At 57.1% G+C, this 57,671-nt stretch carries 54 protein-coding genes (1 of these 54 running past the window's edge); 24 read left to right on the forward strand and 30 right to left on the reverse strand.

Annotation, left to right across the window (positions count from 1 at the left end; translation table 11 throughout):
- Positions 1-180: 180 nt before the first annotated feature.
- The 6 genes from AC2FIM_RS11395 to AC2FIM_RS11420 all read right to left on the reverse strand — a co-directional run bounded on the left by AC2FIM_RS11395 (position 181) and on the right by AC2FIM_RS11420 (position 3,692).
- Positions 181-843: a DUF2461 domain-containing protein gene (locus AC2FIM_RS11395; protein WP_496732016.1), complete on the reverse strand. Its 663-nt coding sequence runs from the start codon at positions 841-843 to the stop codon at positions 181-183.
- Positions 844-859: 16 nt separating this feature from the next.
- The gene (locus AC2FIM_RS11400) at positions 860-1,204 is read right to left on the reverse strand and encodes a TfoX/Sxy family protein (RefSeq protein WP_496679459.1); all 345 of its coding nucleotides are present in this window, start codon (positions 1,202-1,204) and stop codon (positions 860-862) included.
- Positions 1,204-1,602: an MAPEG family protein gene (locus tag AC2FIM_RS11405; RefSeq protein WP_496679462.1), complete on the reverse strand. Its 399-nt coding sequence runs from the start codon at positions 1,600-1,602 to the stop codon at positions 1,204-1,206. Before AC2FIM_RS11405 ends, AC2FIM_RS11400 begins: the two co-directional genes overlap by 1 nt.
- 24 nt (positions 1,603-1,626) lie before the next feature.
- The gene (locus tag AC2FIM_RS11410) at positions 1,627-2,013 is read right to left on the reverse strand and encodes a VOC family protein (protein ID WP_496679467.1); all 387 of its coding nucleotides are present in this window, start codon (positions 2,011-2,013) and stop codon (positions 1,627-1,629) included.
- A 67-nt stretch (positions 2,014-2,080) separates the two neighbouring features.
- The gene (locus AC2FIM_RS11415) at positions 2,081-3,316 is read right to left on the reverse strand and encodes an RNA polymerase sigma factor (RefSeq protein WP_496708215.1); all 1,236 of its coding nucleotides are present in this window, start codon (positions 3,314-3,316) and stop codon (positions 2,081-2,083) included.
- 4 nt (positions 3,317-3,320) lie between these two features.
- Positions 3,321-3,692, reverse strand: a complete 372-nt coding sequence (locus AC2FIM_RS11420) for a YciI family protein (RefSeq protein WP_142638441.1) — start codon at positions 3,690-3,692, stop codon at positions 3,321-3,323.
- 158 nt (positions 3,693-3,850) lie between these two features.
- On the opposite strand from AC2FIM_RS11420, the gene AC2FIM_RS11425 reads away from it, so the two are divergent.
- From AC2FIM_RS11425 to AC2FIM_RS11435, 3 genes are read left to right on the forward strand one after another with little or no spacing between them, the layout of a single operon-like run.
- Positions 3,851-5,332: a DUF4153 domain-containing protein gene (locus AC2FIM_RS11425; RefSeq protein WP_496732018.1), complete on the forward strand. Its 1,482-nt coding sequence runs from the start codon at positions 3,851-3,853 to the stop codon at positions 5,330-5,332.
- Entirely contained in the window at positions 5,329-6,006 is a 678-nt protein-coding gene (locus tag AC2FIM_RS11430; RefSeq protein ID WP_271950973.1) for a response regulator transcription factor, read from the forward strand. Before AC2FIM_RS11425 ends, AC2FIM_RS11430 begins: the two co-directional genes overlap by 4 nt.
- Positions 6,003-6,962, forward strand: coding sequence for a sensor histidine kinase (locus tag AC2FIM_RS11435; protein ID WP_496708213.1), 960 nt, complete (start codon positions 6,003-6,005; stop codon positions 6,960-6,962). The genes AC2FIM_RS11430 and AC2FIM_RS11435 overlap by 4 nt, the downstream gene beginning before the upstream one ends.
- A gap of 16 nt (positions 6,963-6,978) precedes the next feature.
- Here the strand turns inward: AC2FIM_RS11435 and AC2FIM_RS11440 are convergent, their stop codons facing one another.
- From AC2FIM_RS11440 to AC2FIM_RS11455, 4 genes are read right to left on the reverse strand one after another with little or no spacing between them, the layout of a single operon-like run.
- The gene (locus AC2FIM_RS11440) at positions 6,979-7,269 is read right to left on the reverse strand and encodes a hypothetical protein (protein WP_271950967.1); all 291 of its coding nucleotides are present in this window, start codon (positions 7,267-7,269) and stop codon (positions 6,979-6,981) included.
- A complete protein-coding gene (locus AC2FIM_RS11445) occupies positions 7,259-8,311 on the reverse strand; it encodes a hypothetical protein (protein ID WP_271950964.1) in 1,053 nt (350 codons plus the stop codon). Before AC2FIM_RS11445 ends, AC2FIM_RS11440 begins: the two co-directional genes overlap by 11 nt.
- Entirely contained in the window at positions 8,308-8,718 is a 411-nt protein-coding gene (locus AC2FIM_RS11450) for a DUF4383 domain-containing protein (RefSeq protein WP_271950961.1), read from the reverse strand. The genes AC2FIM_RS11445 and AC2FIM_RS11450 overlap by 4 nt, the downstream gene beginning before the upstream one ends.
- Positions 8,715-10,202 (reverse strand): FAD-binding oxidoreductase, encoded by a 1,488-nt coding sequence (locus AC2FIM_RS11455; RefSeq protein WP_271950959.1) that lies wholly within the window; start codon positions 10,200-10,202, stop codon positions 8,715-8,717. The genes AC2FIM_RS11450 and AC2FIM_RS11455 overlap by 4 nt, the downstream gene beginning before the upstream one ends.
- A gap of 567 nt (positions 10,203-10,769) precedes the next feature.
- On the opposite strand from AC2FIM_RS11455, the gene AC2FIM_RS11460 reads away from it, so the two are divergent.
- The 7 genes from AC2FIM_RS11460 (at position 10,770) to amaB (ending at position 20,516) form a co-directional block, all read left to right on the forward strand.
- Entirely contained in the window at positions 10,770-12,350 is a 1,581-nt protein-coding gene (locus tag AC2FIM_RS11460) for an ABC transporter substrate-binding protein (protein ID WP_185956712.1), read from the forward strand.
- Positions 12,351-12,454: 104 nt separating this feature from the next.
- Positions 12,455-14,020 (forward strand): ABC transporter substrate-binding protein, encoded by a 1,566-nt coding sequence (locus AC2FIM_RS11465; RefSeq protein ID WP_496708212.1) that lies wholly within the window; start codon positions 12,455-12,457, stop codon positions 14,018-14,020.
- 96 nt (positions 14,021-14,116) lie between these two features.
- Positions 14,117-15,094: an ABC transporter permease gene (locus AC2FIM_RS11470; RefSeq protein WP_142638424.1), complete on the forward strand. Its 978-nt coding sequence runs from the start codon at positions 14,117-14,119 to the stop codon at positions 15,092-15,094.
- Positions 15,091-16,041, forward strand: a complete 951-nt coding sequence (locus AC2FIM_RS11475) for an ABC transporter permease (RefSeq protein ID WP_496708210.1) — start codon at positions 15,091-15,093, stop codon at positions 16,039-16,041. Before AC2FIM_RS11470 ends, AC2FIM_RS11475 begins: the two co-directional genes overlap by 4 nt.
- Before the next feature lie 4 nt (positions 16,042-16,045).
- Positions 16,046-17,755, forward strand: coding sequence for an ABC transporter ATP-binding protein (locus AC2FIM_RS11480; RefSeq protein WP_496708209.1), 1,710 nt, complete (start codon positions 16,046-16,048; stop codon positions 17,753-17,755).
- 139 nt (positions 17,756-17,894) lie between these two features.
- Entirely contained in the window at positions 17,895-19,001 is a 1,107-nt protein-coding gene (locus tag AC2FIM_RS11485) for a saccharopine dehydrogenase family protein (protein WP_271950947.1), read from the forward strand.
- An 18-nt stretch (positions 19,002-19,019) separates the two neighbouring features.
- A complete protein-coding gene (gene amaB / locus AC2FIM_RS11490; protein WP_496703792.1) occupies positions 19,020-20,516 on the forward strand; it encodes an L-piperidine-6-carboxylate dehydrogenase in 1,497 nt (498 codons plus the stop codon).
- A gap of 38 nt (positions 20,517-20,554) precedes the next feature.
- Here the strand turns inward: amaB and AC2FIM_RS11495 are convergent, their stop codons facing one another.
- Positions 20,555-22,132: a DUF5928 domain-containing protein gene (locus AC2FIM_RS11495; RefSeq protein ID WP_496679507.1), complete on the reverse strand. Its 1,578-nt coding sequence runs from the start codon at positions 22,130-22,132 to the stop codon at positions 20,555-20,557.
- Between the two features lie 142 nt (positions 22,133-22,274).
- Between AC2FIM_RS11495 and AC2FIM_RS11500 the strand changes: the two genes are divergently transcribed.
- On the forward strand, positions 22,275-23,093 hold the full coding sequence (locus tag AC2FIM_RS11500; RefSeq protein WP_142638414.1) for a sulfotransferase family protein: 819 nt from the start codon (positions 22,275-22,277) through the stop codon (positions 23,091-23,093).
- 185 nt (positions 23,094-23,278) lie between these two features.
- Here the strand turns inward: AC2FIM_RS11500 and ilvD are convergent, their stop codons facing one another.
- Positions 23,279-25,111, reverse strand: a complete 1,833-nt coding sequence (gene ilvD / locus AC2FIM_RS11505) for a dihydroxy-acid dehydratase (RefSeq protein WP_271950937.1) — start codon at positions 25,109-25,111, stop codon at positions 23,279-23,281.
- Positions 25,112-25,218: 107 nt separating this feature from the next.
- On the opposite strand from ilvD, the gene AC2FIM_RS11510 reads away from it, so the two are divergent.
- From AC2FIM_RS11510 to AC2FIM_RS11525, 4 genes are all read left to right on the forward strand, one after another.
- Positions 25,219-25,776 (forward strand): helix-turn-helix domain-containing protein, encoded by a 558-nt coding sequence (locus tag AC2FIM_RS11510; protein WP_496679558.1) that lies wholly within the window; start codon positions 25,219-25,221, stop codon positions 25,774-25,776.
- Between the two features lie 2 nt (positions 25,777-25,778).
- Positions 25,779-26,048, forward strand: a complete 270-nt coding sequence (locus tag AC2FIM_RS11515) for a CBU_0592 family membrane protein (protein WP_142638410.1) — start codon at positions 25,779-25,781, stop codon at positions 26,046-26,048.
- 80 nt (positions 26,049-26,128) lie between these two features.
- A complete protein-coding gene (gene sseA / locus AC2FIM_RS11520; protein WP_142638408.1) occupies positions 26,129-26,983 on the forward strand; it encodes a 3-mercaptopyruvate sulfurtransferase in 855 nt (284 codons plus the stop codon).
- The gene (locus tag AC2FIM_RS11525) at positions 26,983-28,167 is read left to right on the forward strand and encodes an amino acid aminotransferase (protein WP_496679517.1); all 1,185 of its coding nucleotides are present in this window, start codon (positions 26,983-26,985) and stop codon (positions 28,165-28,167) included. Before sseA ends, AC2FIM_RS11525 begins: the two co-directional genes overlap by 1 nt.
- A gap of 64 nt (positions 28,168-28,231) precedes the next feature.
- On the opposite strand, the gene AC2FIM_RS11530 is transcribed toward AC2FIM_RS11525, so the two are convergent.
- Positions 28,232-29,554, reverse strand: a complete 1,323-nt coding sequence (locus tag AC2FIM_RS11530) for an ammonium transporter (protein ID WP_142638405.1) — start codon at positions 29,552-29,554, stop codon at positions 28,232-28,234.
- 33 nt (positions 29,555-29,587) lie between these two features.
- A complete protein-coding gene (locus AC2FIM_RS11535) occupies positions 29,588-29,926 on the reverse strand; it encodes a P-II family nitrogen regulator (RefSeq protein WP_142638403.1) in 339 nt (112 codons plus the stop codon).
- A gap of 258 nt (positions 29,927-30,184) precedes the next feature.
- Here AC2FIM_RS11535 and AC2FIM_RS11540 point away from each other — a divergent pair, with 258 nt between their 5' ends.
- From AC2FIM_RS11540 to AC2FIM_RS11555, 4 genes are all read left to right on the forward strand, one after another.
- The gene (locus tag AC2FIM_RS11540) at positions 30,185-32,368 is read left to right on the forward strand and encodes a transglycosylase domain-containing protein (protein WP_496679521.1); all 2,184 of its coding nucleotides are present in this window, start codon (positions 30,185-30,187) and stop codon (positions 32,366-32,368) included.
- A 312-nt stretch (positions 32,369-32,680) separates the two neighbouring features.
- Positions 32,681-33,385, forward strand: a complete 705-nt coding sequence (locus tag AC2FIM_RS11545; protein ID WP_496708207.1) for an SDR family NAD(P)-dependent oxidoreductase — start codon at positions 32,681-32,683, stop codon at positions 33,383-33,385.
- 343 nt (positions 33,386-33,728) lie between these two features.
- Entirely contained in the window at positions 33,729-34,742 is a 1,014-nt protein-coding gene (locus AC2FIM_RS11550) for a GlxA family transcriptional regulator (RefSeq protein WP_496708206.1), read from the forward strand.
- Between the two features lie 197 nt (positions 34,743-34,939).
- Positions 34,940-35,866 carry a DMT family transporter gene (locus AC2FIM_RS11555; protein ID WP_496708204.1) on the forward strand — a complete coding sequence of 309 codons (927 nt, stop codon included), beginning with the start codon at positions 34,940-34,942 and terminating at the stop codon, positions 35,864-35,866.
- A gap of 204 nt (positions 35,867-36,070) precedes the next feature.
- Here AC2FIM_RS11555 and AC2FIM_RS11560 read toward each other — a convergent pair whose 3' ends face one another.
- A complete protein-coding gene (locus AC2FIM_RS11560; RefSeq protein ID WP_496679533.1) occupies positions 36,071-36,661 on the reverse strand; it encodes an isochorismatase family protein in 591 nt (196 codons plus the stop codon).
- 18 nt (positions 36,662-36,679) lie between these two features.
- The gene (locus AC2FIM_RS11565; protein ID WP_481669236.1) at positions 36,680-37,408 is read right to left on the reverse strand and encodes a pirin family protein; all 729 of its coding nucleotides are present in this window, start codon (positions 37,406-37,408) and stop codon (positions 36,680-36,682) included.
- 90 nt (positions 37,409-37,498) lie between these two features.
- Between AC2FIM_RS11565 and AC2FIM_RS11570 the strand changes: the two genes are divergently transcribed.
- Positions 37,499-38,401, forward strand: coding sequence for a LysR family transcriptional regulator (locus tag AC2FIM_RS11570; RefSeq protein WP_496679537.1), 903 nt, complete (start codon positions 37,499-37,501; stop codon positions 38,399-38,401).
- 225 nt (positions 38,402-38,626) lie between these two features.
- Here AC2FIM_RS11570 and AC2FIM_RS11575 read toward each other — a convergent pair whose 3' ends face one another.
- From AC2FIM_RS11575 to AC2FIM_RS11590, 4 genes are all read right to left on the reverse strand, one after another.
- Positions 38,627-39,322, reverse strand: a complete 696-nt coding sequence (locus tag AC2FIM_RS11575) for an alpha/beta fold hydrolase (protein ID WP_496679540.1) — start codon at positions 39,320-39,322, stop codon at positions 38,627-38,629.
- A gap of 253 nt (positions 39,323-39,575) precedes the next feature.
- Positions 39,576-41,273, reverse strand: coding sequence for an adenylate/guanylate cyclase domain-containing protein (locus AC2FIM_RS11580; RefSeq protein WP_496708203.1), 1,698 nt, complete (start codon positions 41,271-41,273; stop codon positions 39,576-39,578).
- 179 nt (positions 41,274-41,452) lie between these two features.
- Complete coding sequence (locus AC2FIM_RS11585; protein WP_496679545.1) at positions 41,453-41,809, reverse strand: cupin domain-containing protein; 357 nt, start codon at positions 41,807-41,809, stop codon at positions 41,453-41,455.
- Between the two features lie 257 nt (positions 41,810-42,066).
- The gene (locus AC2FIM_RS11590; protein ID WP_496679550.1) at positions 42,067-43,947 is read right to left on the reverse strand and encodes an adenylate/guanylate cyclase domain-containing protein; all 1,881 of its coding nucleotides are present in this window, start codon (positions 43,945-43,947) and stop codon (positions 42,067-42,069) included.
- 399 nt (positions 43,948-44,346) lie between these two features.
- Between AC2FIM_RS11590 and AC2FIM_RS11595 the strand changes: the two genes are divergently transcribed.
- Entirely contained in the window at positions 44,347-44,550 is a 204-nt protein-coding gene (locus AC2FIM_RS11595; protein WP_496679552.1) for a hypothetical protein, read from the forward strand.
- A gap of 304 nt (positions 44,551-44,854) precedes the next feature.
- Positions 44,855-45,775, forward strand: a complete 921-nt coding sequence (locus AC2FIM_RS11600) for a sulfurtransferase (RefSeq protein ID WP_496708201.1) — start codon at positions 44,855-44,857, stop codon at positions 45,773-45,775.
- A gap of 382 nt (positions 45,776-46,157) precedes the next feature.
- On the opposite strand, the gene AC2FIM_RS11605 is transcribed toward AC2FIM_RS11600, so the two are convergent.
- The 4 genes from AC2FIM_RS11605 to AC2FIM_RS11620 form a co-directional block, all read right to left on the reverse strand.
- Positions 46,158-46,937 (reverse strand): methyltransferase domain-containing protein, encoded by a 780-nt coding sequence (locus AC2FIM_RS11605; protein WP_496678526.1) that lies wholly within the window; start codon positions 46,935-46,937, stop codon positions 46,158-46,160.
- Positions 46,938-47,158: 221 nt separating this feature from the next.
- Positions 47,159-47,731, reverse strand: a complete 573-nt coding sequence (locus AC2FIM_RS11610; protein ID WP_496678528.1) for a carboxymuconolactone decarboxylase family protein — start codon at positions 47,729-47,731, stop codon at positions 47,159-47,161.
- Positions 47,732-48,116: 385 nt separating this feature from the next.
- Positions 48,117-49,220 (reverse strand): 3-isopropylmalate dehydrogenase, encoded by a 1,104-nt coding sequence (leuB, locus tag AC2FIM_RS11615; protein WP_142638396.1) that lies wholly within the window; start codon positions 49,218-49,220, stop codon positions 48,117-48,119.
- Between the two features lie 141 nt (positions 49,221-49,361).
- Positions 49,362-50,255, reverse strand: coding sequence for a LysR family transcriptional regulator (locus AC2FIM_RS11620; RefSeq protein ID WP_142638394.1), 894 nt, complete (start codon positions 50,253-50,255; stop codon positions 49,362-49,364).
- A gap of 86 nt (positions 50,256-50,341) precedes the next feature.
- Between AC2FIM_RS11620 and AC2FIM_RS11625 the strand changes: the two genes are divergently transcribed.
- Entirely contained in the window at positions 50,342-51,241 is a 900-nt protein-coding gene (locus AC2FIM_RS11625) for a sugar nucleotide-binding protein (protein WP_142638392.1), read from the forward strand.
- 6 nt (positions 51,242-51,247) lie between these two features.
- Here the strand turns inward: AC2FIM_RS11625 and AC2FIM_RS11630 are convergent, their stop codons facing one another.
- From AC2FIM_RS11630 to AC2FIM_RS11655, 6 genes are all read right to left on the reverse strand, one after another.
- On the reverse strand, positions 51,248-52,276 hold the full coding sequence (locus tag AC2FIM_RS11630; RefSeq protein ID WP_496708200.1) for an endonuclease/exonuclease/phosphatase family protein: 1,029 nt from the start codon (positions 52,274-52,276) through the stop codon (positions 51,248-51,250).
- Positions 52,273-53,103, reverse strand: a complete 831-nt coding sequence (locus AC2FIM_RS11635; protein WP_142638388.1) for a hypothetical protein — start codon at positions 53,101-53,103, stop codon at positions 52,273-52,275. Before AC2FIM_RS11635 ends, AC2FIM_RS11630 begins: the two co-directional genes overlap by 4 nt.
- A 362-nt stretch (positions 53,104-53,465) precedes the next feature.
- The gene (leuD, locus tag AC2FIM_RS11640) at positions 53,466-54,071 is read right to left on the reverse strand and encodes a 3-isopropylmalate dehydratase small subunit (protein WP_142638386.1); all 606 of its coding nucleotides are present in this window, start codon (positions 54,069-54,071) and stop codon (positions 53,466-53,468) included.
- A gap of 42 nt (positions 54,072-54,113) precedes the next feature.
- Entirely contained in the window at positions 54,114-54,668 is a 555-nt protein-coding gene (locus AC2FIM_RS11645; protein ID WP_271950915.1) for an HdeD family acid-resistance protein, read from the reverse strand.
- 37 nt (positions 54,669-54,705) lie between these two features.
- Positions 54,706-56,109 carry a 3-isopropylmalate dehydratase large subunit gene (gene leuC, locus AC2FIM_RS11650; RefSeq protein ID WP_281973548.1) on the reverse strand — a complete coding sequence of 468 codons (1,404 nt, stop codon included), beginning with the start codon at positions 56,107-56,109 and terminating at the stop codon, positions 54,706-54,708.
- A gap of 52 nt (positions 56,110-56,161) precedes the next feature.
- The gene (locus tag AC2FIM_RS11655; RefSeq protein WP_271950909.1) at positions 56,162-56,260 is read right to left on the reverse strand and encodes an isopropylmalate isomerase; all 99 of its coding nucleotides are present in this window, start codon (positions 56,258-56,260) and stop codon (positions 56,162-56,164) included.
- Positions 56,261-56,362: 102 nt separating this feature from the next.
- On the opposite strand from AC2FIM_RS11655, the gene AC2FIM_RS11660 reads away from it, so the two are divergent.
- Positions 56,363-57,671, forward strand: the 5' portion of a protein-coding gene (locus AC2FIM_RS11660; RefSeq protein WP_496678537.1) for a mechanosensitive ion channel family protein. The gene runs 44 nt beyond the window's last position; only the first 1,309 of its 1,353 coding nucleotides appear in the window; its start codon is at positions 56,363-56,365; its stop codon lies off the right edge, out of view.

The raw sequence follows: 57,671 nt of genomic DNA on the forward strand, positions 1-57,671 counted from the left end.
AAAGCACCGTGGAAGCAAACGGGGCGAGAAAAACACTGTGACGGACCCGTAATAGATAATGCCAACCCGTAGGAAACGGGCAGCAATGTTGGTTACGCACCCTCGCTGCCTGACCCGCTCAACGTGAGACCCTTGGCGTTGAAGAAGGCGAAGGGATACCATGATCCTGTGTTAGGTCGGCTAGGTGCCAAGGGACTGCAAGGCCCGAAACACCGGGTGGAAGAGCTGAAATTGATTTAGACATTCTTCCCTAAGACCTGCCTGGGTTACGGTGGGTTGGGCGGTAAGATCCGTCCAAACGGTAAGCCCCTTGCGGCGCAGAAGGTCCAGATGGGGGTGATCACTCGCATAGCCTGACGGTCCGCGCTTCAACTCGGGCTCGCTGATCCTGACATTCCTGGCCGTAAGATCATTGATGATTGCCATGAGATCATTGCCCGCTGGTCCTGCTACGCCGGTCCGATACCTCTCTAGGGCTGCTTTTACATATTGGAAGACGCCGCACCCAAGGGACAGGCAATCCGGGGACAGCCCGAAATGCCAAAGCGGGGGCTGGTCTCCGCAATCCCAGGGTACGAAAGACATGCGCAGATGAGGATTATAGGGTGACTTGTCGTTTGAGAACCACACGTCTCGATGAATACGGTAGATCTTGGCCGAATGGGGCATGTGCGTCATTTCGGCCAGCGCCTGTGACATCTGAGCCGCAAATTGTTCTGCGGGCTGCTTGATCGCAGTCTCATAGATCTGATTGTTGGCGTGAAACCACTCGCGTCGGTTATTGGCTCGCAGATCAGAAAGAAACTGAAGGGCCTCGGGCGAAAAGCAGCGGAACTGATCCATCATCTTCTCCTGATATTCAACTTTTCGGCGGCAGGCTGGCGGCGTGCGCCAGGCACAGGCTCAGCCAGTCACCCAGCGCAGCCGGATCGCAGTTGGCCTCGTCTACAACGACAAACCCACCGAGTTTTCGCTTTCCGTGGACAATCGGGTTTGCAAACGGATTAGAAAGCGCCTCGGTCTCTTTGGCCTTGCCGACACGGAACATGAACCGTCCAAACCCGTCTTTGTCGCGGCGCGCGCCGCACAACATATTGCCGTTCAGAAAAAAGCAGGTGCCACCCATCATCCGCATTTCGGAAATTCCAATATGCGCCTCGAGGGCGAGGCGCATACGTTGATTCAGGTGTTCATCATTTGGCATCAGACTGATCCCACCAATTGCCAAAGAATTGACAGGGACAAGACGAGCATCACCAATGTTGTCAGTGCGGCACCGATCACCCGACCTTTGCCGTCGGGGGTGGAACGCAGGCTGACATAATGCACGGCGCGAGCCACCAACAGCACAAGACCGCATCCCCCGACCAGCCAGTCTGAGGCACCGGCAATCTCCGCCCCCGCCAAAGCCAGCAGGGCCAGTGGAACATATTCAGTAAAGTTCCCATGTGCCCGAATCCGCCGCAGCAGCTCGTCGTCATCCCCGTGCAGCAGTAAAACTCCGGTCTGGGATCGTCTGATGCCTACAAGAATTCCCATCGGAATACTCATAAGCACAAAGATTGCTGTAACAAGCAGAGCGATTTGCGGTGTGTGTTCCATGGGAATTCTCCTGTCTGCCCAAGATTAAGACGCCATGCTTTCATAAGTAATCAACGCAAACCGTGCGCCTTGTGGGTCGTTCAGAGTGGCCATCCGGCCGACCCCGGGCATATCTATGGCGTGTTGCAAGACTGAGGCTCCCTGTGCAACTGCGGCTGCTAGGCTGTTATCGACATCAGCAACCGTAAAATAGATCGTCCAGTTTCCATCCGTCTCGGGCATGGGCGAGAACCCTCCGATTGGCGTTTCACCAACCACCGCGGCGGCATAGCTTGACCCGTCCTGCATCGGCATCTCGTTAATGTTCCAGCCCAGCACATTTTTGTAGAATTGCTTGGCCTTGGTCTGGTCTGGCCCGGAATGCCCGATCCAGCCCGAGTTTCCAACGGTGGTCATGTCCAGAATGCTCATCTTTATCTCCCTTTGATTGCCCGCTGCATGCGGGACTGAACAAAGGACGCGTGAGGATCGGCCTTTCCTACAACTGGTTCAAATCTTTTTCACAGGCGGCGATTTCTTTCAGTACCGCCACACGTTCCGGTCCCGTCGGGCCGAGGTTCAGAACACGGTTAAGGGACTGGATCGCGGCGGGAAGATCGCCGATCTCTCGCAACATTGCCGCGCGCAAGGCATGGAACCAGCGATAAGACGCCAGATCATTCGCCACGGCATCCAACGCAACAAGCGTGCGGCGTGGGCCATGAACCCTGGACCCGGCGGCGATCTGGTTCAGGCGGATAACCGGCGAGGGCTGGAGGCGATAGAGCGCGGCATAATGCGCCTCGATCAGAGACCAGTCGGTATCTTCTGTCGATTTGGCATGCGCATGAACGGCGGCGATTGCGGCCTGAATACCGTAAACACCCACTTGGTTCAGCCGTTCGGCCTTTTGCATCAGGGCTGTCGCTTCGGCGATGTTGGCCTCGTCCCAAAGGGCCCTGTCCTGATCTTCCAGGGCTACAAGATCACCTTGATCGTCTAGCCGTGCTTCACGACGGGCATGTTGCAGAAGCAACAGGGCCAGCAGTGAAATCTGCTCGGCCATCGTCGGGAACAGGGCAACCAGCAGCCGGGCCAGACGTATCGCCTCATCGCATAGTTTGAGCCGGATTTGCACCGGGCCACCCGAGGTTGACCAGCCTTCGTTGAACATCAGGTAGATCATCAAAGACACTTCGCCCAAACGCGCAGCCCGCTCCTGTGGCGTGGGTGTTTCAAAAGCGACAGAACTTCCTGCGATCCTTTTCTTGGCGCGGGTAATTCGCTGTTCCATTGCCTTTGTACTGACAAGGAAACCACGGGCGATTTCTTCCACACGCAACCCGGCAACAATTTTTAGGGCCAGCGCAATCTGGTCTTGCCGGCTTAGGTCCGGGTGACAACAGATGAACAGCAGGCGCAGAACATCGTCGCGCAGCTCGTCCGGATCTGGTGGGTCATCAGCCATGGAATGAAATTCTTCCCTGTGGCGGGTCAGGATTGCGCTGCGGCGTTGGGATTTGCGCAAACCATCCAGCCCGGCATTACGGGCGGTGGTCAAAAGCCAAGCCAGCGGATCGCGCGGCGCGCCTTGTTTGCGCCATACGGTCAAGGCCTTTAGGCAGGCTTCGGCAAATGCATCTTCGGCAAGGTCGATGTTCCGGAAATACCGCGTCAGGGCCGCGATGGCCTGCGGGCGTTGCTGCAAGAACGTGGCCTCTAGCCAATCCGACACGCGGTCAATCCAAGGTCATCGACCCGCCTGCCCAAGCGGCGGGGCGGACCTCAAGCCGGGCAACAGGTGACGAGATCATTCGCGCATGTTCAAGCGCCTCATCCAGATCGTTGAACTCGGCCAGATATAAGCCCAGAAAACTTTCTTTCGTCTCAGCGAACGGGCCGTCGACGATCATAGGTTGCAGAGTCTCGGCAGCCGCGGGTTCGACTGTGACAGCCGTAGTCGGGGGCATCAGTTTGACGGACAGGAAATCCCCGCGCTGCCTGAGGGCATTCTGTAGCACCGTATGTCCTGCCATGACATCGTCCTGACGGTCCTGTGGCAACGCTTCGAACACACCCGCCTGACCATAGATCGAGATTGCATAGATCATTTTTACCTCCGCGATGTTGGTTTCATCCTGCTAGGACGCGCGAGCCTTTGCAAATCCGACACTCATTTCACCGATCTGCACAGTTTCTGCAGATCTTCTGCACCCGAGCTTCCCGACCTTTGGGTCAAACCAGTCCCTTAAAACACAAGAGGGAAGAAATGGCGCAGCAACTTATAATTTCTGGAGTTCCGAATTCTGTGGCGCTGGACGCTTGGTGGCTGTCGGAAGAGACAGTGATTTCAGGCACCAAGGGCCCGCCGGGTTCAACCCCGGCGTTTGCCACCGATGGTCGCGCATGGCGCGTGATCGGGTTTATCTTGCTGGTCGCGCTGGCGGATTACCTGTTCTGGGGACATCAGGCGGGTGTGTCTCTAGCGGTCTTTGCTGTGGCGGTCTTTTTGTGCGGCCTGCCCGCGGATCGGTTTGGCAAAGGGGTGCTTATGCCCGCAACGGTTTTGGTGCTGAGTGTTTTGCCGATCGTGGATTTCGTTCAACCATTATCGGTCGCGTTTCTTTTGTCCGGGCTCGTCCTTGCGATTGTCTGGGTCAGGCACCCGAAAGGCCAGGTTCTGGAACTGCTTTTGCTGGCGCTGGGGTTTCTGACTGATCTTCCAAAGAATTGGCTTGGCCCGGTCCGCGCGATACCCGGCCTGAAAACCACGATTGTCAACGATGCCGGAGGCGGCTGGACGCGGGTTCGGCAGTTCCTGCGCAACTGGGGTCTGCCGATTGGCGGGACGATGGTTTTTGTTACCCTGTTGGCCGAGGCGAACCCGGTATTCCAATCCCTTGTCACGCCGGATATCGCTTTCGGTCAACTGCTGCAGCGCGCCATGTTCTGGGGCGGGATTGCGCTGATCATCTGGCCGTTTGTTGATAACCACCCGCTTCGCGGACTGAACCCGCGACCATTCGCAGGCCCTCAGACGATCCCCGGCCTCAACGGTGGTTCGGTCCTGCGGGCGCTCTGGGTGTTCAATGCACTGATTGGTGTTCAGACTGTGCTGGACCTGTCGATTCTGCTGGGCGGGGCCTCATTGCCCGAGGGGATGAGCTATGCAACCTATGCCCATCGCGGCGCATATCCGTTGCTGGTAACGGCGCTGCTGGCCGGTGCATTCGCCCTGGCAGCGCGGCCGTTTCTGGATGAAAATCGGGTGCTGAAACCGCTGATGGTGTTGTGGCTGGCACAAAATGTGGCTCTGTGCGGTGCGGCATTGATGCGCCTGGATTTATATGTCGGCACCTATGGCCTGACCTACCTGCGTATCTATGCGCAGATCTGGATGGGTCTTGTTGCGGCAGGTCTGGCGCTGGTTGGGTGGCAAATAGCGTTCAGGAAATCCAATAGTTGGTTGATCGCGCGAACCGGCATTCTGAGCGTTCTGGTCCTCTATTGCGCCAGTTTTGTGAATTTTGCCCATGTGATCGCGACCCGAAACCTGAAACTGTCCGAACCGGACTATGCCTATCTGTGTTCGTTGGGGCCCATGACCGGGATGCATATCAGCTACGGGTATCCGAATTCGTTGTGCTATTTTGAAGCCGACCCGATCAACAGCTGGCAGGAATGGGGCTTTCGAAAGTGGCGCCTGTCCCGCTATGGTGCCGATCTGAGCAGTATCGGTCCGGGTATATGAATATCTTAGTTGTCGATGATGATCCGCGGTTGCGTGAAGTTGTGCGTCTGGGGCTGGAACGCGCTGGCTACAGCGTTTCGACCGCCGCCAACGGTCAGGAAGCCGTAATCAGCACGTTTCGCGACGAACCGGACCTGATCGTTCTGGATGTTGGCCTGCCCGAACTGGATGGCTTTGCCGTATGCCAGAAAATTCGAACCCGTTCGGACGTCCCGATCCTGTTCCTGACCGCCCGCGATGATGAGGTCGACCGGATTCTGGGGCTGGAGCTTGGGGCCGATGACTACGTGACCAAGCCTTTTAGCCCGCGCGAACTGGTGACGCGGGTCAAGGTGATCCTAAGGCGCACCAATCGCATTGTGGCGGCGCCGGGAAATCTGCGGCACGGCCCCTTGACCTTGGACCGGACCGCAAGACTCTGTGCTTGCCACGACACGGAAATTGCCCTGACCGGTACTGAGTTTCAGATCATGGTGATGTTGATGGAAACACCGGGTCGTCTTGTTCCCCGCACGGCCCTGATTGCCGAGATTTGGGGCGCGCGCAGCCAGGTCTCGGACAGGACCTTGGACAGCCACCTTCGGAACCTGCGGAACAAATTTGCGCAGGTTGGTTTGTCGGACTCCGTGGAAACCGTACATGGTCAGGGTATCCGGATGAGGAGGCTGGGGTGACCCGGCGCTGGCGGCCTTCATTGGCATTTGTGCTGGGCGGTGCGCTGGTCGGGACATTGGGTCTGTCATTCGCGGGGCTGGTGGCCCTGCGTTATTTGGGTCCTGAATTCGGCTTTCGGAACTCTGCCCTGGTTCTGGGCGGAGTGATCTTTCTTGCAACATCGGGGCTGGGCTGGTTGCTGGTACGGTTGCTGCTGCGTCCAATCAAAGCCTTGCAGGCCTATGCCGGGGCGCAAGAGGCCGGAGCCCGCGCCGTGCCAATCCGGCATTTCGGCACCAAAGAGCTTCACCAGACCGCAACTCAGGTCGTCACCATGGCCGAGGCGCTGCGTGACCGTGAGGCGACCATCCGGTCTTATACCGATCACGTCACGCATGAGTTGAAATCGCCGGTAACCGCAATCCGCGCGGCGGTTGAGATGCTACAGGACACCCCGGATGGCAGCGATGACTCCAAAGCCCTAATCGCGCAGATCGACGGGGCGCGTCAGCAGATCGAAACCCAGCTTGCAGCACTTCGGGATGCCGCCCGCGCGCGCGAGGCCCGATATGTCGGGGCAAGCACCCTGCGCGATGCGTTGCCAGGGGCGCTTCCGATTGAGCTAAACCTGTCCGGGGCGGATGAGGTCGCATTCCCGATCTCGGCCGAGGGGTTGCGGATCGTTTTGGGCCATATTCTGCAAAATGCCAAAGATCACGGGGCCAGCGCGGTTGATCTGCGCGCCTCAGAGGCTGGAAACACGGTTATTCTGACCGTGTCCGACAATGGGGCGGGGATTTCGCCCGGTAACGTCGACCGCGTGTTCGATCCATTCTTTACCACCCGCCGGGAAAGCGGCGGGACCGGTATGGGTCTGGCTATTGTCCGTAACATCCTGTCTGCGCATCGCGGTGAAATCGAAAACCTGCCCGCCCCATGTGGCGCGCGGTTTGATCTGAGCTTTCAGAGGCTCTGACCCGCGCAGATATCCGTTACTGCGCCGGAAGCGGAAGGCATCCGGGCAGCCCCGCTGGCAGGACCAGCCGCGCCCCTTGCCGGTAAAGCGATTGGGCAAACCCGCTGCTCTCAGATGTGACCGTCACGCTGATCCCGGATGTCCCGATGACCGCTGCATCATCGGCCAGGTTCTGCATTAACCCCTGTGAAGGAAAGACCACGACATAGGCCGGGGCCTCATCCGTTATCAATGCGACGACGACAAGAACCGACAGCCAGCCAAGCACCATAAGCGGGATGGCTGTCAGGAGCGATCTAATAGTCATGGATATGCTCAAGCGTCAGGTTGTCCCCCTGGATCTGGCGCAGACGCTGAGAGAGGTCCGGAACCTTGACCAGTATCAGATGACGATAGTCCCCGAACCCTTGTCGTTGGGCGCTGAAGATTGCATCCGGCGCAGTTGGTTGGTCCGACAGGGCGGTGAACAGAATGTCGTCATTGCCAGCGATCTCGACAATCTCGACCCCCGCGCTGGCCATTTCCGCCAGTAGGTTGGTCAGGGTGCGGTAGCGTGGCGTTTCGACCTCAAACCCGTTCGGGCCTTCAGAGATAAACTTCACGCCGGGATAGGCAGACAGGCTGTCTGCACTGGCACCGGTGATGATCATCCGCAGCGTCAACTCATCAGCGCCGACCTGCGCAACTGCCTGTTCGATCACGCCCGCATAGGCCTGTTTGGCACCGTATTCCAAACCCAGCGCAATCGCTCTCTCGCTGTCGCGCAGGGTGCCGCTGTTTTGGTCGCTTAGGCTCTGGGCGTCGTCGGCGAAGGGCCATTTATACCAGGGAACCTGTTGCAGGAACGCGGCATAGGCGGCGGCCTGCTGTGCCGACACATCATCCAGCGGCGCCCGTTGCGAGCCCCGCAAGACAGTGGCCAGCCGACCGAGGGTTTCCTCATAGGCGGCCTTCAGCGCCAGTTCAGCGGAAAAGCTGGCACCGATCACATAGACCATCTGTTTGGTGGCCCCATCAACCTGACCGAGAGCGGAGGCGGTCCGATTCAGATCGCAGAGCGACCCCCAAAACCCGGTGATACTGCTCCAGAACCCGTAATCATGGGGATCGCCGGTGCGCAGAACCTCGGCGTAATCCTCATAGGCGTGGACAATGTGCCACTCGGGATAAGTCATCAGCGTGCGGGTTTCGGCCCGGTGATGTGCCGGGTCGATCAGGGCGGTATAAGCCGGGGGCTGACCCGTACCACGGCAGCTTGTTTCCACATAGAGGATCGGAGCAGCCAGCGCGATCCCGGCGAGGATCAACACCAGAATCAGCCGTTTGGTCCACCGCAGCAAGAACCTCATGCGGTGTGTCTCCGGTCCCGCAGCCCGGCCCAGGCGGCAACGCCGCCAAGCGCCAGATGTGGCAGGTTGGCAAACAGGCGAGGCAGGGACAATTCCGACCCGGCCGATGGGTTTGTAAAGATACCCAGATCAAGATAGCCATAACCGGTGAAAAACCCGAACACACCGTCCCCCAGATAAGCCAGCCCGAACAGGATCAGAAAGCTGCGAGCCGCGCGGTGTGACAACAGCCCGGCGATCAGCGCCCAAAGGGCCGAGGCCACGTGCAGCGCATCGTCATAGATATCCAGTGCGAAAATGCCAAAGGCCAGACCATCCTGATCCGTCAGGCCAGGAACATAGTTCAGCGATGCCGCAATCATCAGCGCGACAAAGTAAACCAGACAGAGTTTTTGAAGGTTGCTCATAGACGCCCCAGATAGCTGTCCCAAAGGTTGTTCCGCAGAACCAGTTGCGGATCAAGCTCTCGTTTTGCCTGCGCAAACCCTTCCGCATTGGGGTAGGCTGCAGTCAGTTGATCCAGTGTCGCATGTGGCCTGTACGGCAGGTAATAGGTTCCGCCAATCGCCACGATCCCGTCGATCAGCGCCCGGGTCATCCGCGCCATGTCGGCTTCGCCGCGTTCGGTCAGCTCCTGGCTGAACGACATGACAGCGGCGATCCGGGGCTGGCTTGCATAAGACAGAACCGCCTGATCGTCCTGTGCGACATAGCGCAGCGTTACGTTCAGAAACTCTTGATACGAGGCCGGAATTACCGCGCGACACACTGATAAGAAATCGTCGAACGCATCGAACCCTACGAAATACTCGTGCAGGATGTCGGTCCGGTCCGGGTTGCGGTCGTCCAGAGTCACAACCGGTTCGTTGATCAAAGTGTTCCGCGTCGCCTCACGCGAACCCAGCGCTGGGCCCAGCCGTGTTTCATTCCACCAACGGAAGGATTTGAAGGGCTCGCTGCCCAGTTGAGCCCGGTACAGACGGCTGGCCGCATGCGACATCCACCCCGACCCGGACGCTGGTGGCAGGTCCGACTGGTCCGAGCCTTCGCGATATGTCACCAATAGCGATTTCTCGAAAAAAGCATCGCGTTCAACATTCAGGCGGCCATAGGCCATTGTGACCGCCGGGTCGTCAATCGCCGCACGAAAGGCCGAGGCAAACGCTCCTGCTTCCAGAATGTCGAATCCCGGCGTCAGGCGTGAATTTGGAACCATCTCGACCTCAAGGTCCACGATCACGCCTATCAACCCGTACCCGCCCATCGCCAGATTGAACAGCTCGGTGTTCTCGGTGGGCGAACAGGTCACCAACTCACCCGAGGGCAGGATCATGCGCAACGACCGGACCGTCGCCCCCATCGGGCCAAAGGGAACCGGCCAGCCATGTGCATTGACCGAATAAGTGGCGGCGACACCGAAATCATTATTTGACTGCATGACTTTGGGGGACCAGCCTGCGGGATCAAGCGCTGCGATGACCTGCGACCAGCGGGCTCCGGCATGGGTCAGATAGGTCCCGGCTGAACCGTCGATCTGAACCGATCCATTGTTAAAGGTAATCGCTGTGCCGTTGCGGGGAATGGCTTGCCCACCCATGGAATGCCGCGCGGCCCCAATGTTGACCGGGCGTCCTTCTGACTTGGCCTCCGAAAGCTCTTGCCGGATGGCGGCGATCAGCGTGTCTCCGGGGTCATCGCTGAGCACCAGATGTTTGTGGATCGGTGTCGGTGACAGTCCGCTGGCGTCATTCATAACTTTGTCGCCGGTTTCCGCAAATGTCCTTCTTGTGCCTTCATAGACAGGAAGGTCCGGTCCCAGCCACCGCGACGCTGCCCACCCTGCCAACCCTCCGCCGGCAAACAAGGCCGCCCTTCTGGTAAATGTTTTCATCTTTCGATTTCTCCCGAAGTTAACTGGGACATCTGATCGAGAATGCTTTTAAGCGCAGTTTGAAATGCCTGCGGGCCTCAATCCGCGGTATGTGCCTGACCCCTGCCAAGGTGTCCATTTGGGCATCGGGTCAAAGAATGTGCAAGTCCATGGCCTGCTGTACCGGCGCAAAGGTGTCCTAGTTGCCCCGGATCAGGCCGACGGGTACCTTCAGCATGGCGATGCGCCATGTTCAGCAGATTCGGGCAAGGTCCAAGGACCAGTTTTTTGACCGCAAGTGGCTCGAAACTTGACTTCATTCCCGGAATGTTCAACCGGAAGGCATGTTTTGAAAACTGCGGAAATCCGTACTTGTAAGACAGTCAGCGGCCACAGCTTGGCGTAAGCTTTCCGCTACGTAAGTTCATGCGCGCACGGCAGATTTGCGTCGGGGCATCCGCCAAACTGCCGTTTTTATGCTCAATCAGGTGTTGCAACTGTAACGATGATCTGGATGATCAGGACCACCAAGGCCGTAAAAATGGTCTGTCGTCCAAAGGACGATGTTAACAAAAAGGGGAGTTACAAATGATTCTAAGAAACCTGATGATCGCTGCAAGTGCGACGGCGCTGATGGCGGCGGGCGCTTCGGCGGAAACGCTGCGCTGGGCGCGGGCCGGTGATGCGCTGACGCTGGATCCGCATTCGCAGAATGAAGGTCCGACGCACACCGTGCGACACCAGATTTACGAGCCTCTGATCATCCGCGACGTGACCGGTGCATTCGAGCCCGCGCTGGCGACCGAGTGGGGCCCCAAGGCCGATGACCCGAATGTTTGGGTCTTCAAGCTGCGCGAAGGCGTGAAATTCCATGACGGTGCGGACTTCAACGCCGAAGATGTGGTGTTCAGCTTTACCCGTGCCAAGCAACCTAATTCCGACATGAAAGAGCTGATCGGCTCGATCGTCGAAGTGCGTGCAGTTGACGATTTCACCGTCGAGATTGTCACAGATGGTCCGAACCCGATCCTGCCGTCGAACCTGACAAACCTGTTCATTCTGGACAAGGGCTGGGCCGAGTCGAATGACACCGTCAATGTTCAGGATTTCGAAGGTGGCGAAATCACCTATGCCACCACCAATGCCAACGGAACGGGTCCCTATGTTCTTCAAAGCCGCGAGCCTGACATCAAGACGGTGATGGTGCGCAACGACAACTATTGGGGCATCGACCAGTTCCCGATGGAAGTGACCGAGATCATCTATACCCCGATCCAGAACGCTGCGACCCGCGTTGCGGCGATGCTGTCGGGTGAGGTGAACTTCCTCCAGGATATGCCGGTGCAGGACATTGAACGCGTCAATGGTGTCGACGGTCTGATGGTCAAGCAAGCCCCGCAGAACCGGGTGATCTTCTTTGGTATGAACCAGGGTGCCGATGACATCGAGGCGGATAACGTGGACGGCAAGAACCCTCTGGCCGATGTGCGCGTGCGTCAAGCGATGTCGATGGCGATTAACCGTGATGCGATCAAGCAGGTCGTGATGCGCGGCCAGTCGCAGCCTGCAGGCATGATCGCACCGCCCTTCGTGAATGGCTGGACCTCTGACATGGACGGCGAATCCTCCACCGATCTGGCCAAGGCCAAGGAACTGATGGCAGAGGCAGGTTATGGCGATGGCTTCTCGCTTCGGCTGGACTGCCCGAATGATCGGTACATCAACGATGAAGCTATCTGTCAGGCGGCTGTTGGGATGCTGGGCCAGATCGGCGTGACCGTGAATCTGGACGCCAAGCCCAAGGCGCAGCATTTCCCGCTGATCACCGATGGCAAGACAGATTTCTACATGCTGGGTTGGGGTGTGCCGACATATGACTCGGAATACATCTTCAACTTCCTTGTTCATGGACGCGAAGATGACATCGGCACGTGGAACGGCACCGGTTATCAGGACGATGCGCTGGACGGGAAGATCAAGTCGCTTGCCTCGAATACCGATCTTGACGCTCGGAATGCCGACATCGCCGACATCTGGCGGGTGGTGCAGGACGAAGCGCTTTACATCCCCATTCATCACCAGGTTTTGAACTGGGGTATGGCCGACGGTGTGGGCATCGAAGTGGATGCCGAAGATCAGCCCAAGGTCAAATACTTCACTCTGAACTAAGCCATTCAGATCAGTGATTTGGCAGGGCGCGGTTTCGCGCCCTGCCTTTTGCGCTATTGTTAAGCGCAACACCGCATCGCGGGGCAAAAAAGGGAGATTTCGCCATGACCCTCAGGAACAGTGCCATTGCTTTGGCCTTGCTGGCCACCACCAGCGTTCAGGCTGCCGAATTCAAATGGGCCTCGACCACGGACCCGCAGACGATGGACCCGCACGCGGTCAACTCGGCCCCGGTTCTGGGGTTTCTGAACAATGTCTACGAAGGCCTCGTGCGTCGCGACAAGGACATGAGCGTTCAACCCGCGCTGGCCGTCAGCTGGGAGACGATTGGCGACGGCGAAGGCTGGCGCTTTAACCTGCGCGAGGGCGTGACCTTCCATGACGGCAGCAGCTTTGATGCGCAGGACGTTCTGTTCAGCTATCAGCGCGCCTCGGGCGAGGCGTCAGACACCCGCAGCTGGTTCGCGCCCATCAGCGAGGTGATCGTGGTCGACGACTATACGGTCGATTTCATGACGACTGCGCCGAACCCGTTATTCCCATCCTCAATCGCCAACTGGATGATCATGGATCAGGGCTGGGCCGAGGCCAATGACGCAGCGGTGCCCGACAAAGAGGTCGGGAATTACGCCACCCTGAACGCCAACGGCACAGGCGCCTTCAAACTTGCGGCACGAGAGCCCGGCCTGCGCACGGTTCTTGAGCCCTTTGACGGCTGGTGGGATCAGGCCGACCACAACATCACAAGTGCTGAGTTCACTCCGATCCAAAACCCGGCGACAGCGGTTGCAGCCTTGTTGTCAGGCGATGTGGACATGATCAACCCGGTGCCGATTCAGGACGTGGCGCGCCTGAAGGAAAACGGGGATGTCGACGTCATTCAGGGGATCGAGGCACGGGTCATCATGTTGGGGTTCGATCATCAGGCCGAGGTGCTTAAATACACCGACGATGCGGGCAAACCGAACCCGTTCCGTGACCCGCGCGTCCGCAAGGCAGTGGCACAGGCGGTCAATGTGGATGCCATTCTTGCGACTATCATGCGGGGGAATGCCGAAGCGGCCTCGCAATTGGTCAGCCCGGCGATGAGTGGTTATTCCGAGGCGAATGCAGACCGTCCCGCCTTTGATGTCGATGCCGCCAGGGCCCTGCTGACCGAGGCGGGCTATGCGGATGGCTTCTCGTTCGGGCTGAAATGCCCCAATGACCGCTATCTGAATGATGAGGCCGTTTGCCAGGCGGTTGTCAGCATGCTGGCCCAGATCGGGATCACTGCGGAACTGGATGCCATGCCGGTCCGTAACTACTGGCCGGAACTCAGGGAAGGCAAATACGATATGTACCTGCTGGGCTGGAGCCCCGGTACATTTGATGCCGAACACCCCGTGCGCTTCCTTGTGGCTACCCCAAACGAAGAGAAAAAGCTGGGCAGCTGGAATTTCGGCGGATTTTCGAACGCGCGGGTGGATGAGCTGCTGCCGATGATCCAGTCCGAGTTGGATGCGGGCAAACGGCAGGCGATGCTGGATGAGGTCACGCAGATCATTCAGGACGAACAGGTCTATTTGCCGATGTATGTGCAACCTCTGGTCTGGGGCACACGCAGCAATGTCGAACTGACGCAGCGCCCGGACAACTTCTTTCTGCTGCGCTGGGTAACGGTGAACTGAAACCGGGGCGGGGCCAGAAAACGCTAGCTTGCGTTAGCGGTATCTTGACCACCCCGCCCGGGCCTGCATAGACAGTCCGATCAACGAGGAAAACGAATGTTCGCTTATATTGTCCAAAGGATGTTCCAATCCGTGATCGTGCTGCTGATCGTGGGTCTGGTTGCCTTTTCGATGTTCCGCTTTGTCGGTGATCCGATCGACAACATGCTGGGGCAGGAACGTACGCAGGCCGATATCGACCGGCTGCGGTCCGATCTTGGTCTGGATCAGCCGTTTCCGGTGCAATATTTCAAGTTCCTGCAAGGCGCGGTGCAGGGCAATTTTGGCGTGTCCTACCGGCAAGGCCGACCGGTTTCGACCATCATAGCCGAACGCGCGCCCGCGACATTGGAACTGGCCTTTGTGTCGGGCTTTCTGGCCATCACCCTTGGCATCGCGCTGGGCGTTTTCACAGCGATTCGACGACAGGGGGTGGCGGCGAATATCATCATGACCGTGTCGTTGATCGGGGTTTCCCTGCCAACCTTCCTAATCGGGATATTGCTGATCTATATATTCTCGGTTGAATTGGATCTTTTACCCAGCTTTGGGAGGGGCGAGACCGTTATGATTGGCGGCTGGTCCACGGGGTTCCTGACAACCTCGGGGCTCAAGGCGCTGATCCTGCCGGCGATCACGCTGGGCCTGTATCAGATGACGCTGATCATGCGGCTGGTGCGGTCGGAAATGCTTGAGGTCCTGCGTGCCGACTATGTCCGTTTTGCACGTGCGCGTGGGCTGTCGGACCGGGTGATCAATTTTCGCCACGCGCTGAAAAATACGCTGGTGCCGGTGATCACCATCACCGGGTTGCAGCTGGGCTCGATCATCGCCTTTGCCATCATCACCGAGACGGTGTTTCAGTGGCCCGGTGTGGGCCTGCTGTTCATAAATGCGATCCAGTTTGTCGATATCCCTGTCATGGCCGCCTATCTGATGCTGATCTCGGTCATGTTCGTGTCGATCAATCTGATCGTCGATCTTTTGTACTATGCCATTGACCCGCGCCTGCGTGTCGACGCGAGGGCCACATGACCGATACTTCTGAAACTTCGAGACAAGTGCCCAAATCACGACTGGCCCAGTTCTGGGACAGCGATTTCGCATGGTCCTTCCGGAATTCACCCGTGGCGATGGTTGCCTCATTTGTTGTGGTCCTGCTGGTGCTGGCGGCAATACTGGCCCCGCTGATTGCGCCGCATAACCCGTTTGATCCGGCAACGCTGAACCTGATGAACGGATTTACACCGCCGGGCACGCCGAATGCCTTTACGCAGGACACGTTCCTGCTGGGCACCGACGATCAGGGGCGCGATGTGTTCTCGACCATCCTCTATGGGATGCGCATATCCCTGTTTGTCGGCGCTGCGGCGGTGCTGCTGGCGCTGATCATCGGAGTTGTTCTGGGGCTGGTCGCGGCCTATTTCGGCGGCTGGGTCGAGACGCTGATCATGCGGGTCGCAGATGTGCAGCTGACCTTTCCGGCCATTCTGGTCGCCATGCTGATCTTTGGCATCGCCAAAGGCGTGACCCCACCCGAATATCGTGACGAGATGGCGATCTATGTACTGATCATCGCCATTGCCCTGTCCGACTGGGTGCAGTTTGCCCGGGTCGTCCGCGGTGCTGCGTTGGTGGAAAAGAACAAGGAATACGTGCAGGCCGCCCGCCTGATCGGGCGCGGTTCTTTCCCGATCATGTTCCGCCACATCCTGCCCAATGTACTCAGCCCGGTTCTGGTCATCGCCACGATCTCACTGGCGCTGGCGATCATTGCCGAAGCAACGCTGAGCTTCCTCGGCGTAGGGGCACCACCAACCCAGCCGTCATTGGGCACGCTGATCCGTATCGGGCAGGGCTTCCTGTTCTCGGGTGAGTGGTGGATCTTGTTCTTCCCGGCCTGCACCCTGTTGGCGCTGGCCCTGTCTGTGAACCTGCTGGGCGACTGGCTGCGCGATGCACTGAACCCCAAGCTGCGGTGATTTCATGAGCCTTCTGACGATCAATGACCTGACGGTCGAATTCCCCACCCGCCGCAAATTGTTCACAGCCGTGGACCATGTGGACCTGTCGGTTGAACCCGGAGAAATCCACGGCTTGGTTGGCGAATCCGGGGCCGGTAAATCCACCATTGGCGCGGCCATCATGGGATTGTTGGATCGCCCCGGCCGTATTGCCAGCGGCACGATCCAGCTGAGCGGTGACCAGATCAGTGGTCTGGATGCCGAGGCGATGCGGGGGTTGCGCGGCAAAAAGATCTCGATGATCTTTCAGGACCCGCTGACCTCGCTGAACCCGTTATTCACCGTGCGCGAACAACTGACCGAGACCATTCAGGCCCATCTGGGCGGCACGGATGCCGAGGCGAACCAACGCGCGCGCGACCTGATTGACCGGGTTGGCATTCCTGATCCGGACACGCGGTTGGACCAGTATCCGCACCAGTTCTCGGGCGGGATGCGGCAGCGTGTGGTCATCGCACTTGCCTTGTGTACCGAACCGGATGTGATCATCGCGGATGAGCCGACCACGGCGCTGGACGTCTCGGTTCAGGCGCAGATTCTGGACCTGATCAAAGAACTGGCGCGGGAACGTCAGGTGGGCGTCATCCTGATCACCCACGACATGGGTGTGATCGCGGACACGACGGACAAGGTGACAGTGATGTATGCGGGCAAGGTTGTCGAAACCGGCCCGACCGCGCAGGTGATGGGGCAGCCCACCCATGAATACACCAAATCGCTGATCGCTGCCGTGCCGCGCCCGACCCTGAAACTGCATCGCTTTCCCCAGATCAGCTATGGTGGACGCGAGACACGCTTTGCCATCGAAGACATGGCCCGCCACTGGCCCAAGGTGGATAATGACACCAGCAAACCGGTGTTCGAGATCCGCAACCTGACCAAGAAGTTCCTGCAGCGCAAAGGCCTGCTGCCCTGGGACCGCACCTATTTCACCGCCGTTGACGAGGTAAGTTTCGACATCCGCGCAGGTGAGGTGTTTGGCGTTGTGGGTGAATCCGGCTCGGGCAAGTCGACTGTCGCACGGATGATTGCAGGGTTGTACCCTGTGGATGGCGGCACGATTACATTCGACGGGCAGGTGGTCAGCGATCTGACCAATCGGACCGCGCTGGATGCCTATCGCAAGAACATCCAGATGATCTTTCAGGACCCGTATTCCTCGCTCAATCCCCGTATGCGGGTGGATGAGATCGTGGCCGAGCCGATCCGCCATCACAGGTTGATGGAAGGTGCAGTTATCAAACGCCGCGTCGATGAGTTGTTGGATCAGGTGGGACTCGGCCATGAGGCCGGGCAGAAATACCCGCATGAATTCTCGGGCGGACAGCGGCAACGTATCTCGATTGCACGTGCGCTGGCCACGCAACCGCGATTCCTGATTTGTGACGAGCCAACCAGTGCGCTGGACGTGTCCATTCAGGCGCAGATTCTGAACATCTTGAAGGACCTGCAGGAACATCTGGGCCTGACCCTGCTGTTCATCAGTCATGACCTGCCGGTGGTACGTCAGATGTGCGACCGAGTGGCAGTGATGAAACAGGGCCAAATTGTCGAGTTGCAGGAAACCAATAACTTGTTCGCCAACCCCCAGACGGATTATGCCCGCGAATTGTTGCGCCTGATGCCCAGGCTTGATGACCTGTCGACCGAGGGGTTGGACGCCGAATCCTGAGTCAGTGACGATTCCAGTATTGGCGGTATGACGGAAGGTCCGTCAATATGGCGATAGTTTTGACGTTTTCGTCAAGATTGCCTCTGCAGATTGAACAACTGTGCCTTCATACTTTCTGAAACGAAAGAGGAGGCGCGTTTTGAGCTGGAATATCTGTGTCATCGGAGCAGGCAAGATCGGTCAGATGATCGCGACTTTGCTGCAATCTTCATCCAACTATTCGGTCACAGTTGCCGACCGCGATCTGGCGGCTTTGTCCGTGCTGAATCGGCAAGGAGTTTCGACCCGCCAGATTGATGTCAGCGATGAAACGCAGCTGGCTGAGGGTCTGAACGGTTTCGATGCGGTTATCTCGGCGGCTCCGTTTTTCCTGACCCCACGGATTGCCAAAGCCGCCAAATCGGCCGGCGCGCATTATTTTGACCTGACCGAAGATGTTGCCGCCACCAACGCGGTGCGCGAGTTGGCCGCCGACAGCGAAACGGCCTTTATGCCGCAATGCGGGTTGGCACCGGGTTTTGTCGGCATCGCCGGCGCGGCCTTGGCTGCGGAGTTCGATACGCTGGACAGCCTGCATATGCGGGTCGGGGCGTTGCCGCTCTATCCCACCAACGCATTGAAGTACAATCTGACCTGGTCCACCGATGGGCTGATCAACGAATATTGCAATCCGTGCGATGCCATCGTGAATGGCGAACGGGTCAAGACCGCTCCGCTCGAGGATTACGAGCGTTTGGGTCATGACGGGGTGGAATATGAATGCTTCAATACCTCGGGCGGGTTGGGCACGTTGCCAGAAACCCTGGACGGAAAGGCGCGGGACGTGTCGTACCGATCGATCCGCTACCCGGGACACCGTGACATTCTGCGTTTGCTGCTGAATGATCTTGGATTGGAACGTCGTCGCGACCTGATGAAGGAAATCTTCGAGACCGCGCTGCCGCGGACCGATCAGGATGTGGTTCTGGTTTATTGCACCGCAAAAGGCATGATCGATGGGGCTCTGCGCGAGAAATCCCTGATCAACAAATCTTATGCCCGTACCCTCAATGGTCAGGTCTGGAGCGCCATTCAGGTCACCACTGCTGCCGGTGTTCTGGGTGTGGTTGATCTGATGCGAACGGGTGCTTTGCCCGGCAAAGGGTTCGTGCGGCAAGAGCAGGTGAACCTATCTGATTTCCTGAACACCGAATTCGGTCAGCTTTACCGCACCGGGGACATAACCAAACAGAACAAGGCGGCCTGAGATATGAAAGACATCGCTATGACAGCCCAAACAACCCTTGCAAATCTGGACCTGACAGCCGCTGAACTGATGGGCGGCACGCTGGCTGTACGCTCGCCCATTGATGGCGGCATTCTGGCCGAGGTACATGAAACGCCTGCGTCAGGGATGGGCACGGTGTTTGCCAATGCCAAGACGGCATTCAAGGCGTGGCGCACGGTTCCAGCCCCACGCCGGGGCGAACTGATCCGCCTGCTGGGCGAGGAATTGCGCGCCGCCAAAGACGATCTGGGTGCGCTGGTCAGCTGGGAAGCTGGTAAGATCACCTCGGAAGGTCTGGGTGAAGTGCAGGAGATGATCGACATCTGCGATTTCGCCGTCGGCCTGTCGCGCCAGCTTTATGGTTTGACCATCGCATCTGAGCGCCCGGGCCACCGGATGATGGAAACGTGGCACCCGGCAGGGCCGGTGGGCGTGATCTCGGCCTTCAACTTCCCGGTGGCGGTCTGGTCGTGGAATGCCGCGCTGGCGCTGGTCTGCGGTGATCCGGTGATCTGGAAGCCGTCTGAAAAGACGCCTTTGACCGCGATGGCCTGCCAGAAGATCTTTGAACGTGCACTGGCCCGATTTGGCGATGCGCCCGACCACCTGCTGCAGACCCTGATCGGAGGTGCCGCGCTGGGCGAGGCGCTGGTGGCCAGCGAGGACGTGCCGGTCATTTCGGCGACCGGGTCCACACGGATGGGCCGTGCCGTAGCCCCCATCGTGGCGCAGCGGTTCGGGAAATGCATTCTCGAGCTTGGCGGCAATAACGCGATGATCGTGGGCCCTTCGGCCGATCTGGAAATGGCCGTGCGTGCGATTGTCTTTTCTGCTGTCGGCACAGCCGGTCAACGCTGCACCACGCTGCGCCGTCTGATCGTTCACAACTCGATCCGCGAGGAGCTGGTGAGCCGGTTGAAAAAAGCCTATGCCGGTCTGCCCATCGGCAATCCGCTGATCGAAGGCACTTTGATCGGTCCGCTGGTGGACGAAGCCTCGGGCGCGGCCATGACCGCTGCGCTGGACGCTGCAAAGGCCGAAGGCGGCGCAGTCTTTGGTGGCGACCGCGTGACCGAAAACGTCCCCGCCGGTGTCTATATGCAGCCCGCGATTGTCGAGATGCCTGGCCAGACAGCAACCGTAAAGACCGAAACCTTTGCGCCGATCCTCTATGTCATGGGGTACGACGCGTTCGACGAAGCCATCGAATTGCAAAATGACGTACCGCAAGGTCTGTCGTCTTGCGTATTCACTCTGAACATGCGCGAGGCCGAGCAATTCCTGACCGCAGCGGGATCGGATTGTGGCATTGCCAATGTCAATATCGGGCCATCGGGGGCCGAGATCGGTGGCGCATTTGGTGGCGAGAAGGAAACCGGTGGCGGGCGTGAAAGCGGCTCGGATGCGTGGAAGGCCTATATGCGCCGTCAGACCAACACCGTGAACTACTCAGCCGAGCTGCCGCTGGCGCAAGGCGTCAAGTTCGACATCTGATCGTGCTGTCGGCGGTACCTGATGGTGCCGCCGGCTCATCAATCTGCAAACAGATAATCCAATCGCATGATGGCCTGCGCCTGTTCCTGTGAAACATTCAGAAACCGGACAATGGCGTCTTCGTTTTCTGTCCGGTCGCTGGTTTCCCGCAGGCGTGCATGTCGATCCAGCGCGGTGCCCCGGATCAACTCGGATTCGTATTCCATCGCGTTGTGCAAAGTTGGGACAAGCCGTGCCACGGTTTCGGTCGGGCTGTCCTGACCGGCCAACCCCACACGGCGGGCGTGGCCGATAAGGTAATCGTCGGAATATTCACACTCGACTTCAAGCACATGGGTTTTGACCTGATCTGCACAGAAGTCCTGAATGATTTCGATATCTGAGGGATCGATGCACAGAACCAGCCGGTTGGTTTCGAAACTTTCAAACAGCATCCGCACAAGAGCGCGCCGGTGGCGGGACCGTTTGAGCAAGGTCGTTTCGATGCCGCCAAGATCGGGCAGAGCCGTATCCTGTTCGTTGAACAGATACTCGACACAAGGGATATCGGTTTCGGACTTAATCTGATCGACCAGACGCTTGGCCACATGCCATTTCTTACACACGATCAGGAAAACATCGCGGTCCGGTCCCAGCGTATTTCCGGCCTCCCAGAACCTTTGCTTGTGGCGGCGTCCGACGCGCCCTCTTGCGGTTAAGAAACTATGGAGATTGCGACCTTCATCCGAGATGTGAAAATCCACCCCATCCGCAGAATAGAGCTGGCCTAACCGGTCCTTCAGCTCATGTGCCTCGGGGCTGATTTTGCGGGCGAACAGAAAATCCTGCCCTAACAGCATGTCGTAATGGTCGTTATAAAATGTCACGGGCATTCCGTAGTCCGAGAACATCAGGAATGTGAGCGTTCGGTTGTCGATCTCTTCACGGGGAACAAGGTGGCGGACAAGCGTTTGAAAGAAAGTCTCATCCGGTATCCAGGTGGTCGAGAAAAAGCGGATTACGTCCGGGCGCTGGGCCAGGAATTCAAAGATCATTTCAACAGTATGACGGCGCAGACACCACCACTGACTGCCGATCATGACCTGGATGTCAGCCGGAACCTCGCGGGTCAGACCAAGTTTTTTCTGTACGTCATAGGATGTATAGAATCGTCTGCTCTGGGTGCGTTCATTGAAGAAATGGCGATAGATCAGCCGGTCTTCTTTCATGCCGGTCTTGATCCAGTTACTGGCAAAAAAGTCGTGGCTTTCGACAAAATCCCTGTCGTTGTCGTTCAGGAACTGATGCGCGTATTCCGCTGTTTTGATCGCCATGCAATCCCCTGACAGCATGTAGAAATGCGTCGCGCGGGGAAAGGCTTTGAGGGCGGCTTGCACTGCGTTCAATGTGGCCTGTACCAAAGACCACTCGCCCCAACCGCATTTGATGCGTTTGGTTGCAAAAGTGACATTCGAATTGGCCTGAAGAGCGCCCTGAATGCGTGCATAGGCCTCGCGACTTGCGCGGGCGTCAAAATGTATGGCCATGCAATCGCCAGCAGCGGTTAGCTGCTCGGCCTGCGCAATGATTGCGTCAGGGTCCTTGTGGCACAACAAAATGTAGGCAATTTTTGCCATTTCAGTTCTTTGTTATCCGTTTCTGCCCGGTTCCCTCTGTGATACTGAGGATGAGCGATTGAATAAACAGATTATTTTTGGTTCTGTAGATACAAAAGCAGGCGCGAATAGTGAGTTACGACCTGTTGAGGAGGCGCAGCAAATGGGTTTTCCCGGTACATGGATGACCGAGAGCGAGAGCATGGTTTACCGTGTTGTCCCGAAATGTGCATGCTCAACCATCGGGCAAATCATGTATTTTTCGGATCATGGCCGTTTTTTTGACGGCGATATCCACGATGCCAAGGACGGGATGCACAAGTGGGCGTTCGGTCCCAGCCAGGAGCCGATTTCGACAAATGTCCGAAATCATAACTCCTTTTCTTTCACCTGCGTGCGGAACCCGTACACGCGAATTCTCAGTTCGTTTTTTGACAAGATCTGTGGAATTCAGCGCAACGGCAAACGGTATCGCGGCAATCTGGTGCCGACGCTGATCTACAATTACGGCATCGAGGTTGGCGGAGAGGACGGTCAGGGTGATTTCGACCAGGTCGCCAGTTTCCGCAGATTCCTGTTATTTGCTCGTGACACGATCAGGTGGCGCCGGCCCATGGATCCGGATATCCACTGGTCCGCCATGTCTGGCCATGTATCGACCTTTATTGCAAATGGCGGACGATATGATCGCATCTTCTGGACCGAGAAGTTCAACGATGGGATGCAAGGTGTTCTGAGCAACTTGGACACGCCACACAAGGTGGCCCTGTCCGAAATCCCGCGGTTCAACGAATCCGAAGGCCACGGACCCAAACGAAAGCATCCTGTCGAGGACTATTTCGACGACCTGTCGATGCATCTTGTCTACGAGATATACAAACAGGATTTCGATCTGTTCAAATACGATTTTGAAGATCCGGCCAACAAGATGCCGATCGCCGAGATCGATCTGGATGAAGTCCACGCCAAGCTTGGGGATTGAGCTGGAAATCACCTTCTCCCGCCCATCGACAATGTAACTTGCGAAACATCTCCTCTGGTTGGGCCTGGCGCCGCGCTATGCGCCGCGCCAGGCCCAAGACCGAAGCCGATAGCGCCAGAAGGCGCGGGAGCGCTTTGGGAATTGATTGGGCCGGATCACTTGATTTGGTGTCCGGCCCTTATGTCTTAGACCTCCCGCACGGCCCCTTTTGCCGCGCTGGTTGTCAGTTTGGCATAGGCTTTGAGCGCGGTTGAGACTTTGCGCTTGCGGGGCGCTGCCGGTATCCAGCCTTTTGCATCCTGCTCCTGGCGTCGTTCGGCAAGCACTTCATCTGAGACTGCCAGATGGATCGAGCGGTTGGGGATGTCGATCTCAATCCGGTCACCCTGGCGCACCAGTCCGATCTCGCCACCTTCGGCCGCCTCGGGTGAGACATGGCCGATCGACAGGCCGGAGGTTCCACCCGAGAACCGTCCATCCGTCAGCAAAGCACAGGCTTTTCCCAGACCTTTGGATTTCAGGTAAGACGTCGGGTACAGCATTTCCTGCATCCCCGGACCGCCGCGCGGGCCTTCATAGCGGATGACCACCACGTCGCCCTCTTTGACCTTGCTGGTCAGAATGTCATTCACCGCCTGATCCTGGCTTTCGCAGACATAGGCCGACCCGGTGAAGGTCAGGCTGGCCGGATCGACACCGGCTGTTTTCACGATACAGCCGTCGCGGGCAATATTGCCGAACAGAACCGCCAGACCGCCATCCTGGCTGAAGGCGTGCTCTTTCGACCGGATCACACCGCCTTCGCGGTCTGTGTCCAGCTCTTTGTAGCGGTTCGACTGGCTGAACGCCTGCGTGGTGCGCACACCGCCCGGCGCGGCCTTGAACAAGTCTTGCGCCTTGGGGTTGTTGGCCACCTTGATGTCCCAATTGGCAATCGCCTCACCCATCGTGCCGGAATGGACCGTGCTGCAATCCTCGTGCAGCAGGCCTGCGCGGCTGAGCTCACCCAGGATCGAAAAGATGCCGCCGGCGCGGTGGACGTCTTCCATATGCACATTCTCGGTATTGGGTGCGACCTTACACAGGCAGGGCACCTGACGGCTGAGACGGTCCATGTCGGTCATGGTGAAATCCACCTCGCCCTCATGCGCGATGGCCAGCAGATGCAGCACCGTGTTGGTCGATCCGCCCATGGCGATATCCAGGCTCATTGCGTTTTCGAACGCCTCGAACGTGGCGATTTCGCGCGGGAGGAAGCCTTTCTCGTCCAGATCATAGTGCCGTTTGGTGATCTCGACGATCCGGCGACCGGCTTCAAGGAACAGCTCTTTGCGGTCCGCGTGTGTGGCCAGAGTCGAGCCGTTGCCCGGCAGCGCCAGACCCAGCGCCTCGGCCAGACAGTTCATCGAGTTGGCGGTGAACATGCCCGAGCACGACCCGCAAGTCGGGCAGGCGTTTTCCTCGATATGCTGAACCTGTTCATCGGTGAACTTGTCGTCGGCCGCGGCCACCATAGCGTCCACGAGGTCGATCTTTTTGGCGTCCAGATCGGCGATGTCGATCTTGCCCGCCTCCATTGGCCCACCCGAGACGAAAATGGCGGGGATGTTCAGGCGCATCGCGGCCATCAGCATGCCGGGCGTGATCTTGTCACAGTTCGAGATGCAGACCATCGCGTCAGCACAGTGCGCGTTGACCATATATTCAACTGAATCCGCGATTACCTCACGCGAGGGCAGCGAATACAGCATCCCGTCATGTCCCATGGCGATACCGTCATCCACCGCGATGGTGTTGAATTCCTTGGCAACACCACCCGCCGCCTCGACCTCGCGGGCGACCATCTGGCCCAGATCCTTCAGGTGCACGTGGCCCGGTACGAACTGGGTGAACGAGTTGACGATGGCGATGATCGGCTTGCCGAAATCGTCGTCGCCCATGCCAGTCGCGCGCCACAGGCCGCGGGCACCGGCCATGTTGCGGCCATGGGTTGAGGTTCTGGATCGGTACAATGGCATGATGCTGTTTCCCTTTTGCCTCGGGTTGCATGTCTTGGGGTTTGTGCGTTATAGCGCACGTACCACATGTGCGCTATAACGCACAAGAGGATTCGAAAGACGGCATCATGGCACCGGACGAGATCACGCTGAAATTACGGGACATGCGGGCGGCATCCGGGCTGAGCCTGTCCAAAGTCGCCGAGATGACAGGCGTCAGCAAAGCTATGCTGGGGCAGATCGAGCGTGGCGAATCCAGCCCAACCATCGCCACTTTGTGGAAGATCGCCAAGGGGTTCCAACTGCCGCTGAGCGCGCTGATTGAAACCGCGAATGGGGACCCCTCTGTTTTTCAGACCGTGACTTTTCCGGGCAGCATCGAGGTCAAGATCGTCTTTCCGTTTGATTCCGCGCTAGGGGCCGAAACCTTTCACGTCAGTCTGACCCCAAACCAATGCCACGAGTCGCCCGCGCATGCGGCGGGCGTGACCGAAGAGGTCTTTGTCCTTTCCGGTACGCTTGAAATTCTGCGTGGTGAGGCCTGGGTGCCGCTAAACGCTGGACAGGGGCTGCGTTTTGCCGCCGATCTGCCGCATGGCTATCGTGCGGGCGCGCAGGGGACAGCGTTTTTGAACATGCACCATTATGGGCAACACAGCGAGTTTCCTGAAAACGGCAAGGGCTGATCATGACTGCGTTTCTTGACACTTTGACCATCGCGGATGGAATCGGCTCAATCGGGGCGATGATCGTGGTCGCTGCGTATTTCGCCACGCAGATGCGGATGATGAATTCCGACGACCTGGCCTTTCCAGTGGTAAACCTGTTGGGGTCGATTCTGATCGTCTATTCGCTGTTTGAGAACTTCAATTTGGCCTCGATGCTGATCGAATCCTTCTGGATTTTGATCAGTCTGATCGGGATCGCTCAGTTTTTCCGCCTCAGGCGGGCCCGTTAGCGGTACAGGCCGCCATCCAGCCTTGAACAGACATGCGCGCGCGTATAGGGACAGACCAAGCGCGCATAGGGGAGGCATTGATGCAGGACGATCCCAAAACCCTCGTTTCAACCGAATGGCTTGCGGCCCATCTCAAGGATCCGGACCTGCGGGTCCTGGACGGATCATGGTATCTGCCGCAACACGGACGCGACGCCAAAGCGGAATATGACGCGACCCATATCCCCGGCGCGAGATTCTTTGACATTGATGATATTGCCGATCTTCGGTCGGACCTGCCGCATATGGTGCCTCCGGTCGAGAAATTCATGTCGCGCCTGCGGGCGATGGGCGTGGGGGATGGCCATCAGGTGGTGGTCTATGACGGCTCGGGGCTGTCCTCGGCTGCGCGGGTCTGGTGGATGTTCCGCCTGATGGGGCAGGACAACATTGCCGTGCTGGACGGTGGCTTGCCGAAATGGCTGGCCGAGGGGCGAGAGGTTGAAGACCTGCCGCCTGTTATCCGCGACCGCCACATGACCGTGCGGGTTCAGAACCATCTTGTGCGTGATGTCACGCAGGTATCTGCCGCCGCCAAGCTGGGGGATCACGAGATCATTGACGCACGCGCAGCCGGCCGCTTCGCAGGTACCGATCCCGAGCCGCGCGAAGGGCTGCGGTCTGGTCGTATCCCAGGATCACGAAACGTCCCCTTCGGCACCTTGCTGAACAAGAATCACACGATGAAATCGCCCGAGGAATGCCGCGCCATTTTCGAGGCCGCTGGCGTCGACCTGTCGAAACCGGCGATTACCTCATGCGGGTCGGGTGTGACTGCCGCGATTCTCAGCCTTGCGCTCGAGCGCATGGGCAAGAAAGACCACTCGCTTTATGACGGCTCCTGGGCTGAATGGGGTGCCTTCCCGACCCTGCCCGTCGCAACCGGAGAGACCTGATGTTTGAACATCTCAAGCCGCAACCTGCCGACAAGATTCTAGCGCTGATGCAGATGTACCGCGAAGACCCGCGCGATCAGAAGATCGACCTGGGTGTTGGCGTCTACAAGAATGCCGAAGGCATCACGCCAGTGATGCGCGCGGTCAAGGCCGCCGAAAAGCGCATTCTGGAAGAGCAGGAGAGCAAGGCCTATACCGGATTGGCGGGCGATCCGGCCTATGCTGATGCGATGATTGGCCTGATCCTGGGCACCTCGGTTCCACGCGGCAACATCGCTGCCGTGGCGACGCCCGGCGGAACCGGTGCCTGCCGTCAGGCATTTGAGATGATCCGCATGGCCAACCCCTCGGCCCGCGTGTTCGTCTCGAACCCGACCTGGCCAAACCATCTGTCGATCCTGAATTACCTGGGGATTGAAGCGGTTCCATACCGCTATTTCGATGGCGAGACTCGTGGCGTCGATTTCGACGGCATGATTGCCGATCTGAAAACTGCCAAGTCGGGCGATGTGGTGTTGTTGCACGGCTGTTGCCACAACCCGACCGGGGCCAACCTGAACCTGGTGCAGTGGCAGGAAGTGGTGACCATCATCAACGAGCTTGGCCTCGTGGCGATGATCGACATAGCCTATCAGGGTTTTGGCGACGGTCTGGAAGAGGATGCGCAGGCGACCCGCCTTGTTGCGTCTTCGGTCAAGGAATGCCTGATCGCGGCGTCGTGTTCCAAGAATTTCGGCGTCTACCGTGAACGCACCGGCCTATTGCTGGCAATCAGCGCAGATGCGGGACAGACCGCGTTGAACCAGAGCACGCTGGCCTTTCTGAACCGCCAGAACTATTCATTCCCGCCCGACCACGGCGCGCGCGTGGTCACCACGATCCTGACCGACCCCGTCCTGCGGGCCGACTGGGAGGCCGAGCTGGAAGAGATCCGCTTGTCCATGCTGGGGCTGCGCCAGCAACTGGCCGATGAGCTGCAACGCCACAGCGGCTCCGACCGGTTCGGCTTTGTCGCCCAGCATCGCGGCATGTTCTCGCGCTTGGGCGCGGCACCGGAACTGGTGGAACAACTGCGCGCTGATCACGGCATCTACATGGTCGGCGACAGCCGTCTGAACATTGCCGGGCTGAATGCCAACACGGTTCCGATTCTGGCCAAAGCGATTATCGACGTCGGAGTTTAAATCTGCGGAAAAAAAAGAAACCCGGGCGACACCGCCCGGGTTTTTTGTTGGATTGGGTTGGATATCAGCCCTTGGAGAACTCCGGGTACGCTTCCATGCCCAGTTCCGCCATGTCCAGGCCGTTGATCTCATCCTCTTCGCTGACTCGAATGCCGACGGTGGACTTCAGGATCGACCACAGGATCAAAGCGCCGACAAAGGTGAACAGACCGTAGGCGAGGATACCCAGCAGCTGCGTACCCAGGCTGGCTTCGCCGTAAAAGATCACGGCGATGGTGCCCCAGATCCCGGCGAACAGATGAACCGGGATGGCACCGACCACGTCATCGATCTTGAACTTGTCCAGCATCGGGACCGCAAAGACCACGATGATACCGCCTACGGCACCGATCCACAGTGCGCCGAACAGCGTCGGGGCCAGCGGTTCCGCAGTGATCGACACCAGGCCGGCCAGCGCGCCGTTCAGCACCATGGTCAGGTCAGGTTTTTTGTACAGCAGCTGTGTCAGGATCAGGGCTGCCACTGCGCCTGCCGCTGCGGCCATGTTGGTGTTAGCAAAGATGCGCGACACGTCGGATACGTCACCCACGGTTCCCATCGCCAGCTGCGAGCCGCCGTTGAAGCCGAACCATCCCAGCCACAGGATGAATGTCCCCAAAGTGGCCAGCGCCAGGTTCGAACCGGGCATCGGATGAACCTTGCCGTCTTTGTACTTGCCAATCCGCGGACCCAGGATCAGGGCACCTGCCAGAGCTGCCCAGCCGCCAACCGAATGCACGATGGTCGAGCCAGCAAAATCCGAGAAACCAGCCTCGGACAACCAGCCACCGCCCCACTGCCATGAGCCAGAGATCGGGTACATGACGCCGGTCAGAACAATCACGAAAACCAGGAAGGGCCACAGCTTGATACGTTCAGCTACAGCACCCGATACGATCGACGCGGTTGCGGCCACAAACACCAGCTGGAAGAAGAAGTCCGAACCAACCGAAGCATAATCCAATGCCGCGGCGTCAGCACCCACGCCCACCGGATCCAGGACTGTGGTTTTGAAGAACGGTCCAACCCACCCCGCGATGGTCCAGCCGTCGCCGGGATACATCAGGTTGAAGCCGATCAGCCAGTACATGATCGCGGCAAAGGAAAACAGCGCCACGTTCTTGATCATCTGCATGGCCACGTTTTTCGACCGCACCAGCCCGCCTTCGAGCATGGCAAAGCCGGCGGCCATGAAGAACACCAGGAACCCTGCCATCAGAAACAGCAGCGTGGTGAAGATGTATTGTGTGTGCAGCGCGGCTTCGCCGGTGGCGGCCTCCTGCGCTAGGCCAATCTGCGGCAGCGCGACTATCGCGGCGGCAGGGATGAGAGATTTCATCAGGTTCATTGTCAGTCCTCGAATAGTGTTGAGTGGGGGCGCTTAAAGCGCCTCTTCGTTCGTTTCCCCGGTCCGCACGCGCAGGGCCTGCTCAACGTCGAGGACGAAAATCTTGCCGTCGCCGATCTTGCCGGTCTTGGCGGATTTGGTGATGGTTTCTACGATCTGGTCGGCCATCGTGGCGGGCACCACGATCTCAAGCTTGATCTTGGGTACAAAGTTCACCGCGTATTCGGCACCGCGATAGATTTCCGTGTGCCCCGATTGCGAGCCGAAGCCCTTGATCTCGGTTACCATCATGCCGCGTATGCCCGCGTCGGTCAGTGCCTCGCGCACCTCCTCGAGCTTGAACGGTTTGATTGTTGCAATAATCAGTTTCACGCTGTTCCCCTCTGCTTCCCCGGTCTGTCCGGCGTGTTTGCACCTGCAGAAAAAGAGCGTGCCGAAGCTGTGTAAGGAACGGTTCAGTGGTCAAATTCGGGAGGAATTGGTGAGTGAGTGCACAATTTTTGCACAGATTCTGCATATCGATTAAAATATAGGCGCGTTAGAGAGGGTGCATTCCGGAAATTCAGACCTCTACTTCATCGGTATAGCAGGGTATGGTGCCTCAAAACGATAACCGGGCAGAGTTTGAGCATGACTGAGTCCAGGCGCCGCAAGGCACCGCTTGTGGCGGACAAAAGATACGCGTCGAAGGGGCGAAAACCCACGGCGACCAAAGGCACTGCGAAACCCGCAGGCAAAAAGGCTGCGGCGCGCAAAACGACAACCCGAAAAAGCACACGGAGAAAGACACGCCGGAAATCCGGCGGTGGTGGTGGCTTTTTTCGCCGGTTGTTTCGCTGGGTCTGGCGCCTGATCTGGGGGGTAAGTTGGCGCGTGGGCGCTGTGGCTGCCCTGTTGCTGGCGCTGGCTGTCGGGGTTGTCTATACCTCTTTGCCTGATGTCGGCGCCTTGCTGGACGGGCGTGCGCGCGGGTCTGTCACCTTGTTGGACCGGGATGGCAAGGTCTTTGCCTGGCGTGGGGATCAGTTCGGCGGGGTAATCACCGCGGACACGGTTTCTCCGTATCTGAAAAATGCAGTGGTCGCCACCGAGGACAAGCGATTCTACCGCCATTTCGGCGTCAGTCCTCGGGGTGTCGCTAGCGCTGTGCGTATCAACCTGCGCGAAGGGCGCGGGCCTTTGTCTGGTCATGGCGGATCGACCATCACCCAGCAGACGGCCAAACTGTTGTGCCTGGGCGTGCCATATGTCCCTAGCGAGTGGGAGTCTGAGGCCGCCTATGAGGCTGATTGCCGTCAGGGATCCCTGTGGCGCAAGGGCAAAGAGGCTGTCTATGCGATCGCGATGGAGGTCAAATACTCCAAGGATGAAATCCTGACCATCTATCTGAACCGTGCCTTCCTCGGGTCCGGTGCGCGGGGTTTTGAGGCGGCAAGCCAGCGCTATTTCGGGATTTCTGCCGCCGAGGTCAGCCCCTCGCAGGCGGCGATGCTGGCTGGTCTGCTGGTGGCGCCGACGCGGTATGCGCCGACAAATAACCTGCAACGCTCGCAGGATAGGGCGCAGTTGGTGATTGGGCTGATGGAGGCGCAGGGCTATCTGACCACTGCCCAGGCCAGCGGGGCGCGCAGAAACCCGGCGCAATTGTCTGCGGCTGCGGCTGCACGCGCCGGTGGGTATTTTGCCGATTGGGTCATCACGGAACTGCCCAGCTTTTTCGGCTCGGACACCACCGATGACGTGGTGATCCGGACGACGCTGGACCAGCGCCTGCAGAAATCCGCAGAAGAGGCATTGCAATATATCTTCAAGGAAAAGGTCCGCGAAGGGTCCAAGGCGCAGGCCGCGATTGTGGTGATGTCCGCAGATGGTGCCGTGCGGGCGATGGTCGGCGGGCGCAAGACCCGCGTATCGGGCGCATTCAACCGGGCCACACAGGCGCTGAGGCAAACAGGGTCGTCCTTCAAACCCTTCGTCTATGCTACCGCGTTGGAACTGGGCTATTCGCCTCTGGATACGGTGGTGGACGAGCCCTATTGCATCAATATCGCCGGTTCGGGGCAATGGTGCCCCAAGAACTATACCAACAAGCATTATGGGCGCGTCACGCTTGCTGATGCCCTCAAGAACTCGTTGAACATCCCGGCCGTGAAAGTGGCCGAGGTTGCCGGTTTGGAAAATGTCCGTACCGTCGCCAGTGAGTTTGGCATTGAAAGCAATCTGGCCGAGGGACCCGCGCTGGCGCTGGGCGCATCGGAAAGCACGCTGATTGAGATGACCGGGGCCTATGCCGGTATCCTGAACGGCGGTTCTGCAGTTGAGCCCTATGGGTTGACCGAGCTGAAGCTGCTGGGCGACGACGCCCCTCTGATGGCGACGAGCACCGGCATCGGTGAGCGGGTGATCAACGGTAAGGCTGCCAAGCAACTGACCTGGATGATGGAACGTGTCGTGTCCGAAGGCACGGGCGGGCGCGCGAAACTACCCGGCTGGCAGGTGGCAGGTAAGACCGGCACCACGCAGGCGGCGCGGGATGCCTGGTTCATCGGGTTCACGGCTGATTATGTGACCGGAGTCTGGATGGGTTATGACGACAACACCCCCCTGTCCGGCGTGACTGGCGGCGGGTTGCCAGCCGAGATTTGGAAAGAGACGATGGTGCGCGTGACTGACGGGATGACGCCCACACCGCTGCCAATGCTGGCCCCCGATCCGCCCGTCCGGCAAGAGCAACCGAGGCGTCAGCGCCGCAATCAGGGCAATGGGTTCGAAAATGCGATCAACAACCTGCTGAACAACCTCTTTGGCAACTGATGTAGGCAAGGAAAAGTCGGCGCGCAGGGTCAGCCAATGACAGCATATGGTGCAGAATGCCCGATTCGCATCCGTATCAACGTGAATCCCATCTCTGAACTGCTCTGCCGCTGCCAACATTGCAACTTCCGATATGCGGACAAATTTGCCGTTGGCTCAATCGTTTCTGAGGACCGATCTCAGCCCAAACCCGACATTCAAAACAAGCCTTTGCAATTCTGGCTTTGCGAACTTTGCTGTCCCTCATCAAACGAACCAAAAGAGTTTTGTGCTACGATTGCAGAGAGACGAAAGCTGTAAGGAGAAGAAGTCATGGATGGCAAGGTTTGCGTCATCATCGGTTTTGGCCCTGGATTGGGCGCCGCATACGCTGAGATTTTCAAGCATGCCGGTTACTCTCTCGCACTGCTGAGCCGCTCGGGCGCCACATTCGGTGACGAGGGTTCAACTGATACGTCAGTTCGATCCTACAGATGCGACGCCGGAGACCCGGATAGCTTGAAAAAAGCGCTTACCGCAGTCCAGAGCGATCTAGGGGAAATTGATGTCGTTATTTACAACGCAGACCTCGCACAGTTTGGAACGCTTGAAGACGTTTCGGAGATCGAGTTCGAGCAGAGCTGGCGCGTCGGGGCTCTTGGTCTTTTTGCCACCGCAAAGCTTCTAGGACCTCAGATGTCCGAACGTGGTTCCGGGGTGATCATCGTTTCGGGCGCGACCGCTGCACTTCGTGGGAACGTTTGGACGACGGTATTTGCTCCTTCAAAGTCTGCCCAACGTACGCTGGCAAATGCACTGGCCAAGCAGCTCGGCCCGCGGGGCATACATGTGGCGTATCTCGTTATCGACGGTGTGATTGACACCGAGGACACACGGACGAACTTTGCTCCAGATGAACCCGACGACTTCTTTATCAAGCCAGAGCGGATTGCGGAGACGGCTCTGATGTTGGCCCGACAAGACAAGTCGGCTTGGACATTCGAGCTCGACATTCGACCCTTCGGAGAAAAGTGGTAGCTCTCTGACAACCCGAAGTTGACATCGAAATTGCTCAAACTAACGGTCTCTCACCAGTGAACAGCCTGGTCCAATATAGATCACCGATTTCCACATCTCTTCCGTCACTTTGCAGTTGTCGGTTCCTCTTCCTTGGTCATCTGTTCGGCTAAGTTTTCCGAGCGCTAGTCTCTTCAAAAAGATCGGCTTTTCACGGTCAAAAAATAATCTCCAAACTGCGTTCATCATCGCTAACACCTCCAGCGAACTTCGTGCCTTTGAAGACTGCACGACATTTTTCGTTTTGCGTGAGTGGCGGAACGGCTAATAAGGGGGCAAATTCACCACTTTGGGAATTTTGCCGATGCCATATTCGGTTCAAATCGTTGCCACCCCAGAAACCAGCGCCTCCAGCGTGTTTGGCCTGTACGACACTTTGGTGGCCGCTGGGCGGGACTGGGAACATTTGGTGAGCGGCGAGGAGCCTATGCCGGTGTTTGACGTCAGTCTCGTTGGCCCGAACATTGAAGGGTTTCGTTGCGGAAGTGGCATATGGATCGTGCCAGACCAGACATTTAAGAACGCAGACGACGCTGATATTATTGTCGTACCTGGACTGACACTTTCACCGCACGACCGGCTCGACCCCGAACTACATCCTTGTTTAGCGTGGCTTGCTAAGCGCGACTTGGCCAAGACGCGTATCGTGTCAGCCTGTACAGGGGCGGTCTATTTGGCGGAAATAGGTATTTTGGATGGGGTTGAAGCGACCACACATTGGGCTTGGGAAGGCCTTTTTCGAAGGCTCTATCCGAATGTGCGGCTCCGCATCGACCGCGGCCTTTGCTTTGCCGATGCGTCCCGCGGACCCGTTACGTCGGGTGGGACAACCGGGTGGCAGGAACTCGCAACGTTCCTGATCGCGCATTACGGCGGCACGCAAAAGGCGGTGCGGGCAGCAAAAGTCTGGCTTATGGCCAACCGCGGAGAACTTCAGTCACCATTCAGTTCAATGATCATTACGGCACCTCATGCTGACGCCATAATCTCACAGGCTCAGTTATGGATTTCCGACAATTACTCCGTCGATAACCCAGTCGCAGAAATGGCTAAACGTTCCGGGTTGTCGCCAACTACGTTTGCACGACGCTTTCGCAAAGCAACGAGTAAGTCACCGCAAGATTACGTTTTGGCGCTGCGAATTGAAGAAGCCCGCCAGTTGCTTGAAACTACCGACTGCTCCGTGGTGGAGGTCGGAGAAGCAGTCGGATATGCCGATACGCCTTCGTTTAGGAGGTTGTTCAAACGAAAGACAGGACTGACTCCTGTCGAACACCGCAAAATGTTCGGCCTGTCTCGGTTCTCAAACTACTCCTGATGGACGGTGTTTAAGATCGGCAATTCTATTGATCGCTTAGGGCTCGGTATCGCCTTTCACGGCCTTACACATAAGTGACTGCTCGCAGCCCGAAGCGGGCATTCTCAACTAGGCTTTGCATTCTCTTAGATGCGGACAAAGCTGTCGTTCTTCGAATCTCTAAAGACGAAATAGCAAATGCGTGATAGCTCCAGATTATGGCAACGACATCTGCGCGAAATCGACCGTCCATCCCTTACGCATTTGCAGTTTTTGGTGTTCTTTTTGCTTCAATCTGTTTCGGACTAGTTCCCTATTTCAGCCGCAGCCTGACCGAACAGGGCGTCGCACCCTATGCAGTCGCATTCTACCGCTACATTGTTGCGGCGATTCTTCTGCTTCCTGTTCTCATTTTGAACCGAAAAGAATGGCGAGAGATCACTTGGGGCCTTTCAGCTGGAGCCGTAATGGGGCTTGGGTGGATCGGGTATGTAACGGCGCTGGAGAAGTTGCCCGCATCGACAGTGGGTGTGCTTTACATGACCTATCCAGTATTCACTCTGGTCATTGCCTGGGCCGTGTTCGCTGATGCACCAACGAGGCGCGCATTGTTGGCCGCTGGTCTGATTGTGGTGGCAGCCGTCATTGCTGGCTCGCCCGCATCAGTGCCTGCGGAGCATCTACCAACTCTGCTGCTATCCCTTGCTGCCCCATTTGGGTTTGGCTTCGGAATCTGCGTGCTCGTACACAGGTTGTCACGGATTGCGCCGTTGGCACGCATCGCGTCAGTCTCTCTGGGGTCTGTACTGGGTCTTGCGCCGCTCATCCTTGGCGCTGAAGTTGGAGAGTTGCTCCCAGGGGAACAATCCGATTGGATTCTCATTGTTGGTATTGGACTTGTCACCGCGTTCGTGCCCCAACTTATCTACACGATCTGCTCGCCTGTAATTGGGGCTTCTCAAACTGCGGTGGTCGGAAGCATAGAGTTACCCACGATGTTTGCTGTTGGATTTCTAGCCTTTGGCGAAACCATTACTTTACCTCAAGCCTTGGCATGTGCGTTAGTTCTGGGTGCAATCGCGATCACTAGAAGCCGCAAGACACGCACAGTATCTGCCGTTCTCGCGAAATCGCCGAAGCAGTAGTACCGGGCTCAGATTTACCATTTTCTACAGTCAGTTTGATAGACTGGTGGCAGCCCAATCCGGACCTTCGCAACTAGACTTTGCAGTTTCCTGCGCAAAGAAAAGGTCATTTGCTACTTCATTCTGAACGGCATTCGAACGCGAATAGCTGCCGCCCTGTGATAGGGCGGCAGCTCCCGTATCGTTTGTGACGGATCGGAGAGTTTATCCGCGGCTCAGGATTTCCTCACCAAGGATCTGCATGATTTTCTGGCCGGTCTCGCTAGCCCAATTGACCGCAAGCTCTGCCAGCAGCGCGCTGGTTGTGGTGAGGTCGACACCGCCGCGCTCCATCTTCCGGAACGCCATCTCATCCGTCAGCGCAGTCGGGGAACCGGAGGCATCGACCACAACGGTCACAGCAAAGCCTTCGTCGGCGGCGCTGATTGCGGGCGGGGCAAGGCACACGTCGGTGGTGATGCCTGCCATGATGAAATGCTTGCGTCCGGTGTTGCGGCAGGCATCTGCAAAGGCGCTGTCATACCAGCAGTTCACTACGCCGGGGCGTTTGATACGCGCGGCGAAGGCATCTGGCGCGATCTCTTCCAGTGTGGGCATCAGCGGCCCCTGCATGTTGTCTTCCATGCTGGAGGTCAACACCAGCGGCATGCCAAGCTCGGTCGCCGTCCGCGCGAGGGCGCGGGTGTTAGCTTCGATCAGATCGCGGTCAACTGATTTTGCCCAATTCATTGTGCCGACCTGATGGTCGATCAGAACGATGGCTGCGTTGTCGGGGGTCGTTTTCGGGGAGGTCATGTTGATGTCCTTTTCTGGTTAAGAGATTTCGGAAGCGGGCAGATCGAAGATCAGGAGTTCGGCTTCGGCTGAGACCGTAATCTCCAGGTTTCCGGAGCGGAGCAGTCCCAGCCCATCTCCTTTGCCAAGGGGGAAGCCAGTAACAGTTGCCTCGCCTTCGATCATAAAGATGTAGAGGCTGCGATCAGGGCTGTGCGGATTGAAACTCAGCACGCCGTGGCGGTCCATTTTGCCGTAACTGAGACGCACTTCCTGCTGTACAACAAGGGAGCCTTCGGCACCGTCGGGCGACAGCACCAGCTGGAACCGATTGGTGTGGTCCGCGGTTTCCAGCTCTTTGCTGGAATAAGCCGGCGCCAACCCTTCGAATTGCGGCTCGAACCAGATTTGCAGAGCTCGCATCGGCATTGTCCGCGAGTTGTTCACTTCGTTGTGGAGGATACCGGTGCCAGCGGAGATCACCTGAAGGCCCTTCGCTTTTACAGTGCCGTTGTGAACGGGCACCACCGGATCGATATGTGACACCTCTCCGTCTACCATGAAGGTAACCACCTCGACATCCTGATGCGGATGCAGGCCAAATCCCTTGGCGCCGGGGGACAGCGTGCCGTCATCGATTGTGATCAGCGGGCCGAACCTGCGCCGCCCTGCTTCCAGATGCGGCTTAAACGACATATACGCTTGCATGAAGCCGAAGTCCTTGAACTCTCGTGTCGCGGCGGGGTGGTAGACCGTATCTGTCTGCATTTCTCATATCCTGGCCTGTTCGCTGGGACAGAATTTAGGGACTCCATTCGTTCTGGAAAATGATCCCTTTGTTAACTACTGTTCGTAATTATGAACGATAGATTCTATTCCTGCGCTAAGGCCCTGGTCGCTACTGTTCGTGCTGGCTCGATGAGTGCAGCAGCGGCAGAGTTGAACACCACGAAATCATCGATCAGTCAGAAGCTTGCGCTGTTCGAAGCTGAATTGGGGCTGGTATTGCTGGACCGGTCAGGTCGGGCGGTGACCCCGACCTCAGCCGGGCGCAGAATATTCGAGATCTGCACGGGGCCTGTTGACGCAGCGCTTGAGGCAGAGGCAGAGCTTGGCTTCGCCAGAGGCGGGAAGATTGCTGGTCGAGTGTCGGTCTCGGGCCCCAATAGCCTGCTTGGCACCGTATTTGTCCCGCTCCTGACTGGGCTTCAATCCCGCTATCCAAATGTCGAACTTGAGCTTCATGCAGACGATTCCAGGTCGGATTTTGCGACAGAAGACATCGATCTGGCATTCAGGACCGGCCCCGCAGATAAAGGACGGTTCATCTCGGCAGCCTTACCGCCAGCGCAGCGGGCACCTTACGCGAGCCCGCTGCTATTGGAGCGGATGAGAACCGTCAACCAGCCTGCTGATTTACTCTCGGTGTCATGCGTTTTGCGCACACAAGAATCAGGCAAATGGCTATTCAAGAACGAAGCAGGTCAAAGTGAGGCCGTTGCGCCGCCCGTCGGCTTGCGAGTCAATACGATGGAGCTCGCAATTACAGCAGTTTTAACGGGGCATGCAGTTGCCATGCTGCCCACATTGCTGGCGCAACAGGATGAACGCGCTGGCAACCTCGTGCGCCTTCTTCCTGAATGGTCTACCGAACCAGTTCCCCTGAATTTACTTTGCCGCCTTGAACGCTTGGCCGCTCCGCAGGTCGCTGCGGTTCGGCAATACGTTATGGAGGCACTAAAATCCGCACATCTGTTGTAGCCAGTCAATCTCGACTGAGCTGTATGACGGTACGTGGAATCCACTTAGCTCAAATCAACAAGCCGCTAAAAATTTAATGGTGCGAGACCTCCTGGTTGACGTATTGATGTGCAACATCTTCCCCGAAGCGGTGGTTGAAGTAGGACAATCGGGAAGGAAGCAATAACCATTCTTATACGGGCGATTTCGCTGTCTGCCCACTCGTGCAAGAATCGACGGCCACGTTCAAATTGCGGACATTAGAATTCGGACCAAGTCTTCAGGCCTATCGATCATCACGTAGTGCCCGAATGGCACCGAAATTGCTGTCCACCCCGACTGATGCTGGTATCGCTCAAAAAACGGTTGGCCAAGCCCTGGGACCCAGCCGGTGGCATAGATGTAGGTCCGCTTTAACACCTTGGCTCCGCCGCTCACCAGTTGAATCGGTTGCTCAAATGTCTTGATTGGTTGGGCGACATTTCGGCGGTCCACCCACGCACAGTCTGCTCCATTCACCGAAAAAGCCTCCGCTGGGCCCGGCGCGACTTTGCCATCGACAGCACTATCACGAAGCCCTGCCGCGATATCCGTAGGCAAAACGTCCAAGGCCGCCTGCCCATCGTCCGGCACGAGCGCATCGAGGTACACAAGCGAGCGAATGTGGTCGGGCGCTCTATCCGCCACTCCGGTGACAACCATGCCGCCATAGCTATGACCACACAAAACAATGTCAGAGAGTTCTTCGCACCTGATTACCCCCAGGACATCCTCGATATGCATGGCCAGATCGGTTTCGTCACTCACGAGGTGAGCACGTTCACCCAACCCTGTCAGTGTCGGGATGAAAACGTCGTGGCCCTCCTTGCGCAGAAGGGCGGCTACGCGAGCCCAGCACCATCCCCCTTGCCACGCTCCGTGGATCAATACAAATGTCGCCATAACCCGCCCCACTCCATCGATACTGCAAAGACAGTAGATTCAACAGGGCCGCCTCGTCCACAGCATCGATTGGACGTTCAGCACGAGCATCTGCAAAAGTACACTTCTGAAATGAGCCCAGAGTCACCATTATCTGCAATCCGTTCGATTGGCTTGTCGCAGCCCGAAGCGGACATTCAAATCCGTGCTTTGCAGTTACCAAGATGCGCGATCAAGCTGCCGGATTTGTCAGCGCGACTTGGTTCCGGCACCGCTATTCTGGCAACCCTGCCCGGCGAAGTGCCTCAAAGTAGCGTTTAGCGCCTTCAGAGCCGCCATAGTCCACGTTGCTACGCCACTTCGAAATCGTTTCACTAGGCTCCATTTGCAGCATTTGCGCCAAAGCCGCAGACGCTTTCTCAGGTTCCCCAAGCATTGCGTGAGCAGCGGCCCTCGTGCTGTGGAGCGCGGCATAGTTTTTTGAGAAGCGCAGACCTGCTTCTGCAAAGGCGATAGCATCATGGTCTCGACCAAGCATTACGCAAGAGGTGGCGGCACCTCCGGAAGCACCCACGAAAACGGCTCCATATCGGCCCAACCGAAGCGCCGTCTGAAAGCAACTCAATGCCATTTTAGGAAACCCGGCCCAGTTGTATCCCCAACCCATAAACAAATGCAGGCGGGCATCTAATGGCGCTCTTTGCCGGATTTGCTCAAGCGCCACGGAAAGTCGATCCGCATCCCCATCCACATTGTAATCAGCCACGGCAACACTCAAATCAAGCGTCGGGCTCTGCCCTGCCATGTGTCGTCCGGCCTCGATCCAGCGTGGCAGTTTCTCATAGTAGGGTGACAGCTCGCGACGAAGATCATAGGTTCTCGCGCCATTCATTGTCCAAATTGCTTCAGCATAGGCGGCAGCGAGGGTTGGTTTAGCCTCAATGGCCCTGGCGTGATATGCCAACGTCTCTTCGTAACTGTCGATACCGGCATCCGACCAAGCGATCATGCCCATCAGGACGCACTCCTCGGCGGTCAGTTCGTCTTCTGGCAATGCGGAGAGTTTTGCGGTCTCAGACTGGATCAAGATCCCACTAACGGCATCCAACAGCTTTTCTACGACCTCGTCCTGCCAATCGAAGATAGCCTCGACCAAACCGTCGAACTTCTGAGTCCAGATTTCAGAACCTGAAGGGTCATTTAAGCGGGCTTCCAAACGCAATCGGTCACCGTGTCCACGCAGCATGCCGCGAAGCGTATATCCCTCTGGTGGCTCCGTGGAGGATATCGCCGCGTTTAACCAGTTGATCGTTCGAAAATAAGAACCGAAATCTGAAGTGAGAGCTGCGGCCATTTCCTTTAGTTCAGTGCGTTGGTCGCTGCACGTCACAGGATGGATGGAGAGCTTTGGCAAGCTGGTCTCTGTGAAAGAATGCGAGCTTTGCGATGCGCCCTGGTGCGGTCCATCGTGAATCCACACATCCAGGCTGCGCTCGATGTTCTTGAGCTTCTTCTTCCCTACAGCTTTAAACGCGTCTGCCAGAGTGTGTTCAATGTTCAAGTGTACGGGTTCAGAAATAGCGATGCCACCGGTTGGCGCAATTCTCTCAAGGCGCGCGGCAATGTTTACACCATCACCCAAAATGTCGTCACCTTTTTCTGTGATGTCACCCACATGAACACCGATCCGCATGTTCATTAACGAGTGTTCGGCCAACTGCTCTTGTAGCTGCATTGCTGCGGTCACAGCTTGCGCCGCGCTGTCAAATCGCGCCAACCAACCATCACCCATGCTCTTCACGACCCGACCTGATTGGCCCGCTATTGTTGGGGTGACGATGTCACTTTCCAGGTGATCAAGCATTAGAAGTGTAGCGTGCTCATCTTTGTGCATGAGCGCCGAATACCCAACGACATCCGCGGCCAGTATTGCCGCCAACTTTCGTTGCAATTGTTGTCCCTTGCTCGACATGCTTTGACAATAGTAGATGCGGCTCTTCACTCCAACTGGCTGATTACGAAGCCCGCTCAGGGCTCTAGGACACCGTTCGCAACCCATAGCTACTATTCGTGCAGCAACCGGAGAATGTATGTTCCGAGTCTGTTTTTATCATAGGTTGATCGCAGGGATCGCTTCGCAATACGAACTTCCTAGGAGGCGATCATGTAGCACTTCCGCAATTTTTCTGTGATCTCCCAGATCAACCTGCTCCCTTTTTTGATGAAAAACGTATCGCCAGCCGTGAAGGTCTCGGCGACTCCGTCAGGATGCGTCAGTGTTACGGACCCAGAAATCACGGTCATCATTTCATGTACCGGATAAGCATCGATCTCTTCACGACAGGGTGGGCATTCCCAGACGCCCGAGAGAATAGTCTCGTCGTCGTTTGCAAACTTGAACCAGTTTCTTTCGTTCGTATCACTGGTCGTGAAGGAGCCAGGATCGGTGAAATCCGAGGCCACCATGTCGTTTGGGTTGGGTATCAGCCTGAAAGACATCTTTTTCATTGAAACTCCCTTGGTGCGTGGTGATCAATCGAAGACTCGGCTTTTGATTTCCTCAGCCGTGATCATAGCACAAATCGGCTCGCGCCGGCATGGACGGCTTTGGCACAACCCGCTGCTAACTTCCGCTTTCCGCGCTTCGTTGTCATTAGTGAAACTCGCTGCATTCGACAGATGAGGCTCGAATTGCCATTGTCTGGGATCAATTCAATTATTGATCACTGCGCATGACGACAGTATTCAGGTTTCCGAAAACTATGCTATTCAGGCAACCCACCTGCAATCATTGCACCAAAATACCGATTCTGGTCCTCTTTATGCATAAAGGGTGTGTTTCTGTGTGCAGAAACACGGAAGTCCGGCCGGATTTCGAGCAATTTCTTTGCTTCAACCTGTGCATCTTCTAGACGTCCCATTTCTGCGAGTGTTGCGACCAAAATGCGGCGCGGAGGAAGCGACTTTGGATAGGTTGAGATACCGGTTTTTGCCAGCAGAATTGCCTGTTCGTAGTCCCTGATTAGGAAATGAGAAAGTGCAGCATTAAAATTGTACCAGCCGGGATAACGCGGGTTGACCCTCTTTGCCTTGATGTTCCACTCAATCGCTTCGGCTGGCTCACCCATAAGCGAGCGCAAAAAGCCCATGTCATACAAAACCTCCGGGTCATTTGGGTTCTCCCGAGTTGCGCGCTGAAACGCCTCGTATGCGAGTTGGTGATCGTGGTCTGCAAATAAATGTAGCTGTCCCAAGCGATGTTGAACGCGATAGTCAGTTTGATCCAGTTCTAACGCGCGCTCGGTGTGCTGACGAGCGTTGTTCAGCGCAGTCTCTGGATCGTCTGAACCTCCAAAGCGCCAGAGGCTAAGATAGCGACCGCTCAGTTCGATATGGGCAGAAAGGTAGTCTGGATCGAGAACTATAGCTCGCTCCAGCAGGTCAATTGCCTGTTGCCGACTTGCAGTGTTCAACAGCTTGCTCTTCGCGACAGCTTTCAGAAAAAGTTCATATGCTTGTGGGTCATCAGTCGGTCGTTTCTTCAACGACGCGATTTCCTCTTCTTCTACTACTATTTTCAGGGTTGATACGATTTCCCTAACAAGGTCGGCCTGTGCCACAAACAATTCTTCGATCCCAACGTCATATTGTTCCGACCATAGAGCGTGCCCAGACTCCGTCTCTATGAGCGTAGAATTAATTGAAATATTCTCGCCAACGCTCTGAACGCCGCCTGACAAAACATATCGTACACCGAGCTCTCGGCCTACTTCTCGCGGTTTGACCAAACTGTCGGCAAAGCTAATCGAAGTCGAACCAGCGATCACAAATAGCTGCGGAAACTTCGACAGCTGCGTTGTTATTGCTGTTCCAAAGCCTTCTGCCAGATAGCCGATCTCTTCAACCGTTGAGCGGTTCTCAAAAGGCAAAACGACAATGGAAGGAACGTCCGGGATGGCAAGCACCAACTCTTCTTGTTCGGCCAGGGGTGCCACTTCTCTGGATCGCCACCATATGACCGCAACCAGCACCAAACAGATGCATACTGCACCGACAAGCGTTGGCGCCCACTTGAATATCGGTGGTTTCGTATGCGCAATTGGCTCTGAAATAGCCAAAGCTTTGGCCTTGTCATCCAGAATGACTTCGAATGCTCGGACTGGTCTCTCTATGTTCTTGACTTCGGTCTCACCCAGATCCTTGAAATTCAGATCCAGCTTGTCCTGCACCTGGTCCCTTACGCTGCGGTGAATGCAAATGCCTCCGGGCTCGGCCAAACCTTCAAGGCGGGCAGCGACGTTGACGCCATCACCATAAATGTCTCCATCCTCGGCAATCACATCTCCGATGTTTATGCCGATCCGAAACACAATTCTTTCGCTTTCTGGAACGTCCGAATTTCGAGATATCATTTCGTTTTGAACAGAAACGGCAAATTTCATTGCTTGTACGGTGCTTTCGAACTCCAGCAGCGCACCATCACCCATCAACTTGATCGTCTTGCCAACAAAACTCGCTGCAAAGGGGTCAATGAGTTCCAACCGATGCGACTTTAGTGCAGCCAGCGTCGCTGCCTCATCGCGTTCCATCAGTCGCGAGTAGCCCACGACGTCAATACTCAAGATAGTGGTAAGGCGGCGTTCCACTCCCGTTCTCCCCTACACCGAAGACTATCCATCCTGATCTATTGAATCCATAGTTCTGCGTTCGCCCAAGATCTGATCACTCATAATCGGCGTCGCTCAGGCTCAGGAAAATCAATTTTTGTCACAGCGGAGACTAAGGGTGGTAGCTAGAAGACGCCAACATAGTGTGGGAGATGAGGTGGAGCGCCGCGGTGTGGAGTACGCAAGCTGCTCTGCCTCGCGTCCTGCCTGACCTGAAAATCCGATTAAGCCAAATACGCTGGTACATGTCTGAGCCAGCAAAATATCTCGCGGATGGTCTGCGACGTGATCTCGAATGCGCCTATAGGCCTGCGGTGCACGCCCCTCAATGAGATCGCTGATAATGTCGATCTGTGCGGCTTCTCGCGGGCTGACGCCATGCGACAGTTCCTTTGCGGCGGCTATTTCGCGCTTTGCATCTTGTCCGCGCCCGACAGTAACGAGATAGCGCGCAAGGCCAACATGGGGCATTGCGAAACTGTCATCTGCGTGCAATGCGGCGCGGTATGCCCCTTCGACATCGTCAAAGGCGCCGAGGAAACGGTCGATGCCTTCAACATGGGCGTCACGTGCGGTTTGTGATGTTGTCGTTAGCGGGCTTCCGTACCGATCTTCGAGCATCCAAACCTTCCACTGTCTGTTCCAAACCTGTCCGTCAGCGAGCTATATGAGCATGCTTAACTATGAGTGAGTCAAAGGAAATCGACTTAACAAGGTGCCGTAATTTCAGCTTAAATTGCTTCCGATAGGCAATACGTTCATCGAAATCTAATTCCGACCATAGTGGCTCCGCCAGATCCCGATCTTCCAAAATTGGACTCCGAAGCCAATTTTGAGGATTATTCCATACGGCTCGACCGACGTCCGGTTAGAGGAGAACGTAGAGATGGCAACACATACTCGCCCACTCATTGATACGACTTGGTTGGCAGATAACCTGACCGACCCGAAACTGCGCATCATTGATGTTCGCTGGAAGTTTAGGGAGGAAAACGGCAAGGGTGTGGCCTACGACGACAGGAGCGAGTTCCAAGCTGAGCACATTCCTGGCGCCGTGTATGTTGGTATGTCGACGGAGCTTGCGGACAGCACTCAGAACATTCCCGATATGATGCTCGGACCTGAGGATTTCGGGAAAAAGATGCGCGAGTTGGGTGTATCCAATGACAGTCATGTCGTGGTTTACGATGACTCTGGGCTGCCCTTGGCTTCTGCACGTCTTTGGTGGGCGCTTTCGCACTATGGCCATGAAAATGTGCAGGTTTTGGATGGCGGTTTGCAGCAATGGAAACTGGAAGGTCGACCGGTTGAAGCTGGTGATCCATCCGTTGAGCCTGGCGACTTCGCTCCCAAGGTGCAGAGCAATTGGATTGCCAGCAAAACTGACGTTCTGGACGCGATAGGTAAGCCTGAGGTCAGAGTTGTGGACTTTCTGCCAAACGACCTCTTCCGAGGCGACGGTGTTCACACTTGGGGAGGTCGCTCGGGACATATCCCTGGTGCAGTTAACATACCGGCGATATCGAACATCGATCCGGTTTTGGCACACACACCTATTGCTGAGCGGACAGCAAAACTACAGGAACGAGGCTCATTCAGGTTGGCGGATCGCCTCCGCCTCCTTCAGCACTATCAGGACAAGGGAATTCAAACCGACGACGAGGTTATCGCGTATTGCGGTCGCGGTATTGCCGCCTCCTGCGGTCTCCTTGCGCTTCGCCACATGGGGTTCGACAAGTCGCGCCTCTATGATGGTTCCTGGGCTGAGTGGAGCGCCGATCAAAGCCTTCCGATTGAAACGTCCTGAAACCCCTGTGCGGAGAGGAATGGTTTAAACCGGCGCTCTCTTTGTCCGCTGAACTCGTTTAAATGCAAAAGAGCTTGTCCGCGTTTCAAAAAGTATAGCATCAGTTCTTTTTTAATCGATCACTACTTGTAGATTGCAGCGTATCGAGGTGCGAAGAACTTAACGAAGCCTCTAACCTCTGGCCGACGATATCGCTGCGGTCGTTCGAACGCCTGATCAATGGCTGCACGTCTTGACCCTCCTTGGGGCATCAACGGCGACAATTAAGTACGGACAAAAGATTGCAGCACCAATCACGACGACCGCCACACCTGAGGGGGGCTCTTGAACTGCCCCTTTCAGCGAGTCAGTGGAAGAACCGAGGCCAAGTCATTTCGGTCTATCAATCCCTTTTACGCGCCACGACGATAAATTGGGTCATCGAAAAAAAGAAGCGTCCAACCTTTGCAAGGCCGAACTGCTCGTCGAACCACGATTGCGCAACAGCGGGATCAACATGGTCATTTGCGACAGCATATTGCTTCATGAGGTGCATCATCATGATTGCGAGGCCATCAGGTTTTAGCTGGTGATCTGTCATTGTGAACGACAAGACATCTTCCACGTGGTCGCAGCGAGCTTTTATCAGTGCAGGCAGCCTTTCCGGGACGGAACCACTCACGAAGTGCCGGTTCCAGGATGTCAGCATCTTTTGCATTCTGCCGGGCTCGTCGCTGAACCAAATCAAGCTGCCAAAGTGTAGATCGCTGATGACGAGACGTCCGCCAGGCTTGATACAGCGCATTGTGTCAGCCAGCGCACCGTCTACATCGTCGATGTACTCAAAGACCTGGACCGAGACGGCCTTGTCGGCGCTTTCGTCCTCAATGGGCAAGCTATTTGCGGCCCCAGCACGAAACTCCACGTTTGCGTAGTCGCTGCACCGCTCTCTTGCGGCTGCCGTCATGTCAGCACTTGGGTCGATCCCGATGACATTACCATCCGAGCCAACTGCGCGAGCCAACTCCGCTGTTAACAGCCCGTTGCCACATCCGATGTCCAAAATAGTTTCACCGGGAGCAGGGCACAGCGCATCAAATGAAGCCTGTCGTCGCCGTGTCAATTCTGCTCCCTGATAGGCGATTTCAAGTAATCTCGTTGTCTCCGCGTTAAACTTTAGCAACTCTTCCCCCTTACAAAGCCCACAAGTCTCCAAACCTTATCAGAAAATGGGTTATCTACGAAAAGCCGGACGGATCATCGAGGTTTGAACATGGATCTACCAAATTAACTGAAGGTGCCGACTGGTATCGACGAATTGGTTAACCTCGGGAGATAAGGACGCTTCTGCTGCTTTATCGGACCAGCCTTTCGTAGCGGTTCGAACGTTAGAACAACGTCAATTCAACGGATGTCGAGGCCGTTCTCTCGTCCGAAATCGGTGTAGAAGGTGTCACTGCGGTATCGGTTTAATGTGGCCTCATCCGCTTGCCTTGGATCGTTGCCAGGACTTTGGACACCTGTTCCTTCTATGAAGCGGTTCACGAGATTAAAGACACCGCAGACCTGGATAGCATCGAACAACGCTCTCTCCGACCAGCCTGCCGCGTAGACTGCATTTGCGTCGGCTTCCGTCATTCGTGATGGCGAGACAGTAAGCTTTTCAATGTATGCCAGTAACGGTTTGAGATGATCCTCGACGGGTGCCGTATCGCGATCTTCCATCAGTGCTTCGATTGTCTCGACCTCAATGCCGTAGGCTTTGGCGAAAACGATGTGTGCGCCATGGCAATACGCACAAGCATTCAAGCCCGAGACGTAGGCTGCGATTAACTCACGCTCGGCAACCGATAGCTCGCTCTCTCCCCTCATCACAAGGCTTTCGTACGCACAAAGCGGAGAAAGCTTGTCAGGAAAGGCTTGATAGACACTTCCAAGTGTCGCGTTCTCCGGCAGAGATGGAAACAGGCGTTTCATTCTATTTTCTTTCAATCTTGCTTTGGATAATTTCGTCTCAAAGTGAGGAACCAACGTTGTTTACGCAACTTTAACGCAATTCCGGGTTCCGCACAGAGATTCTGTCGGAATACTGCGAACGGTTAGTTTGCCTGACGACACCCCAGAATGTTCGCCGTTTGGTGAAAGGCAATTTCTTTTGAGCCGTTCTCGTAAATTTACAAAGTCTGGTTTCTGCACGTCGCCGTCATTGGGGCACCGCGTTGCATCGATCAAAGTGGGCTCAAAGCAGACTAACGTCGTCCGTGGCAAGAGCCCGTGCAGACTGCGTGCCAGTGATCCACGCCATCGGCTATAGATGGGCGGCGCATCTGGCGCCGCCTCTATTTTCGGTTGTGACCTCTGATCAGAGGCTGTCGTCCAGCGCCGCCAGAATCGCGTCGCCCATTTCCGTGGTGGAAACCGGCGTGACCCCTTCGTCGGCCAGCAGGTCGCCGGTGCGGACACCATCGGCCAGGACTTTTTCGATCGCGGCTTCCAGACGGTCAGCCTCGGCCCCCTGATCGAAGCTGTAGCGCAGTGCCATGGCAAAGCTCAGGATACAGGCGATGGGGTTGGCCTTGCCCTGACCGGCGATATCGGGTGCGGAACCGTGGACCGGCTCGTACATCGCCTTGGGGCGGCCATTGGCCATTGGTGAGCCCAGGGAGGCGGACGGCAGCATGCCCAGTGAACCGGTCAGCATCGCGGCACAGTCCGACAGGATGTCACCAAACAGGTTGTCAGTGACGATCACATCAAACTGCTTGGGCGCACGCACCAGCTGCATCGCGCCATTGTCGGCATACATGTGGCTCAGCTCGACCTCGGGATAGTCCTGAGCGACCCGGTTTACGACTTCGCGCCATAGAATGCCGGATTCCATGACATTGGCCTTTTCCATCGAGCACAGTTTTTTGTTCCGGCGCATCGCCAGCTCAAAAGCCGAGCGTGCGGCGCGTTCGATCTCGGATTCGGTATAGCGCTGGGTGTTGATGCCGACGCGTTCATTGCCTTCCTCGAAGATGCCGCGCGGCTCACCGAAATAGACGCCCGAGGTCAGCTCGCGCACGATCATGATATCCAGACCGGCAACGATGTCTTTCTTCAGAGACGAGAAATCCGCCAGCGCGTCAAAGCATTGTGCCGGGCGTAGGTTCGAATACAGGTCCATCTCTTTGCGCAGCCGCAGCAAGCCGCGCTCGGGCTTGAGGCTGAAATCCAGATCGTCGTATTTGGGTCCACCAACAGCACCCAGCAGAACTGCGTCCGCCTCCTGCGCCTTGGCCATGGTTTCGTCCGACAGCGGTTTGCCATGGGCGTCATAGGCGGCACCGCCGACCAGATCCTCGCTCACGTCGAATTCCAGGCCGCGCTTGGCACCGAACCAGTCGATGATACGGCGCACTTCGGCCATGACTTCGGGGCCAATTCCGTCTCCGGGCAGGATGAGGAGCGAGGGGTTGGACATGAAGGATCTCCTTGCGTTTGACAGCAAAGGCCCTAGCGCCTGCGCCGCATCGGGTCAATGAGACGAACCGGCCTAAACGCAGGTTCTGGACGGGAAATCGAGTTTCCGTGCCCTTGCTACGTCACGGATAGTGTGAATCAGTCAGAGATCGGCCTTTATCCCTTCGGCCAACATATCCCAGACTCGTCGGATTCGTGTCGTTTGCCGCATCGCCTGCGGAGCGGCAAGCCAAACCGGCAGCGCAGGGATTTCGACGTTTATGTCCAAAACCTCTACCTCTGGGTCGGCCTCGGCAACTCTCACGGCGCTAAAACCGATACCGCAGCCCGCGCGGACCAGTTCCCAATAGGCAGTCTGAAAGTCGCAGCGTGTGGCAAAGCTGTCCCGGTTCACCGGCCAGCCCATTTCGCGCATGCCGATAATGATTTGCTCGTTCGCATCAAACCCGACAAGGTCATGGCTCAACAGATCGTCGGGAGAATTGGGGCGGCCGGCACGATCCAGATAGGACCGGCTTGCGCAAAAGCACAGTCTGATTTCCCCCAGATGTTTCGTGATAATGTCCATCTGTTCCGGCCGAAACATCCGCACTGCGATATCGGCCTCGCGGTAGAGCAGGTTCTCGGTGGCATCGGTGGCGACCAGTTCCAGTTGTATCGCGGGTTCTGCTGCCCGTATTTGGGCCAGAATCGGCGGCAGCAGGTGATGAGAGGCAAAGACCGACGCGGTGATGCGCACCGACCCTTCCAATTCCTGAGACTGGCCTGCGGCCGTCAGGCTGAACGCGTTCATGGCTACGTGCATCTGTTGCGCCATCGGGAAAAGCTGCGCCCCAACTTCGCTTAGCTTCAAGCCCCGCGCATGCCTGTCAAACAGCGAGACGCCAAGCTCATCCTCAAGTGCGTGGATCTGGCGACCCAGGGTAGGCTGGCTGCGGTTCAACTGCCGGGCAGCGGCAGACAAAGATCCGGTTTCCGCTACAGCCAGAAAGCTCTGGATCAGAGACCAGTCAGAGTGGGTGATAGATTTGTCCATTCAAAAATGAATACACGTTCTGCGTTTGGCGGCAATTCCTGAATTGAACTGAATGGCTCATATTAGATGGACAAGAGGAGGCTTATATGACGGGAACAGTCCTTATTCTGGGTGCGACGGGTCGGTTTGGACGCAATGCCGCAATAGCTTTTCGCGAGGCGGGCTGGACCGTACACTGCTTTGATCGCAAGACGCAGGACCTGAAGCGATCTGTCGAAGGGGTGGATGTTGTCGTCAATGCCTGGAATCCGGCCTATCCGGACTGGGCGCGACAAGTCCCCGAACTGCATCGTGACGTGATCAATGCGGCAGCGGATCACGGTGCAACTGTGATCCTTCCCGGCAATGTCTATGTTTTTGGCGCGCAAACGCCGGGGCCATGGTCGTGTGCAACACCGCATGCGGCGCATAATCCCCTGGGCAGGATCCGGGTTGAGATGGAAGAAGCCTATCGAAAATGCTCTGTAAGAACGATTCTTCTCAGGGCAGGTGATTTCATTGACACTTGCGCCTCGGGGAACTGGTTCGATCAGGTCATGATCAAGCCTTTGGCACGCGGCAAGATGGTTTATCCCGGTCGCCCGGATATCCCACACGCCTGGGCCTATCTGCCCGACCTCACCCGAGCGGCCGTTGCGTTGGCTGATATCCGCCAGGACCTTCCCCGGTTCTGCGAGGTTCCTTATGCCGGGTTTACCCTGACCGGCCGGGATATTGCGCAATCCTTGTCGCGGGTGACCGGTGCCGAAATAGCCGTCAGCCCCATGAAATGGTGGCCGATTCAGGCACTGCGGCCTTTCTGGAAGTTGGCGCCACATCTGGTTGAGATGCGCTATCTATGGGATCTGCCGCATAGTTTGGACGGCGCATTCTTTGACGACCTTATTCCTGGATTTCAGACGACCGACTTGGACGCGGCGATGGCTTCTGCGATCCCGAAAACAGCCAAGCAGAAAGCGACTTTGGTCAGAACTGCCCGGGCCTGACCAGCGTTAGCGATGTCCCAGGTCCACCCAGACAAGCCGGTGCCGGCTGGCCTGTTCGGCGATTGCGCGCAGGTCTGCGCCCGTGTCGGGCCAAAAGATGCCCGCATCCACAACGCGTAGATCTGCCGAGGGCAGAACGTAATCTACCCGCATTTCTCCGACGGCTTTCCACTCAACCGTGGCCAATGCCCCCGAGGGGGTGGCAGGCTTTGCATCCTGCAACCGCGGGTCTGCCAGCAAGCCCTGGATAGCCTCTTTCCGGCCTTCCCCGCGCGTGGGATCCAGATTTGCATCCCCAGCAATCACGAAAGGCCCGTGTGGGGCAGGGCCTAGAGCACCGTCCAGCACAGCGTTCCACAAGCGAATTTCGTCACGATTGCGCAACCCGTTCCGGTCCTCGGGTCCGTCGAAAACGGGCGGGGTCGCGTGAAATGTCATCAGGTTCAGGTGGCCGATCGGGGACTCGATTGGTACGATCCAATGTGCCACCGAGGACAGTCGCTGAATGCGCTGGGCGGCTTCAGAGGGAAATGGCGTGCCATCGATCGTCGGCAGATCAGCCCCCGGCAGGTCGCGCCACAGTACTCCCGAGAAATCCTGCATGTCGTCATGGCCTATGGGAAACCGGGACAGAATGGCCAGCCCGCCCTGACCGGTGAACTCGCCATAGCCCTGGGAATCTCTTGGTCCATTGGCCTGCCCGTCCCCGTCCAGATCCAGGCTGGTTTCCATTCCTGAATTAGGCTTGGCGGTAAAGTGATAGGGATAGTCCAGTCCCTCGTTGCGCAGCGCCTCACCGAATGCGGTCAGCGTTTCGCCATTGAGATCCCAGTCGATGCCCTGCAAGGCAACGATATCGGGTTGGGTTTCCAACAACACCCGCATCACAGCGCGAACCTGTGCATCCCCGCGCCGGATATCGCGCAGCAGAATGCCCGGTCCTTTACGGCTGAGTTCGGTGTTGAAGGTGGCTATGCGTATCGTCTCTGCCTGTGCCGCGAATGGTAGCAAAAGCAGCAGAAAAATGCGAATCATGCGGTCTGTGTTGATTCAGTCGTAGAATAGGCGCGGCGTTTTTCGACAATCAGGTTTGCAATGCGCAGTGTCGCCATTCCTCGCATGATCATGCTAGCAGGCAGAAAGGCCCAAGCGCTCAACGTCCAGATCAGCGTCTGGGGGCTGTTCAGCGAGATCGGGCTCACATAATCGGTCAGGATCTTGATCAGAGCCGGGATTACAAACGGCAGCAGGACGCCGATCGAGATGTTCAACCGTCCATCACGCTGCAGACGGGTCACGACATCGCCACCCTTGGTCGGATCGAACAGCGGCAGATTTGTCCAGACGTTGAAGGCTCCGTTTCCGGTGGGCCAACCACGCATTTTCACCGCGTAGTAGAAACTGGCGATTGTGACCATAGCTGCGACATAGGCCACACTGGCAGCGATACGAACAAGTTCGATCAGCGGCGCGCTTGCGTTGACAGGCAGCATCAACACGATCAGACGCACGGGTGAATAGGGGAAATCGACCACATTGGCGACGCCCAACCCGATCACATAAAAACCTGAGGTTAATTCTGTCGGCGAATAGGCGTTTTTGCAGATCAGCGTCAGGAAAGCGACCATCGAAACCAGCCCAACAAAGCGCAGGCGGTTCACCGGTGGTGCGTCGCGAAATTCAATAAAGCTTGGGAAGGCCGAATTATATTCGGCGAAGGTCAGGAAAAACGCGAGAATGGCGAGAAAGACGACAATCTCGGTCCCATTCGTTGATGATACGGGCAAGTACAACGCGGGTGTCAGCACCAAAAGTGCAACCAATATTCCCCGAATTGCCGCCCCTGTTGTGCGCGCAATCACTATCCGAACCCTTTCAAACTGGATTAGCCGATTCTTTGCCGACTTCATTCCAACTTGTGCCTGCCACGTTACCGTTGCAGCAGATGTCATCTCTCACCAATGTTTTGCCTTGGTGGGTGCCTGTACCCGCCGACATTGGCGATAAGCGACATTTCGCTCAAGCCAGGTGGCAGAAAACACTCAATTTTGGGCAAAATGATGGCGCAACTGGTGCGGGATTGCATCATTTTTGACGCAAATCCGACGTGTGTTTCAAGTCGAGACCTATATGTAGTGGTTTCGCCGTTCAGAACCCCAAGAAGGCGAATGGGGACGCCGTGGCGTCCCCATAAAGTTGAGTATCAACAGATTCGTTCCCAGAATCACACCCAGGGGCGTGCCTGGCCCGCATGATCCTCGAACTTCTCGATGTGATGGTCTTTTTCCATCGTCAGGCCAATATCGTCCAGACCGTTCAGCAGGCAGTGCTTACGATGAGAATCCACCTCGAATTCGATCACGACACCATCGGATGTGGTGATCTGCTGATCTTCCAGATGCACGGTCATGCGGGCGTTTTCGCCTCTATGCGCGTCTTCCATCAGAACCGCATGATGTTCTTCCTCGACCACGATGGGCAGGATGCCGTTCTTGAAGCAGTTGTTGAAGAAGATGTCGGCAAAGCTGGTCGAGATCACAACCTTGATGCCGAAATCCTTGATCGCCCAGGGCGCGTGTTCGCGCGATGAGCCGCAGCCGAAATTGTCGCCGGCCACCAGAATCTCGGTTTGCCGATAAGCGGGTTTGTTCAGAATGAACTCTTCATTCTCACCGCCGTGATCATGATAGCGCATCTCGTCAAACAGTACGACGCCAAGGCCGGATCGTTTGATCGTTTTCAGGTGCACTTTCGGAATGATCATATCGGTGTCGATATTGATCAATGGCATCGGGGCGGCCACCCCGTGGACTTTGTCAAACTTTTCCATGTCTACACTCCTGCGGGGGAGAGCCGCGCCCATGCCCCGCGTTTAAGCTTGTTTCGCTTCAGTTGTTTCGCCTTTGGGTGCGTCTTTGATGAAGAGCGCCATGAACACCAGGCCCAGACCGTTGAACACCATCTCGATCCCCAGCAGGATGCCGAGCAGTTGCAACAGCACGACAGGATCGGTTGCTGCGAACCGCCAGATGAGCATCGCCAGAACAATCGACATCACGCCCGAGATCAGTGTCGCCCAGAAATACTGCGTACCTTTCATCTGGAACGACAAAATGACCCGCGCGATACCGCCTGCCATGAACAGGATCAGGCAGACCGTCGCCAGCGTCACGGTGCCCTGCAGCGGGTGATCCAGGAAGGACCAGCCCAGAAACAGCATCACCGCACCCATAATAAGCGACAGGATTTTGTTGCCGGTGCCCTCGACGGTGAACCCACCGACCACCTGCAATGCCCCTGAAATCAGCAGCAGTACGCCGGTCACCACCGTTACGGCAATCGACGCCACTGCAGGCGCGCCCAGCACAAAAAGGCCGAACACTATGGACAGAAGCCCCATCAGGAGCCATTTGATCCAGTCACTCATGTCTTAAATCCCTCAAATATCCAGTTACGAGGGCAGCTTACATCAACTCGCGGACGTCTGTCAGCCGTCCTGTGATTGCCGCCGCGGCAGCCATTGCGGGGCTCAGCAGGTGGGTGCGCCCGCCGCGGCCCTGGCGGCCTTCGAAGTTGCGGTTCGAGGTCGCGGCGCAGCGCTCGCCCGGTTGCAACTGGTCGGGGTTCATCGCAAGGCACATGGAACATCCCGCCAGACGCCATTCGAACCCGGCCTCTTTGAAGATCTCGGCCAGACCTTCTTCCTCGGCCTGCGCGCGGACAAGGCCTGAACCGGGTACAACCATCGCCCGCATCCCGTCCTTGATCTTTTTGCCCTTCAGAATCTCGGCAGCGGCGCGCAGGTCCTCGATGCGGCCGTTCGTGCAGGACCCGATAAAGACGGTGTCGATTTCGACGTCGCTGAGCTTCTGACCGGCTTCCAGACCCATATATTCGATCGACCGGCGGGCCGCGTCGACCTTGCCGCCCTCAAAGTCTTCGGGGTGTGGCACGGTTGCGGTGATCGGCAGCACGTCCTCGGGGCTGGTGCCCCAGGTGACGACCGGTGCGATGTCTTCGCCGCGCAGGGTGATGACCTTGTCGAAATGCGCGTCTTCGTCAGTGAACAGCGTTTTCCACCAGTCCATCGCCGCTTCCCACTGGGCCCCTTTCGGTGCGTGTGGGCGGCCTTTGACATATTCGAACGTGGTCTCATCCGGGGCGATCAGGCCGGCGCGGGCGCCGCCTTCGATGGCCATGTTGCAGACGGTCATGCGGCCTTCCATCGACAGATTGCGGATCGCTTCGCCGCAATATTCGATGACATAGCCGGTGCCACCAGCAGTGCCGGTCTCGCCGATCACGGCCAGAGTGATATCCTTGGCGGTCACGCCCGGCTGCAGTGTGCCGGTGATTTCCACCTTCATGTTCTTGGATTTCTTCTGGATCAGGGTCTGAGTGGCCAGAACGTGTTCAACCTCGGACGTGCCGATGCCGTGGGCCAGCGCACCAAACGCACCGTGGGTGGCGGTGTGGCTGTCGCCGCAAACAACAGTCATGCCGGGCAGGGTCCAACCCTGTTCGGGTCCGACGATATGCACGATGCCCTGGCGAACGTCATTCACCGGGTAATAGTGAATGCCGAAATCCTTGGCGTTCTTGTCCAGTGCCTCGACCTGAATGCGCGATTCGGGGTTTTCGATGCCGTTCACGCGATCCGGCGTGGTGGGCACGTTGTGATCCGGTACCGCGATGGTCTTTTCCGGTGCGCGTACCGGGCGGCCGGCCATGCGCAGCCCTTCAAAGGCCTGCGGGCTGGTCACTTCGTGGACCAGATGGCGGTCGATATACAGCAGGCAGGTGCCATCATCGGCTTCGTGCGCGACATGGGCATCCCAGATCTTGTCATAGAGTGTTTTGGGGGACATCGGTCCTCTCCCGTATGTATTGAGATTTAGCTGGCGAGTGGCTGGACGCCGCTTATAGGCGGGCCAGAACCGTGCGGGCGGCCCCAAAGAACCGTTCACGCAGTCGCGTGCGGTCTTGCAACGTAGGTGCTGGGGTCAGATTGAGTCTCATGCGCATCAGATATATCGCGTCAGTCCGTCAATCAAGGCGCAATCCTGCGGCGGGCTTGCATCATGCGTCAACGCTGTCCAAGTTGGCAAGCAGGAGACGTGCATGAACCCAGACCTGATACCCAGTTCGCTGTCTGATCTGTATCAGACCATGATCGAGGCCTTTTCCCTACAATTCGATAGACTGGTCGATCTGGTCATTACACCGGGCTGGCGTCAACATCAGCTGGTCATCATCCTGGGTCTCTGGGCGCTGGCCTATGTGTTGAAGCTGGTTACGCAGGGCCGATGGGAGGCCTGGGCCCGTGCCCGCTCTGGTTGGCCCAAATGGCGGTTGCGCACGCTGATCCAGCTGATGCAACGTCTGACGCTTGTCTATTTCGTCACGCTGTCCTGGATGCTGTATCTGGTGATGCAGCAGATCACCTGGCCATCGCGCAGCTATATCATCGGGGTGGTAGCAACTTTGGCGACCGCCTGGCTGGCGATTGCGCTAGTGGCCCGTCTGGTGCGAAACCGGACGCTGCGGCGAATTTTCAAATGGGCAATGTGGGCCTATGCGACGCTGATTGCGCTGAACTTGACCGATGACGTCGCCGGGTTTCTGGATGGGGTGGCGATCTCGATCGGGGATCTGCACCTCTCGGCGTTGGGTATCCTCAAGGCGCTTTTGCTGATTGGCGTGTTGTTGACGCTGGCCCGTCTTGGCACCGGTGCTGCTGAACGTGGCCTCAAACGCAATGACGATATCTCGCCGTCAATGCAGGTCTTGTTGGCCAAGGGATTACAGGTCGTCATCTATGGCGCCGTCTTCATGGCCGCCATTCGGACGCTGGGCTTTGACTTGACGGGTATTGCGCTGTTGTCGGGGGCCATTGGCGTCGGCATCGGCTTTGGTTTGCAGAAAGTGGTGTCGAATCTGATCTCGGGCATCATCATCCTGATGGATCGGTCGATCAAACCGGGCGATGTGATTTCGCTGGGCGACACGTTCGGCTGGATCAACGCGCTGGGCGCGCGCTATGTCTCGGTGGTCACGCGGGATGGGCGCGAATACCTGATCCCGAACGAGGATTTGATCACCAATCAGGTGGTGAACTGGTCGCATTCGGACCGGTTCGTGCGGCTGGATCTGACATTTGGCACAAGTTACACGGATGACCCCCATAATGTGCGGGCAACGGCCATCCATGCGGTTAAATCTGTCGAGCGAGTGCTCAGTGGCAGCGGGCATGACGCGGTCTGCCATATCACCGGGTTCGGCGACAGCAGCGTGGATTACGTGCTGCGATTCTGGATCAGCGATCCGACCAAAGGGCTGACCAATATACGGGGCAATGTCTATCTGGCGCTGTGGGACGCATTCAAGGCTGAAGGCATCTCGATCCCATTCCCGCAGCGTGAGGTTCGCC

The organism is Ruegeria sp. CDSC052, from assembly GCF_059610685.1.

Bases quoted from the DNA above. Each gene is read 5' to 3' on its own strand.
- AC2FIM_RS11445 (WP_271950964.1), bottom strand. From the start codon at position 8,311: ATGAGGTTCTTGCTGCGGTGGACCAAACGGCTGATTCTGGTGTTGATC.
- AC2FIM_RS11465 (WP_496708212.1), top strand. From the start codon at position 12,455: ATGACCCTCAGGAACAGTGCCATTGCTTTGGCCTTGCTGGCCACCACC.
- AC2FIM_RS11400 (WP_496679459.1), bottom strand. From the start codon at position 1,204: ATGCCAAATGATGAACACCTGAATCAACGTATGCGCCTCGCCCTCGAG.
- AC2FIM_RS11470 (WP_142638424.1), top strand. From the start codon at position 14,117: ATGTTCGCTTATATTGTCCAAAGGATGTTCCAATCCGTGATCGTGCTG.
- AC2FIM_RS11440 (WP_271950967.1), bottom strand. From the start codon at position 7,269: ATGACTATTAGATCGCTCCTGACAGCCATCCCGCTTATGGTGCTTGGC.
- sseA (WP_142638408.1), top strand. From the start codon at position 26,129: ATGCAGGACGATCCCAAAACCCTCGTTTCAACCGAATGGCTTGCGGCC.
- AC2FIM_RS11570 (WP_496679537.1), top strand. From the start codon at position 37,499: ATGAACGATAGATTCTATTCCTGCGCTAAGGCCCTGGTCGCTACTGTT.
- AC2FIM_RS11410 (WP_496679467.1), bottom strand. From the start codon at position 2,013: ATGAGCATTCTGGACATGACCACCGTTGGAAACTCGGGCTGGATCGGG.
- AC2FIM_RS11555 (WP_496708204.1), top strand. From the start codon at position 34,940: ATGGCAACGACATCTGCGCGAAATCGACCGTCCATCCCTTACGCATTT.
- AC2FIM_RS11495 (WP_496679507.1), bottom strand. From the start codon at position 22,132: ATGGCAAAAATTGCCTACATTTTGTTGTGCCACAAGGACCCTGACGCA.
- leuB (WP_142638396.1), bottom strand. From the start codon at position 49,220: ATGTCCAACCCCTCGCTCCTCATCCTGCCCGGAGACGGAATTGGCCCC.
- AC2FIM_RS11625 (WP_142638392.1), top strand. From the start codon at position 50,342: ATGACGGGAACAGTCCTTATTCTGGGTGCGACGGGTCGGTTTGGACGC.
- AC2FIM_RS11500 (WP_142638414.1), top strand. From the start codon at position 22,275: ATGGGTTTTCCCGGTACATGGATGACCGAGAGCGAGAGCATGGTTTAC.
- AC2FIM_RS11620 (WP_142638394.1), bottom strand. From the start codon at position 50,255: ATGGACAAATCTATCACCCACTCTGACTGGTCTCTGATCCAGAGCTTT.
- AC2FIM_RS11595 (WP_496679552.1), top strand. From the start codon at position 44,347: ATGCGACAGTTCCTTTGCGGCGGCTATTTCGCGCTTTGCATCTTGTCC.
- AC2FIM_RS11430 (WP_271950973.1), top strand. From the start codon at position 5,329: ATGAATATCTTAGTTGTCGATGATGATCCGCGGTTGCGTGAAGTTGTG.
- amaB (WP_496703792.1), top strand. From the start codon at position 19,020: ATGACAGCCCAAACAACCCTTGCAAATCTGGACCTGACAGCCGCTGAA.
- AC2FIM_RS11395 (WP_496732016.1), bottom strand. From the start codon at position 843: ATGGATCAGTTCCGCTGCTTTTCGCCCGAGGCCCTTCAGTTTCTTTCT.
- leuD (WP_142638386.1), bottom strand. From the start codon at position 54,071: ATGGAAAAGTTTGACAAAGTCCACGGGGTGGCCGCCCCGATGCCATTG.
- AC2FIM_RS11525 (WP_496679517.1), top strand. From the start codon at position 26,983: ATGTTTGAACATCTCAAGCCGCAACCTGCCGACAAGATTCTAGCGCTG.
- AC2FIM_RS11480 (WP_496708209.1), top strand. From the start codon at position 16,046: ATGAGCCTTCTGACGATCAATGACCTGACGGTCGAATTCCCCACCCGC.
- AC2FIM_RS11560 (WP_496679533.1), bottom strand. From the start codon at position 36,661: ATGACCTCCCCGAAAACGACCCCCGACAACGCAGCCATCGTTCTGATC.
- AC2FIM_RS11610 (WP_496678528.1), bottom strand. From the start codon at position 47,731: ATGAAACGCCTGTTTCCATCTCTGCCGGAGAACGCGACACTTGGAAGT.
- AC2FIM_RS11565 (WP_481669236.1), bottom strand. From the start codon at position 37,408: ATGCAGACAGATACGGTCTACCACCCCGCCGCGACACGAGAGTTCAAG.
- AC2FIM_RS11645 (WP_271950915.1), bottom strand. From the start codon at position 54,668: ATGAGTGACTGGATCAAATGGCTCCTGATGGGGCTTCTGTCCATAGTG.
- ilvD (WP_271950937.1), bottom strand. From the start codon at position 25,111: ATGCCATTGTACCGATCCAGAACCTCAACCCATGGCCGCAACATGGCC.
- AC2FIM_RS11455 (WP_271950959.1), bottom strand. From the start codon at position 10,202: ATGAAAACATTTACCAGAAGGGCGGCCTTGTTTGCCGGCGGAGGGTTG.
- AC2FIM_RS11450 (WP_271950961.1), bottom strand. From the start codon at position 8,718: ATGAGCAACCTTCAAAAACTCTGTCTGGTTTACTTTGTCGCGCTGATG.
- AC2FIM_RS11420 (WP_142638441.1), bottom strand. From the start codon at position 3,692: ATGATCTATGCAATCTCGATCTATGGTCAGGCGGGTGTGTTCGAAGCG.
- AC2FIM_RS11585 (WP_496679545.1), bottom strand. From the start codon at position 41,809: ATGAAAAAGATGTCTTTCAGGCTGATACCCAACCCAAACGACATGGTG.
- AC2FIM_RS11540 (WP_496679521.1), top strand. From the start codon at position 30,185: ATGACTGAGTCCAGGCGCCGCAAGGCACCGCTTGTGGCGGACAAAAGA.
- AC2FIM_RS11530 (WP_142638405.1), bottom strand. From the start codon at position 29,554: ATGAACCTGATGAAATCTCTCATCCCTGCCGCCGCGATAGTCGCGCTG.
- AC2FIM_RS11575 (WP_496679540.1), bottom strand. From the start codon at position 39,322: ATGGCGACATTTGTATTGATCCACGGAGCGTGGCAAGGGGGATGGTGC.
- AC2FIM_RS11515 (WP_142638410.1), top strand. From the start codon at position 25,779: ATGACTGCGTTTCTTGACACTTTGACCATCGCGGATGGAATCGGCTCA.
- leuC (WP_281973548.1), bottom strand. From the start codon at position 56,109: ATGTCCCCCAAAACACTCTATGACAAGATCTGGGATGCCCATGTCGCG.
- AC2FIM_RS11600 (WP_496708201.1), top strand. From the start codon at position 44,855: ATGGCAACACATACTCGCCCACTCATTGATACGACTTGGTTGGCAGAT.
- AC2FIM_RS11460 (WP_185956712.1), top strand. From the start codon at position 10,770: ATGATTCTAAGAAACCTGATGATCGCTGCAAGTGCGACGGCGCTGATG.
- AC2FIM_RS11425 (WP_496732018.1), top strand. From the start codon at position 3,851: ATGGCGCAGCAACTTATAATTTCTGGAGTTCCGAATTCTGTGGCGCTG.
- AC2FIM_RS11510 (WP_496679558.1), top strand. From the start codon at position 25,219: ATGGCACCGGACGAGATCACGCTGAAATTACGGGACATGCGGGCGGCA.
- AC2FIM_RS11580 (WP_496708203.1), bottom strand. From the start codon at position 41,273: ATGTCGAGCAAGGGACAACAATTGCAACGAAAGTTGGCGGCAATACTG.
- AC2FIM_RS11475 (WP_496708210.1), top strand. From the start codon at position 15,091: ATGACCGATACTTCTGAAACTTCGAGACAAGTGCCCAAATCACGACTG.
- AC2FIM_RS11655 (WP_271950909.1), bottom strand. From the start codon at position 56,260: ATGAGACTCAATCTGACCCCAGCACCTACGTTGCAAGACCGCACGCGA.
- AC2FIM_RS11550 (WP_496708206.1), top strand. From the start codon at position 33,729: ATGCCATATTCGGTTCAAATCGTTGCCACCCCAGAAACCAGCGCCTCC.
- AC2FIM_RS11545 (WP_496708207.1), top strand. From the start codon at position 32,681: ATGGATGGCAAGGTTTGCGTCATCATCGGTTTTGGCCCTGGATTGGGC.
- AC2FIM_RS11630 (WP_496708200.1), bottom strand. From the start codon at position 52,276: ATGATTCGCATTTTTCTGCTGCTTTTGCTACCATTCGCGGCACAGGCA.
- AC2FIM_RS11405 (WP_496679462.1), bottom strand. From the start codon at position 1,602: ATGGAACACACACCGCAAATCGCTCTGCTTGTTACAGCAATCTTTGTG.